Source organism: Paenibacillus nanchangensis, assembly GCF_046543445.1.
GTDB lineage: Bacteria > Bacillota > Bacilli > Paenibacillales > Paenibacillaceae > Paenibacillus_AQ > Paenibacillus_AQ nanchangensis.
This window is the reverse complement of the sequence record NZ_JBHOFD010000041.1, coordinates 1-56,109: the sequence shown is the minus strand read 5'-3', so window position 1 is coordinate 56,109 and position 56,109 is coordinate 1. Positions and strand designations below refer to the sequence as shown.

At 54.6% G+C, this 56,109-nt stretch carries 44 protein-coding genes; 28 read left to right on the top strand and 16 right to left on the bottom strand.

The genetic code is table 11. The annotated features are described in order from the left end of the window. Positions 1–381: 381 nt before the first annotated feature. Positions 382–1,278 (top strand): glycoside hydrolase family 43 protein, encoded by an 897-nt coding sequence (locus tag ACE6ED_RS25445; protein WP_410830251.1) that lies wholly within the window; start codon positions 382–384, stop codon positions 1,276–1,278. Positions 1,279–1,384: 106 nt separating this feature from the next. On the opposite strand, the gene ACE6ED_RS25440 is transcribed toward ACE6ED_RS25445, so the two are convergent. After that, complete coding sequence (locus tag ACE6ED_RS25440) at positions 1,385–2,380, bottom strand: LacI family DNA-binding transcriptional regulator (RefSeq protein ID WP_410830250.1); 996 nt, start codon at positions 2,378–2,380, stop codon at positions 1,385–1,387. Positions 2,381–2,664: 284 nt separating this feature from the next. On the opposite strand from ACE6ED_RS25440, the gene ACE6ED_RS25435 reads away from it, so the two are divergent. Both ACE6ED_RS25435 and ACE6ED_RS25430 read left to right on the top strand, forming a co-directional pair. Further along, positions 2,665–4,359 carry a glycoside hydrolase family 13 protein gene (locus tag ACE6ED_RS25435; protein WP_410830252.1) on the top strand — a complete coding sequence of 565 codons (1,695 nt, stop codon included), beginning with the start codon at positions 2,665–2,667 and terminating at the stop codon, positions 4,357–4,359. A gap of 382 nt (positions 4,360–4,741) precedes the next feature. After that, complete coding sequence (locus ACE6ED_RS25430) at positions 4,742–8,395, top strand: M14 family metallopeptidase (protein WP_410830249.1); 3,654 nt, start codon at positions 4,742–4,744, stop codon at positions 8,393–8,395. Positions 8,396–8,667: 272 nt separating this feature from the next. Here the strand turns inward: ACE6ED_RS25430 and pdxK are convergent, their stop codons facing one another. Next, complete coding sequence (gene pdxK / locus ACE6ED_RS25425; RefSeq protein WP_410830248.1) at positions 8,668–9,480, bottom strand: pyridoxine/pyridoxal/pyridoxamine kinase; 813 nt, start codon at positions 9,478–9,480, stop codon at positions 8,668–8,670. A 362-nt stretch (positions 9,481–9,842) separates the two neighbouring features. Between pdxK and ACE6ED_RS25420 the strand changes: the two genes are divergently transcribed. After that, positions 9,843–14,429 carry an InlB B-repeat-containing protein gene (locus tag ACE6ED_RS25420; protein WP_410830247.1) on the top strand — a complete coding sequence of 1,529 codons (4,587 nt, stop codon included), beginning with the start codon at positions 9,843–9,845 and terminating at the stop codon, positions 14,427–14,429. Between the two features lie 87 nt (positions 14,430–14,516). Here the strand turns inward: ACE6ED_RS25420 and ACE6ED_RS25415 are convergent, their stop codons facing one another. Continuing rightward, the gene (locus ACE6ED_RS25415; RefSeq protein ID WP_410830246.1) at positions 14,517–15,182 is read right to left on the bottom strand and encodes a DUF4085 family protein; all 666 of its coding nucleotides are present in this window, start codon (positions 15,180–15,182) and stop codon (positions 14,517–14,519) included. A 29-nt stretch (positions 15,183–15,211) separates the two neighbouring features. Beyond that, entirely contained in the window at positions 15,212–15,997 is a 786-nt protein-coding gene (locus ACE6ED_RS25410) for a helix-turn-helix domain-containing protein (protein ID WP_410830245.1), read from the bottom strand. Between the two features lie 479 nt (positions 15,998–16,476). On the opposite strand from ACE6ED_RS25410, the gene ACE6ED_RS25405 reads away from it, so the two are divergent. The 5 genes from ACE6ED_RS25405 to ACE6ED_RS25385 all read left to right on the top strand — a co-directional run bounded on the left by ACE6ED_RS25405 (position 16,477) and on the right by ACE6ED_RS25385 (position 25,216). Next, entirely contained in the window at positions 16,477–18,315 is a 1,839-nt protein-coding gene (locus ACE6ED_RS25405; RefSeq protein WP_410830244.1) for an HSP90 family protein, read from the top strand. Beyond that, positions 18,312–19,367, top strand: coding sequence for a hypothetical protein (locus tag ACE6ED_RS25400; RefSeq protein WP_410830243.1), 1,056 nt, complete (start codon positions 18,312–18,314; stop codon positions 19,365–19,367). Before ACE6ED_RS25405 ends, ACE6ED_RS25400 begins: the two co-directional genes overlap by 4 nt. 1,490 nt (positions 19,368–20,857) lie before the next feature. Next, positions 20,858–22,057 carry a saccharopine dehydrogenase family protein gene (locus ACE6ED_RS25395; protein WP_410830242.1) on the top strand — a complete coding sequence of 400 codons (1,200 nt, stop codon included), beginning with the start codon at positions 20,858–20,860 and terminating at the stop codon, positions 22,055–22,057. A gap of 12 nt (positions 22,058–22,069) precedes the next feature. Continuing rightward, complete coding sequence (gene nspC / locus ACE6ED_RS25390; RefSeq protein WP_410830241.1) at positions 22,070–23,209, top strand: carboxynorspermidine decarboxylase; 1,140 nt, start codon at positions 22,070–22,072, stop codon at positions 23,207–23,209. 1,152 nt (positions 23,210–24,361) lie between these two features. Next, the gene (locus ACE6ED_RS25385) at positions 24,362–25,216 is read left to right on the top strand and encodes an MBL fold metallo-hydrolase (protein WP_410830240.1); all 855 of its coding nucleotides are present in this window, start codon (positions 24,362–24,364) and stop codon (positions 25,214–25,216) included. 120 nt (positions 25,217–25,336) lie between these two features. On the opposite strand, the gene ACE6ED_RS25380 is transcribed toward ACE6ED_RS25385, so the two are convergent. Then, complete coding sequence (locus ACE6ED_RS25380) at positions 25,337–26,146, bottom strand: polysaccharide deacetylase family protein (protein ID WP_410830239.1); 810 nt, start codon at positions 26,144–26,146, stop codon at positions 25,337–25,339. Between the two features lie 227 nt (positions 26,147–26,373). On the opposite strand from ACE6ED_RS25380, the gene ACE6ED_RS25375 reads away from it, so the two are divergent. Next, on the top strand, positions 26,374–27,321 hold the full coding sequence (locus ACE6ED_RS25375) for a radical SAM protein (protein ID WP_410830238.1): 948 nt from the start codon (positions 26,374–26,376) through the stop codon (positions 27,319–27,321). 169 nt (positions 27,322–27,490) lie between these two features. Here the strand turns inward: ACE6ED_RS25375 and ACE6ED_RS25370 are convergent, their stop codons facing one another. Next, positions 27,491–28,738, bottom strand: a complete 1,248-nt coding sequence (locus ACE6ED_RS25370) for a stalk domain-containing protein (protein ID WP_410830237.1) — start codon at positions 28,736–28,738, stop codon at positions 27,491–27,493. 371 nt (positions 28,739–29,109) lie between these two features. On the opposite strand from ACE6ED_RS25370, the gene ACE6ED_RS25365 reads away from it, so the two are divergent. Continuing rightward, on the top strand, positions 29,110–31,137 hold the full coding sequence (locus ACE6ED_RS25365; RefSeq protein WP_410830236.1) for a methyl-accepting chemotaxis protein: 2,028 nt from the start codon (positions 29,110–29,112) through the stop codon (positions 31,135–31,137). A gap of 168 nt (positions 31,138–31,305) precedes the next feature. On the opposite strand, the gene ACE6ED_RS25360 is transcribed toward ACE6ED_RS25365, so the two are convergent. Then, on the bottom strand, positions 31,306–33,021 hold the full coding sequence (locus tag ACE6ED_RS25360) for an ABC transporter ATP-binding protein (RefSeq protein WP_410830235.1): 1,716 nt from the start codon (positions 33,019–33,021) through the stop codon (positions 31,306–31,308). Between the two features lie 245 nt (positions 33,022–33,266). On the opposite strand from ACE6ED_RS25360, the gene ACE6ED_RS25355 reads away from it, so the two are divergent. Beyond that, positions 33,267–33,983 carry a hypothetical protein gene (locus tag ACE6ED_RS25355; RefSeq protein ID WP_410830234.1) on the top strand — a complete coding sequence of 239 codons (717 nt, stop codon included), beginning with the start codon at positions 33,267–33,269 and terminating at the stop codon, positions 33,981–33,983. Positions 33,984–34,038: 55 nt separating this feature from the next. Beyond that, complete coding sequence (locus ACE6ED_RS25350) at positions 34,039–34,191, top strand: hypothetical protein (RefSeq protein WP_410830233.1); 153 nt, start codon at positions 34,039–34,041, stop codon at positions 34,189–34,191. A 122-nt stretch (positions 34,192–34,313) separates the two neighbouring features. Here the strand turns inward: ACE6ED_RS25350 and ACE6ED_RS25345 are convergent, their stop codons facing one another. Beyond that, entirely contained in the window at positions 34,314–35,672 is a 1,359-nt protein-coding gene (locus ACE6ED_RS25345) for a dicarboxylate/amino acid:cation symporter (protein WP_410830232.1), read from the bottom strand. A 302-nt stretch (positions 35,673–35,974) separates the two neighbouring features. Here ACE6ED_RS25345 and ACE6ED_RS25340 point away from each other — a divergent pair, with 302 nt between their 5' ends. After that, on the top strand, positions 35,975–36,373 hold the full coding sequence (locus tag ACE6ED_RS25340; protein ID WP_410830231.1) for a NusG domain II-containing protein: 399 nt from the start codon (positions 35,975–35,977) through the stop codon (positions 36,371–36,373). A 27-nt stretch (positions 36,374–36,400) separates the two neighbouring features. On the opposite strand, the gene ACE6ED_RS25335 is transcribed toward ACE6ED_RS25340, so the two are convergent. From ACE6ED_RS25335 to ACE6ED_RS25325, 3 genes are read right to left on the bottom strand one after another with little or no spacing between them, the layout of a single operon-like run. Continuing rightward, on the bottom strand, positions 36,401–37,303 hold the full coding sequence (locus tag ACE6ED_RS25335; protein ID WP_410830230.1) for a TIGR03943 family putative permease subunit: 903 nt from the start codon (positions 37,301–37,303) through the stop codon (positions 36,401–36,403). 24 nt (positions 37,304–37,327) lie between these two features. After that, the gene (locus tag ACE6ED_RS25330) at positions 37,328–38,320 is read right to left on the bottom strand and encodes a permease (RefSeq protein ID WP_410830229.1); all 993 of its coding nucleotides are present in this window, start codon (positions 38,318–38,320) and stop codon (positions 37,328–37,330) included. Between the two features lie 6 nt (positions 38,321–38,326). Then, entirely contained in the window at positions 38,327–39,487 is a 1,161-nt protein-coding gene (locus ACE6ED_RS25325) for a CobW family GTP-binding protein (protein WP_410830228.1), read from the bottom strand. A 192-nt stretch (positions 39,488–39,679) separates the two neighbouring features. Between ACE6ED_RS25325 and ACE6ED_RS25320 the strand changes: the two genes are divergently transcribed. From ACE6ED_RS25320 to ACE6ED_RS25310, 3 genes are all read left to right on the top strand, one after another. After that, positions 39,680–40,903, top strand: coding sequence for a GTP-binding protein (locus ACE6ED_RS25320; protein ID WP_410830227.1), 1,224 nt, complete (start codon positions 39,680–39,682; stop codon positions 40,901–40,903). Between the two features lie 246 nt (positions 40,904–41,149). Continuing rightward, positions 41,150–41,593, top strand: a complete 444-nt coding sequence (locus ACE6ED_RS25315; protein ID WP_410830225.1) for a DUF6157 family protein — start codon at positions 41,150–41,152, stop codon at positions 41,591–41,593. Continuing rightward, positions 41,590–42,234: a class I SAM-dependent methyltransferase gene (locus ACE6ED_RS25310; protein ID WP_410830223.1), complete on the top strand. Its 645-nt coding sequence runs from the start codon at positions 41,590–41,592 to the stop codon at positions 42,232–42,234. The genes ACE6ED_RS25315 and ACE6ED_RS25310 overlap by 4 nt, the downstream gene beginning before the upstream one ends. 1,189 nt (positions 42,235–43,423) lie before the next feature. Here ACE6ED_RS25310 and ACE6ED_RS25305 read toward each other — a convergent pair. From ACE6ED_RS25305 to ACE6ED_RS25295, 3 genes are all read right to left on the bottom strand, one after another. Beyond that, positions 43,424–44,263 (bottom strand): MBL fold metallo-hydrolase, encoded by an 840-nt coding sequence (locus ACE6ED_RS25305; protein WP_410830222.1) that lies wholly within the window; start codon positions 44,261–44,263, stop codon positions 43,424–43,426. 223 nt (positions 44,264–44,486) lie between these two features. Next, positions 44,487–44,675 carry a hypothetical protein gene (locus tag ACE6ED_RS25300; RefSeq protein WP_410830221.1) on the bottom strand — a complete coding sequence of 63 codons (189 nt, stop codon included), beginning with the start codon at positions 44,673–44,675 and terminating at the stop codon, positions 44,487–44,489. Positions 44,676–44,806: 131 nt separating this feature from the next. After that, positions 44,807–45,388: a helix-turn-helix domain-containing protein gene (locus ACE6ED_RS25295; protein WP_410830219.1), complete on the bottom strand. Its 582-nt coding sequence runs from the start codon at positions 45,386–45,388 to the stop codon at positions 44,807–44,809. Positions 45,389–45,555: 167 nt separating this feature from the next. On the opposite strand from ACE6ED_RS25295, the gene ACE6ED_RS25290 reads away from it, so the two are divergent. The 7 genes from ACE6ED_RS25290 (at position 45,556) to ACE6ED_RS25260 (ending at position 52,026) form a co-directional block, all read left to right on the top strand. Beyond that, positions 45,556–45,846 carry a Dabb family protein gene (locus ACE6ED_RS25290; protein WP_410830217.1) on the top strand — a complete coding sequence of 97 codons (291 nt, stop codon included), beginning with the start codon at positions 45,556–45,558 and terminating at the stop codon, positions 45,844–45,846. A gap of 234 nt (positions 45,847–46,080) precedes the next feature. Next, complete coding sequence (locus tag ACE6ED_RS25285) at positions 46,081–46,524, top strand: DUF86 domain-containing protein (RefSeq protein WP_410830216.1); 444 nt, start codon at positions 46,081–46,083, stop codon at positions 46,522–46,524. 87 nt (positions 46,525–46,611) lie between these two features. After that, complete coding sequence (locus tag ACE6ED_RS25280; RefSeq protein ID WP_410830215.1) at positions 46,612–47,247, top strand: helix-turn-helix transcriptional regulator; 636 nt, start codon at positions 46,612–46,614, stop codon at positions 47,245–47,247. Positions 47,248–47,533: 286 nt separating this feature from the next. After that, entirely contained in the window at positions 47,534–48,022 is a 489-nt protein-coding gene (locus ACE6ED_RS25275; protein ID WP_410830214.1) for a hypothetical protein, read from the top strand. Next, positions 48,019–48,411, top strand: a complete 393-nt coding sequence (locus tag ACE6ED_RS25270; protein ID WP_410830213.1) for a YtxH domain-containing protein — start codon at positions 48,019–48,021, stop codon at positions 48,409–48,411. Before ACE6ED_RS25275 ends, ACE6ED_RS25270 begins: the two co-directional genes overlap by 4 nt. A 330-nt stretch (positions 48,412–48,741) precedes the next feature. Then, on the top strand, positions 48,742–49,548 hold the full coding sequence (racE, locus tag ACE6ED_RS25265; RefSeq protein WP_410830212.1) for a glutamate racemase: 807 nt from the start codon (positions 48,742–48,744) through the stop codon (positions 49,546–49,548). A gap of 1,263 nt (positions 49,549–50,811) precedes the next feature. After that, positions 50,812–52,026, top strand: coding sequence for a M14 family metallopeptidase (locus ACE6ED_RS25260; protein WP_410830210.1), 1,215 nt, complete (start codon positions 50,812–50,814; stop codon positions 52,024–52,026). Between the two features lie 124 nt (positions 52,027–52,150). Here the strand turns inward: ACE6ED_RS25260 and ACE6ED_RS25255 are convergent, their stop codons facing one another. Then, the gene (locus ACE6ED_RS25255; protein WP_410830209.1) at positions 52,151–53,038 is read right to left on the bottom strand and encodes a copper amine oxidase N-terminal domain-containing protein; all 888 of its coding nucleotides are present in this window, start codon (positions 53,036–53,038) and stop codon (positions 52,151–52,153) included. Positions 53,039–53,336: 298 nt separating this feature from the next. Between ACE6ED_RS25255 and ACE6ED_RS25250 the strand changes: the two genes are divergently transcribed. The 3 genes from ACE6ED_RS25250 (at position 53,337) to ACE6ED_RS25240 (ending at position 54,281) form a co-directional block, all read left to right on the top strand. Beyond that, positions 53,337–53,603 (top strand): hypothetical protein, encoded by a 267-nt coding sequence (locus ACE6ED_RS25250; RefSeq protein WP_410830208.1) that lies wholly within the window; start codon positions 53,337–53,339, stop codon positions 53,601–53,603. 91 nt (positions 53,604–53,694) lie between these two features. Then, the gene (locus ACE6ED_RS25245) at positions 53,695–53,997 is read left to right on the top strand and encodes a HesB/IscA family protein (protein ID WP_410830207.1); all 303 of its coding nucleotides are present in this window, start codon (positions 53,695–53,697) and stop codon (positions 53,995–53,997) included. 41 nt (positions 53,998–54,038) lie between these two features. Continuing rightward, a complete protein-coding gene (locus ACE6ED_RS25240) occupies positions 54,039–54,281 on the top strand; it encodes a YuzB family protein (RefSeq protein ID WP_410830206.1) in 243 nt (80 codons plus the stop codon). A 113-nt stretch (positions 54,282–54,394) separates the two neighbouring features. Here ACE6ED_RS25240 and ACE6ED_RS25235 read toward each other — a convergent pair whose 3' ends face one another. Beyond that, positions 54,395–54,553, bottom strand: coding sequence for a hypothetical protein (locus ACE6ED_RS25235; RefSeq protein ID WP_410830205.1), 159 nt, complete (start codon positions 54,551–54,553; stop codon positions 54,395–54,397). 53 nt (positions 54,554–54,606) lie between these two features. On the opposite strand from ACE6ED_RS25235, the gene ACE6ED_RS25230 reads away from it, so the two are divergent. Continuing rightward, positions 54,607–55,431 carry an aldo/keto reductase gene (locus ACE6ED_RS25230; protein ID WP_410830204.1) on the top strand — a complete coding sequence of 275 codons (825 nt, stop codon included), beginning with the start codon at positions 54,607–54,609 and terminating at the stop codon, positions 55,429–55,431. The last annotated feature ends 678 nt before the right edge of the window (positions 55,432–56,109 follow it).

The following is a 56,109-nucleotide window of genomic DNA, read 5'->3' as shown; positions in this document are numbered from 1 at the left end:
CAGATCCGTTATTCGTACCGAAAACATCCAAACTGTGGATTCTCCGCGTAAATAGGCGCATCTGAGTCCGTCACTTTGCCAAAACACGGAATAATCAGCAAATAACGCATCCTGAGTCCGCAAACTTGTACCCCTATTTTCTCTGGCGGCTACAAAAGGCGGGAATCTGGGATGAAATCCTGAAGCACGTTACCATTGCGCCCGACTTTGAACAGATGATGATGGATACAACCATAGTCCGAGTCCACTTGGCAACCCGCTATGAAAAGACAGCGAGCATGTTCAAGGCTTTTTTGTCATTGATTTCGATGAAGTTATGGCTGAAGTAAGTTTGCGTACAGACTCTAGAATAATCGATTATTCTGGCAGGAGGGAAATACGATGCGGTTTAAAACCTGCGCGGAGATACAAATCCGCGATCCGTTTGTGCTGCCGGATGCGAACGATGGGATCTATTATCTGTTTGGAAGCACAGATCCGGATATATGGGGACCCGGCACGGGATTTGACGCCTACACCAGCAAGGATTTGTTTCATTGGGAAGGACCGATCCCCGTTTTTCGGCCTGGTCCCGACTTCTTTTCGGACACTAATTTTTGGGCGCCCGAGGTGCACGCTTACGAAGGACGATATTTCATGTTCGCCACCTTCCGGCGTAAAGATAACGGCCGGCTTGGTACGGCAGTGTTGGCTGCCGCTCAACCTTTAGGCCCCTATAAGCTTCACAGCAGCGGCCCGGTCACCCCCGAAGCGTGGAGTTCGCTGGATGGTACGCTGTATGTGGATGAACAAAAAGAGCCTTGGATGGTGTTCTGCCATGAGTGGCAGCAGGTTCGGGACGGGGAAATCTGCGCGATGCGCCTGAATCACGAGCTGACGCACAGGGTGGAGGAACCGAAGCTGTTGTTCCGCGCCTCGCAAGCGCCGTGGACGACATCTTACGAGTCATCGCGTTATCCGGGCCGAAATTACGTTACGGACGGTCCGTTCCTCTACACCGGAAATTCCGGTCGGCTGTACATGCTGTGGGCCGGATTTGTGAACAACCGCTATGCTTTGGGCGCAGCTTGGTCGGAGAGCGGATCGGTGCTGGGACCGTGGAAGCAAAGCGAACGTCCGCTTTATTCCGATGATGGCGGTCACGGCATGTTGTTCCGCACGTTCGACGGGCGGCTGATGCTGACTTTGCATGCGCCTAACCGCACGCCTATGGAACGGCCGATTTTTCTGGAAGCAGAAGAACGGGAGGAGGGGCTAGTGGTAACAGGCCGAACATAGGCTCATGTCATAAAAGCAGGGCCGATCAGGATTATTTCCTGACCGGCCCTGCTTTTGATGCTGTAAGGCGGTACAGTTGGAGGGGGGCAGCCAACCGCCAGACAATCTACCCTGTGCTCCCGCGGATCTTCAGATCGTGAGCCACATTCGTATGCATAGGCGATACGGTCTCCCCGCGAATCAGTTTGACGAGCTTCCGGGCGGCTGTCATGCCGATCTCCGTCGCGGAATACTCGACAGAGGAAAGCTGAGGCCGGACGGCGGTGGCCATTGAGCTGTTGTCGAAGCCGAAAACTGCGACATCGTCCGGCACATGTAAGCCCGCGTCCATTAAGTGGTTCATGGCGCCAATCGCCATCCCGTCCGATGCGCAGAAAACAGCGTCAGGCGGCGGCCCCTGCTCAAGAATGCGGCGCATCGCCGCCATACCGTCTTCCACCGAAAATCCGCTGGCGGCGATCCGTTCCTGACGAACCGGAAGCCCTGCGTCTTGGAGTGCGCCCTCGTAGCCTTTATACCGCTCCTCACTAACACCCCCAGTGCCGGCGGCGCGGAGCATGGCGATGTCGCGGCGGCCCTGCTGCAGCAGATAAGTAACCGCTTCGTACGAGGCGGTCCGGTTGTCGACATGCACGGAAGGGATACGTTCATCGCCGGATTCCTGTCCGGCCAGCACGCACGGCAGGCCGGAGCGGCCGAGCAGCTCCAGATGCATCGGACCCAGCGCCGAACCAACAAACAGCAGTCCTTGTGTGCGGATTGTTTGAAACAGATTCAAATAATGCAGTTCATGCTCCATGGACCCGTCGGTCAGGCCAAACAGCACATCATAGCCGTACAAACCCGCAATCCGCTGGATGCCCTTGCTGAATTCGGACAAAACCGTATGATCGTCCTGGGGCATAATTAATCCGATTCTTGGCGCCCCTTCCGCCTCATCCGCCCGGCCTGTCAGCTCCGGCCGGTAATTCATCTGCCGCATAACATCCATCACGCGCCGCCGGACGTCTTCGTTCACCGGCTTGCTGCCGTTCACGACTCTGGACACGGTGGAGATGGAGACATCCGCCATGCGGGCAATATCTTTAATTGTGACTTTCAAGCTGGGATCACCCGTTCTTTCTATAAACGGCGAGTAAGGATACACGCCCGGTTTCTACTAACCAAGATAGCATGTTTTTCGATCGTGAGCCATGTCAGAAAAGGATTGACCGGGAAAATATACAATCCTATAATGAACCTAAGGAAACTTGTTTTCCTGAAATCCAGTGTGTTTATCTATTATTATACTGAAATTAGGCTGTTTTTGTAACAAAAACCAGAAAAAATGAAATCATACAGGAAAATATTTTCCTGGCATGGAATGAGGGGTGCATCATGTACAGCATGGAGAGAAGATGGTGGAAAGAGGCGGTTGCGTATCAGATTTATCCGCGCAGCTTCCAGGACAGCGATGGCGACGGAATCGGCGATCTGCGGGGAGTGACTTCCCGGCTCGATTATTTGAAGGATCTTGGCATTCAGGTCATCTGGATTTGCCCAATCTATCGTTCGCCAAATGATGATAACGGTTACGATATTTCGGACTACCAGGATATTATGGAGGAGTTCGGCACGATGGCGGACTTTGACCAGCTGCTGTCTGAGGTTCATGCCCGGGGAATGAAGCTGATCCTGGACCTGGTGATCAACCATACATCGGATGAACATCCGTGGTTTATCGAATCCCGCGCATCCAAAGATTCGCCCAAGCGGGACTACTATATCTGGCGCGACGGCAAGGACGGAGCGGAGCCCAACAACTGGGAGAGCATTTTCGGCGGTTCGGCCTGGGAATATGACGAGCAGACCGGGCAGTATTTTATGCATGTCTTTTCCAAGCGGCAGCCGGATTTGAACTGGGAGAACCCCGAAGTCCGCTCCAAACTGTACGGCATGGTGAATTGGTGGCTGGATAAAGGAATTGACGGCTTCCGCGTCGATGCGATTTCGCATATTAAAAAAGTGGCCGGTTTCCCTTCGCTGCCAAACCCGAAAAACCTGCCTTATGTTCCTTCAGGGGAAGGACATATGAACCGTGAAGGCATCCACGAGCTGCTGGATGAGCTGAAGCAGGCGACGTTCTCCCGGTACGATATCATGACGGTCGGCGAAGCAAGCGGCGTCACCGCCGAGCAGGCGGCGCTTTGGGTTGGACCGGAGCATGGCAAGTTTGATATGATTTTCCAGTTTGAACATATGGCGCTGTGGCGCAAAAGCCTGGACGGAGGACTCGACATTCCCCGGCTCAAAAAGGTGCTTACCCGCTGGCAGAAAGCGCTGGACGGAAAAGGATGGAATGCGCTGTTTATCGAAAATCACGATCAGCCCCGCTCCGTTTCCACCTGGGGGAATGATGCGGAATACCGGGTGGAATCCGCCAAGGCGCTGGCTACGATGTATTTTTTAATGCAGGGAACACCGTTTATTTATCAGGGCCAGGAGATTGGCATGACGAATGTAGCGTTCGATTCCATTGACGACTATGACGATGTGGCCATGAAAAACCTGTATCGGATGGAGCGGGAAGCAGGTGTCAGTCACGAAGATATCATGAAGGTGATCTGGAAAAACGGGCGCGATAATTCCCGGACGCCGATGCAGTGGGACGGAAGCGCCAACGCCGGATTCACCTCCGGCCGGCCGTGGATGAAGGTTAACCCGAACTACCCGGAGATCAACGTCGAACGTGCCGTAAACGATCCCGATTCCGTGTACCATCATTACAAACGGCTGATTGCTCTTAGAGCAGAGCATTTGGCGGCCGTTTACGGCTCGTACGAGCTGCTTCTTCCGGACGACAAACAGGTGTATGCGTATACCCGTACGCTGGACGACAAAGCGATGCTGGTTATTGTCAATCTGACAGGCGAACCTGCCGATTTCAAGCTGCCTTCAACCGTCCGGTTTGAATCCGCGGAGCTGCTGCTTCACAGCGGGACCAACAACCAGGAAACAGAGCTTGAGCGGGAAGCCAAGCTGGCTCCATACGAAAGCCGGGTGTATTTGCTCAGCAGAGTGCTGTCGGTCAGCACACGGTAATTCGCCGCAGAGGCGTAACTAGCAACGGTGTAAATAATAGTAGGAATAATGCATCAGGTTTATCAGCAGAGGCGTCCGTCAAGGGCGTCTTTTTTTAGTGTAAGCAGAAAAGTCTAAATTGCAAATGTATGCATATATATGTATTTGTCTTCCAAATATTTTTGTCATGCATATCCAGTTAAATAGGGAGCTTGGCCAAAGTCTGCGCCATGTCAGGTATTTTTTCTATGAAACTATTTCTCTTTTGAAAAAAATAAGCTAATATAGTATCTCGAGTGAATAAAAATGATATGTCATGTATAAACATCCGAATCTCCCGTTCGGATGCATGTTGCAAATGGCGTATTCAGACTCACACATTTTATCAATCAAGGAGGTACTCATGTCCAAACGTATTTTATCTCTACTTCTAGCGTTCTCCATTATGATGTCGGGCGTATTGCCCGCGGTGTACGCGGAAGACAGCGCAACTGCAGTTCAACCCGCCGCGCCTGCTGCAAGCGAATCCGCGGCAAGCGAACCCGCGGCATCGCCGACGGTCAGCGAGTCTACCTACAAGGTCACCGTATTTGAAGACGTTTATAAAGCTTCCATGTCCGAAATCCGGACGGCAAAGCTGGAATTTGACTTGCCTGAAGGCGTCAAGGCGGAAGATCTGGTTTGGACATTCGGCCGGAATGCGGAAGAAACCAAACCGGTATCCGAGTGGAAGAAGTACAGCGCGAGCAAAAGAGCTTATACCGAAACTCCTTTTGTAGCCGTAAACTACGGCGAATCGGCAGAAGGTACGGCTAAAGCGCTGGTTACCTTCGACCTCCCATTTGTCAATAATTCGTATCCGGAAGGCGTAACTGACTTGTCCTTGTCGGGCGTCCGCTCCGAATATGTGAAGCTGATCGGCGAATATGAGTTGAAGGCTTCCCTGAAGACCGGCGAGGCGATCGCCATCCAGAGAGTCAAGCTGAACGGCTATGACAGCTATCATACATATGATGAAATCAAGCCGGCGATTGATGAATTGACGAAACTGAACAAATACAAACGTTATACCAGCTACGAGCAAATCGGCACATCCACGCAAGGACGGGCGATTCACTTTTCCGTCGTTGCCAAAGACGAAGCTTCCGTAGATCAGTACCTGAACAAAACGGTACCGATGATGCTGAACAATCCTGCCGAGCTGCAGAAACTGATCGACGAAGGCAAAGCCGGCGACTATAAAGTGCCGATTTGGCTCAACAATATCCATGCGGATGAAGCAAACGGCGTGGATGCGATCATTAAATTCTATGAGACGTTGATGACGGAGAAAGCGGTCACTTATCAAACGACCGATGCTCAAGGAAATCCTCAAACCGTCACGCTGGATATTGACGATGCACTGGAGCATGTCATTTTCCTGCTGGATTATGTGGAAAATCCGGACGGCCGGGCGCTGAATACGCGCGCTACGTCAACGCTGCTTGACCCGAACCGCGATAACTCGTATCAGACTCAGCCGGAGACACAGGCCATCACCGCGCAAATCGCCAAGTGGTCGCCGCTGTCGTTCCTCGACCTGCATGGTTTTGTGGACAGCTTCCTGATCGAGCCATGTACGCCGCCGCATGATCCGAACTTCGAATATGATCTGCTGATCGACAGTATGTTGGAACAGGCCAATGCCATGGGCCGGGCGGGAATCGCCAATACGGATTATGACAAATACCATATCCCGTATGAAGCACAGAAAAAAGCTGCTGCAGGACAGGAAGTAGACCCTGGCTTCTACACCAGCGGCTGGGATGATGCTTCTCCTGCTTACACCGCCGTATTTGCAATGCACCACGGCGCATTGGGCCACACCATTGAGGTGCCTGACCTGAATGAGGAATCTTTGGACGCTATGTATTATGCTATTTTGGGTGCAACCACCTATGTTACCGAGCACAAAAACGAGCTGTTCAAAAATCAGCTTGAAGTGTACAAACGTGGACTGAATAACGAAGACAACCGGAATGTCGATCAATATCTGGTTAACGCAAACGATGAATCGATCGGCAGACCGCGCGGCGGCAACGAAAACTTTTTCCCGGAATATTATGTGCTGCCTGTTGACGGCGGACTGCAGAAAAACAAACTTGAAACACTGAAAATGGTGCAGTACCTGCTCCGCAACGGCGTTAAAGTTGAGCAGACAACGGGCACTGTGACTTCTGGATCGGTTACGTATCCGGCTGGCACTTATGTTGTAAATATGCATCAGGCCAAACGGGGACTGGCGAATCTGGTGCTGTACGATGGTTTTGACGTCTCCGATTTCAATGAGATGTACTCCGATACCGTGCAGAACTTCCCTGATTTGCGCGGATTCAACAAGTATGTTGTCCGTACGGCGGATGTTTTTGCGGGTGCAACTGCACCGGTCGCTTCCGTAACCATTCCTGCTACAGATCTGGGCAGCTATGCGGACGCTTCTCATTATGTAATCAAAAATACGAATAACGACGCGATCAAAGCGGTGAACGAGCTGCTGAAGAACAAAAAAGCGGTCACACTGCTGGATAACGGCGGCACAGGATACGAAAAAGGCAGCTTCCTTGTATCCAAAGTGAATTTGGCCACCGTTGCTTCGAAATATCTGCTGGACCTGGCTCCATTCCCGGCAGACGGCGACAAAACCGGCAAACTGCTGAAGCCGCTGGCAGTGGGAATCCCGGCTGATGCGTCTTATTACATCGTACGGGATCTGGGCTTCAATGTGATTAATGATGCGAAGTCCGCAGATGTGCTTGTGAATTTGGGGCAAAATCTGATTGCCGAAGGCAAACCGTTTGTCAGCTATGGCCGAACAATGCTCAACAGAGTCAAGAGTCTAAACGTTCTGCCTGGACTGGATTACTCCAATCCGCTGAACGCGGGCGGTAAAGCTGATGCCCATGAAGGCCTGTTCAAAGCGGAAATTGCGCAGGACAATGTTATCACGGCGCCTTATGAAGCAAGCGAATATCTCTACACCGTTTCGGCGGCTTATATCACCGCTGTTCCTGAAGGAGCAACCGTGCTGGCCAAATACGGCACAGGCGACGACTTTTTTAAAGCGGGCTGGTGGCCGAACAACGCCGACGCCCAAGGTAAAGTGCTGGCCTTCCAGTACAAAACGGACAAAGTCAACGTAACGGTGTTTGCTAACGATCTGTTGAACAAATACCATCCGCAAAACCAGTTCCGTCTCCTGGCTAACGCCATTTATGCCGCTTCGCCGGCGGCAACCGCGGAAGACGGTATGGATGACGGCACGCCGGAGCCGACTGCGACACCTACGCCTTCGGCTTCTCCAAGCGCTGAGCCGAGCCCGACTGCGGCACCGTCGGCAACGCCGGCTCCGACTTATGCGGCTCCAGGCGGCTTTGGCGGCACGGTAACGCCGTCTCCGTCGGCAACCGCTGCACCGACGGCAACTGCGGCACCAACGGCAGCACCTGGCGCAACAACCGCTCCGCAGCCGGTTGTAAACTTTAGCGACCTTGGCCGCGTTGGATGGGCTCAGGCAGCAATCCAAGAGCTTGCAGCTAAAGGCATTATCAACGGCACAGGCAACGGCAAATTTGAGCCGCTCAAAGAAGTAACCCGCGCTGAATTTATCGCAATGATTGTTCGCGCCTATAACATCCAGGGTACCAACGCTGCCGCTACGTTTACTGATGTGGCTCCGAACAGCTGGGCCCAACCGTATGTTGCAGCCGCTGTAGAGGCAGGACTGATCCGGGGTACAGGCAACGGCAAGTTTGAGCCGTCCCGCGAAATTACCCGCGAGGAAATGGCCATTATCGCTTCAAACACATTGAAAAAATATGAGGGGGCCTCCGATGCTCCGGCATCTTCCCTCGCCAAGTTCAAAGACAACGGCAGCATCGCGAACTATGCCAAACCGGCTGTGGCGCTTCTGACACAGGAAGGTATTATCAACGGCATGACAAATGGCACATTCGCGCCGAAAGGCATTGCCAACCGTGCACAAGCCGCCGTGATCATCAGCAAATTAATCAACAAATAAAAAACTGCCGCCGGACGGGTTCCGGCGGCAGCCCAAAAAGGATGCCCAGCGCTGTCGTCAGCCTGGGCATCCTTTTTGCCTTGCCATTGCCGGCGGGGTTAGCCGCCGGCATATAAAAACAGACTGCCGGCTTATTCCCGGCAGTCTGTCTGTAGCGTATAGGCTTGTCCTGCAGTAATCGCAGCTTGTCCTGCTGCACCAGCAGAAAGGGGAGTTGGCCCTCGCCAACCGCCAAGCCCACGGCTTATGCCGGCAAAGCCAGCCATCAGCCCTTAGCCTTGGAGCCGGTAGCCTCCATGAAAGACCGGACCTACATATTCATTAAATTGATATCCGCTGCGGATCGCCGCGGAGACAAAATCCTTCGCTTTAGCAACGGCTTCGGCTACGCTCAGACCATTGGCCAAACCGCCGGTGATTGCCGCCGCGAAAGTGCAGCCTGCGCCGTGGTTGTAGGCGGGTTCGATTTTGTCGCTCTCCAGCACCGTAAATTCGCTGCCGTCATAGAAGACGTCAACCGCCTTGCCGCCTTCCAGCGCTTTACCGCCTTTGACCACAACATTTTGTGCGCCCAGCGCGTGAATCCGTTTGGCCGCTTCCTTCAAATCTTCGATCGAAGTCAGCCGTCCGAGTCCCGACAGCACGCCTGCCTCAAACAAGTTCGGGGTGACGACGGTCGCCAGCGGCAGCAGCAGGTCGCGAATCGCGTCCGCGCTCTCCGGGTTCAGCACTTCATCTTCGCCTTTGCAGACCATAACCGGGTCAATTACAACATTATTTTGGTGATTGGCCTTAATGGATTGTTCCGCCACACGCACAATCTCGACGCTGCCCAGCATACCTGTCTTCATTGCGTCAACCGGACCGCCGGCGAATACCGTCTTAAGCTGTTCGGCAACCAGGGAGGCGTCAACCGGGTACACTTTATGATGCCAGCCGTTGTCCGGGTCCATCGTAACGATGGTGGTCAAGGCGCTGAAGCCGTAGGTGCCGTATTCCTGGAAGGTTTTGAGATCGGCTTGAATTCCTGCGCCGCCGCTGGAATCACTGCCGGCAATCGTTAAGGTTTTGATGACTTTGGACACAGTAATTACCCCTTCTTTACTCTAAATTTAACATCATGACATTTTTCAATCGATTATACCAGAAAACCGGACGCAGCGGGTCAACTTCTTAAGCGGAAGTGTTGGGTCTTCAAAAAGGAAAACTATGAAACTGTTAAACCTTGGATTCAGAATGGTATTTCTATCTCAGTCCTGTAAATCATTCTCATATACGCAGGTTCTTTTAGTGAATTTTGTCGAATTTATAGTCGAAAAGACCCTCGTTGTTTGATGAAAATGTAAACATCGGAGCCGGGTTCGTCGATATATTTAAAAGTCAGACAACTTTGAGTGGCGGGAGGAATAAGCTTGCGGAAGTCTTATACAAGAGGGGTGCGCAGACCTTGACACATGTTTCTAATGGCCGGATGAACAGCGCATTAAAAAGACGGCTTATTCTGCTGCTGTCTTTCCTGCTGGTGATCACGCCCTTTTCCAATCTGGGGCCGATTTCCCGTGCGGAAGCCGCCACGGACCCGATGAAAACGGTGGTATCCAATTATGAAGGAGATTCATTGTATATTGTCGATTTAACGACAGGGAAACGCGATTTGCTGTCGGGAGGCGGTTACCCGGGCAGAGGCGGCGGATCGGCAATGATGTCCGAGCCGATGGCGGTTGCCATGGAGCCAGGAGGCACGATTTTGGCCGGACAATACCGGCCGGCTTCCGTGATTTACCGGGTAGACCCCGATACGGGCGACCGGACGGTTGTGTCGGGCGGCAATGTTGGAACGGGACCAAGTCTCGCCAGTATCACGTCGCTTGTCCCCATGAGCAACGGGGATATTATTGCATGCACCGGGTTTTCAATTCTCCGGATTCAAGCCGGGACCGGCGACCGGACGACGATTGCCAGCGGCAGTGTGGGCAGCGGGGCTCCTTTTGCTACGGTATGGGGCTGTATCGGGGAATCGGACGGCAGTATTATTTATGCCACAATGAGCAAAGGCGTCTTTAAGCTCAATCCAACGACGATGGAGCGGACGGAAGTCTCGACAAATACAAAAGGGACGGGACCGTTCCCTTACGGATTTTCCGGCATTGCAAAAGCAGCCGACGGATCCTATATTGTTCTGACGCCAAACGAAAGTGTATATGCGTTCCGGATTGATCCCGCAACAGGAAACCGCACGCCAATCAGCGGTATCGGCTTGGGTGAAGGACCTGAAATGGGCAGACGTAACGCGCTGACGATCGGCGGGAACGGCGAGATTTTTGTGGCGGATTATGAGAATAACCGTCTGGTCGCTATCGATCCTGTCACAGGAAATCGTAGAGATGCTTCGTCAACCGATGTAGGGTTTGGACCAGGCTTCAACAGCCCGCAGGGAATGCTGGCCAACGCGGTTTCCGTAGTGACTACCCATGAAAAATATGTGGTCATGTATAATGGCAACGGTCATACGGGCGGGTCGGTGCCGGTTGATCCGGCCGACTACGAAACGGGGGCTATGGCTTACGTACGCGATAATATATTTGAGCTCGAAAAAACAGGCTACACCTTCAATGGCTGGAATACCGAAGCGGACGGAAGCGGAACAAACTATGCGGCGTGGGACCAGCTTGTTATGGGTAACGCAAATGTCACGCTGTATGCGAACTGGAAACCGGATGCCAGCTACAAGATTTTGTATGACGGCAATGGACATACGGCTGGTAGTGCACCTACCGATCCGGACAGCTATAAACAAGGGAACGATGTCACCGTTCAAGGCAATACAGGCGGCTTGGCCAAAACAGGCTACACCTTCACGGGCTGGAACACGCAGACGGACGGGAGCGGGGAATATTATCCGGCCCATGCGATTTTCCAAATGGGCAGCGCGGATGTGCTGCTGTATGCCCAGTGGGCAAAAAAACCGACCTATACGGTTCAATATGACGGGAACGGACGCACAAGCGGCGATGTGCCGGTCGACTCGAATGAATATGAGCAAAACACCAATGTAACCGTGCAGGGCAACCCGGGCAGCTTAGCAAAAACCGGCTACACGTTTGCAGGCTGGAATACCGAAGCGGACGGAAGCGGTACAAGTTACGTGACGGGAGCGATGTTCCCGATGGGCGGTGCGAATTTGACGCTGTACGCCCAGTGGACAAAAAATCCGGTGTACACGGTTCAATATGACGGAAACGGACACTCGAGCGGCAATGTGCCGATTGATTCGAATGAATATGAGCAAAACACCGATGTAACGGTGCCGGGCAACCCAGGCGGTTTGGCGAAAACCGGCTACACGTTCGCAGGCTGGAACACCGAAGCGGACGGGAGCGGCACAAGTTACGTAAGCGGGGTAGTGTTCCCGATGGGCGGAGCGAATCTGACGCTGTACGCCGAATGGACCAAAAATCCAACGTATACGGTCCGGTACGACGGAAACGGCTATACGTCCGGCAGTGAACCGGTTGACCCCAATGAATATGAGCGTGGAGCCCGCGTAACCGTATTGTCTAATACGGGCAATCTGGCGAAAACCGGCTACACCTTCGTGGGCTGGAATACAAAACCCGATGGAAGCGGGGCCTATATGCCGGCCCATGGGATTTTTCAGATGGGCGGCGAGAATCTCACCTTGTATGCGTGGTGGACCAAAAATCCAACGTATACGGTGCAATATAACGGTAACGGACACACGAGCGGCCAAGTGCCAAGCGATACCAATGAATATGAGCAAAATACCGACGTAACGGTGCAGGGCAACACAGGCAGCTTGGCAAAAACGGGCTACACCTTCGCAGGCTGGAACACCGAAGCGGACGGAAGCGGCACGGGTTATGCTGCAGGCGCGATTTTCCCGATGGGAAGCGCGAATGTGACGCTGTACGCCCGGTGGACGAAGAACCCGGCCTATACGGTTCAGTATGACGGGAACGGACACACCAGCGGCGTTGTGCCGAGCGATTCTAACGAATATGAGCAGGGTATGGATGTAGCGGTGCAGGCGAACATCGGCAGCTTAAGCAAAACCGGCTACACGTTCGCAGGCTGGAACACCGAAGCGGACGGAAGCGGCACGGGTTACGCGGCCGGTGCGGTTTTCCCGATGGGAAATGCGGATGTGACATTGTATGCGGAGTGGGTACCGGCACCGACACCGACACCGTCGTCCGATCCGCCACCGACACCGTCGTCCGATCCGACGCCAACGCCGTCGTCCGACCCGACGCCAACGCCGTCGGCCAATCCGACACCGACACCGTCGGCAGATCCAGTGCCAACGCCGTCGTCCGACCCGGCGCCAACGCCGTCGTCCGACCCGGCGCCAACACCGTCGTCCGACCCGACACCGACACCGTCGTCCGACCCGGCACCAACACCGTCGGCAGATCCGGCACCAACACCGTCGGCAGATCCGACGCCAACACCGTCGGCAGATCCGACGCCAACGCCGTCGGCCGATCCGGCGCCAACGCCGTCGGCCGATCCGACGCCAACACCGTCAGCCGACCCGGCGCCAACGCCGTCGGCCGATCCGGCACCAACGCCGTCAGCCGACCCGGCGCCGGCACCAGCGCCGAGCGCTGAGGCGAATGATGGAGGAAGTGAGCCGGGCGGTACTCCGGCAGCAACACCTGCGGCAACCACCGAAGAAATTACGGTTCAGGTTGAAACCGGTGGCGTAAATAACGGTTCCGTCGTGTCTTTAACTCCGATTACTCGCACTAGAGAAGCAGGGGGCGGAGTACGCGACGAAGTTACACTGACAACCGAAAGAGCGCGCCAAGCGATTGGCGCAATGCGGGAGTCCGAGGTACGGGTCGTCATTCCTGATGCCAAGGACGAAGTGACGCAGGTTACGATGAACATTCCTGCCGATGCAATGCGGCAGATGGCTGCTTCCAGTGCCAACCTTGAAATCTACACGGAGAATGTCCGGGTGCAAATTCCGCACGCGTCGATTCAGGGTTTCATGAACGATCTGTATTTCCGCCTTGTTCCGATTAAAAAGGAAGGGGAACGCAGGGAAGTTGAAGCACGGGCACGCGTGGAGGAGCTCGTACAGGCAGCGGCTCAAGGCCAAGCGGTTAACGTTGTAGCCAGACCGATGACGATTGAAACGAACATGCAAAGCAGACCGGTAACGCTGGTCCTGCCGATGCGTGATGTAGTACTGCCGCAAGACCTGAAAGAACGGGAACATTTCCTGAACGATCTGATCATTTATATCGAGCACAGCGACGGTGAAAAACAGCTGGTGCAGCCTCAGGTCGTTGAATACAAGTCCGGCATGCCCGGATTGCAATTTGGCGTCAACAAATTCAGCACCTTTACCGTGCTGAACATGGAGGGCTGGCGCAGCCAGCACCACTCCGCTTACATGAAGGGCTTTACGGACAAGACGTTCCGTCCGGATGCGGCAGTTACCCGCGCCCAGATGGCGGCTATTCTGGCGCGAAATCTCGGATTTGCCGAGGATGCGGGAATTACGTCTCCTTATGCTGATGTACAAGCCTCGCATTGGGCGGCTGGCGCCATTGCTTTTGTTAAGGAACATGGATTGATGGTTGGAGACAAGCAAGGCAAGTTCTACCCGGAAGCCCAGCTTACCAGGGCGGAAATGGCCGTCATTACGGCAAGGTACAAAGGTTTAGCGTTGTCTCCGGACAATTCCTCCGGGTTCAACGATGTGGAAACGGCACACTGGGCCGCCTCCGCCATCGAAGCCGCAACAAAAGCCGGATTTTTTGAGGGGTACGCGGACGGAAGCTTTAAAGCAGGCGGTAACCTGACGCGCGCCGAAAGCGTGAAAATCGCAAACCGCCTGTTCGGCAGAGGACCGCTGAACGGGACGGCACAATCCAGCTGGTCCGATGTGACAGCCGCCCACTGGGCGTATGCTGAAATCGAGGAAGCGTCGAAAGACCACTTCTACGCCAAGCTTGGGGACGCCGAAACCCTGATTGAGGGCAGCAATACCCCAGAATAAAACATGTTGAAGAAGCCTTTGACTCACAGCCAGGCGCTGTCGGGTCAAAGGCTTTTTGCATGGCTCCAGCCGGGATTGTTACTCCCGCTATAGATTCTCAATGTCCAGGCCTTCCGCCGTAACCGTCAGCTCGCCTAAAGGACCATCCATTAAGATGTGCAGTTCAAACCGTCCCTTCTCCTTGGCATAAACCTCACTGTAAATCCAGATGCTGCCTTCGTGCAAATCCGCCGCTTCCCATGAACTGACACCGGTAAACGTAAGTTTTGCAACCGGTGAGGCAAAAGGATGCAGATTACCGCTCCCATCCAGGATCATTGAGAACTCTCCGTCCTTCGGCGGATGAAAGGATACGACCTTCACATCGTGCGGCGGCCGGTCGCATAGCTGAACAACCGTGGCGGGAAGGGTATCCCGGATCGACAGAAAGTTGGCCCGGTAGGCTGCCATCTGCCGCCGGTTGCGATCCTCATATTCTTGTCTCCACTGTCCCGCCATAGCGCGAAGCTCAGGGGAAGGGAATTGCACTCCGAGCGACCCGTCATAAATATACGGATGAAACGGTTCGGGCAAAAACTCCAGCAGGTCGTTTTTGTAGTACTCCAGGTTGCTTCGGGCGTCTGCCCAATAATCTCTGCCTTCCGATTTGTACCAGGCAAGATTCTCTTCCCAATCCGCCCGCGTCTCGTGAAACACCAGATACCCCGCCACCTGCATTTCCCTATACCATGCCTTAGTGTAAATATGTTTCATAAATCCTCCACCGTCCCACTCTGACCGTCTCACAGCGAATCGAACTTCTGTTTCATTTTCCGTTTGAGCCGGTGGCTCCACTTGTTGACATACTCGTGATTATTCACCAAAAGATTATAGCCTTCCAGCACCGTCAGCGTGCGGATCACTATATACATCCCGAGCGCGATCATAACGACGCATACCGGATAATAAGGCACCAGAGCCCCCTGAGCGATCTCCTTGCGTTCGAGCAGAAAAGCAAGTCCTCCAATGGCAATCAGGCAAACTCCGGCGCCGCTGACAGCGGTGTAGCGTTTTTTCAGCGTGGCGTACCGGGAGGCAAGTTCTTTTAGATAAGTGTGGTCCAGCAGCAGCGTTTCTTTCGTCAGCGGTTTGTACCGTTCATCATGGCCGGATACGGCCGCCACAAAAGCAACGACCCCAAGCGCGGCGATCACAATAATCAGAAAGGCGTATACCGCCGGGTCCTTGAACACCAGATAAGGCACGGTGGACAGGATGAACAGGCTGAACGAAAGCGAAAAGGTTTTAGATAGCCTGCGCTGGTTCAGCAGAAAGCCCTCGGCCATTTCCTTGCTCACATAATATCCCTGCTCCTCCGTCAGGTGGGGTTCTCCCGAATCCTTCAATAAATAGTCCATGGATACTTCAAAAATGGTGCCGATCATTAACAGCTTTTCTGTTTCCGGGTAACCCTGTCCGTTCTCCCACTTGCTGACGGCCTGCCGGGTTGTGTTCAGCCTTTCGGCCAGCGCCTCTTGCGAATACCCTTTTTCTTTGCGCAGCTTTAGCAGCTTCTCTCCAAACGACATGTGATGTTCTCCTTTTAACCGTTTTATAAAAGATAGATTTGGATCTTCGGGTGAACCCGCCCTGCCAGTGTAGGAATCACGGCCTGTGGCAGCATTACCCTTTTCGTCTGTACAGCTAAATTGTAGGGGAACAAAGGCGCTTTTACTATCTTTCAGCGGTTGCGTTTTGTAAAAATACAGTTGCACACGTGCCCGAGGCCCAATATTAACGGTTTTTTTCGCAGATAGCATTTAATCTGGGACCGCCGGGCGCCCTGGAGGACGGGCTGCAGCCGTTGGGCGCTAAAACCCGTCCGATTACCCAAGCCGCTCGTCCTTTTTCAGCGGGAGACCGGCGTGCTTGATGCATGGATGCGCATAAGGTCCAATACGCGGCTCCCGTTTTTCTGGGACTCGCTGGAAATCCGGCGCCGGGAAATAGTAGAATAGAATCGGTGAAGGCGGCTTTTAAGAACATCTTAAGAAATGGAGAACCGATTATGAGCCAACAAGACACGTACCGTTTTCAGGTTAATTTAAGCGGCATGATCAACATTTTATCGAATCACTTGTACAGTCACCCGAAGGTATATATCCGTGAGCTTCTGCAAAATGCGGTGGATGCGATCACGGCGCGGCGGGCGCTTGATCCGGATCACCGGGGCAGCGTTACGGTTGAAGTCTCCGCGGGACATGATGTTCCCACACTGACGCTGGAGGATAACGGGGTAGGTCTAAACGACGCGGAGGTCCATGAGTTCCTGGCTATGATCGGGCAGTCCTCCAAGCGGGGCGCCGATTTTGTGGCGGAGGAGACCTCGTTTATCGGACGTTTCGGAATTGGCCTGCTCTCCTGCTTTATGGTCAGCGACGAAATCGTGATGCTGACACAGTCGGCTAAAGGCGGTCCTTCCCTGGAATGGAGGGGCAAACCGGACGGAACGTATACGATCCGCACCCTGGACACGCCGCTGTCGCCCGGAACCAAAGTTTATTTGCGGTGCAAGCGGGATTGCGAGAGCTTTTTTGATCCGGACAATTTAAAAAAATGGATGTACGAATACGGCGCACTGCTGCCTTTTCCCATTACGCTGCAATCGGGGGCTTCGTCCACGGTCATCAACCGGAACCGGCCCGACTGGCTGGCCGATCCCGACCTGGCACGCGGCCGCCGGGACGAGGTGCTCGCCATGGGCGAAGCGCTGCTCGGCGAGAAGTTCCGCGATTTCATCACCATGAAGACCGCCTCCGGGCGTACCGGCGGAATCGCGTATATTTTGCCGCATGCGGTAAGCTTGAACGCCAAAAAAAGCCACCGCGTCTATCTGAAGCATATGCTCGTGTCGGAGAAGGCGGGCAATATTTTGCCCGAGTGGGCCTTTTTCGTCAAATGCGTTGTCTGGACCGACGAACTTCAGCCAACCGCGTCGCGGGAAGATTTTTATGAGAATGAGCGGCTGGACGAAGTGCGTACCGAGCTGGGCGAAGCCATCCGGGCCGAAATTATGCGGATGGCGGATTACGAGCCGGACCGGCTGCAGCATTTGATCCGGCTGCATGCGCTGTCGATGAAGGCGCTGGCGGTGGAGGACGGGGCGTTTTACCGCATTATTCACCGCTGGCTGCCGTTTGAGACGACCTTCGGCCGCAAGGAGCTGGGCGAATTAATTAAAGAACATGAAGAGCTGTATTATACAGTCTCGTTGGACGAATACCGCCAGATTACGCATGTCGCCGCCGCGCAGACGATGCTGGTTATCAACGGCGGATATGTCTATGACGCTGAGCTGATGGAGCGGCTGGCGTATGTGGAGCCGTCCATCCGCACCCAGCGCCTGCTGCCGGAGGATGTGTCGCTGTCCTTTACCGACATTACGCCGGATGAGCGGAGAAGCTACTACAATTTGACCCGCACGGCGGATGCGGCGCTGCAGCGGTTCCGCTGCCAGGTGCAGCTGAAACGTTTTTTGCCGGCCGATCTGCCGGCGCTCTACACCCTGTCCAAGGAGTCGTCCGATCTGCGTGCGCTGGAAGCGGCCGAGGAAGTCAGCACCGAGGTGCTTTCCTCCGTACTGAACAGTCTGGGCAATGCCTACAAGGAGGCCGCTTATTCCACGCTTTATTTAAATCTGGACAACCCGATTGTGTCCCGGGTGTTCGGGACGAATGACGAGGCACTGCTGGCGATGACGGTGGAAATGCTGTATGTCAACGCGCTGATGATGGGGCATTATCCGATGAACAAACAAGAGCTTGCATCGCTGAACCGGGGCATTCTCCGTTTCCTGGAATGGGGTCTGGCCGCAGGCGATTTACGACAAGGAGGAACCGGACAATGAGCAAGGATTTCGATGAACTGATGGAAGAGGCCTATTTACTCCCTGACGGGCGGGCCAAGATTGAGAAGCTGGAGGAAGCGGCCCGCATAGCGGACATGGAAGGCGATGTAGACCGGGGATATGAGGCCCGGGCTGAAATCGTCGAGTCGGCGGTATTTAACGGTTATCCAAAGAAGGCGCTTGTCGCCTTCTCCTGGCAGCTTGGACAATTCGATAAGGAGCCCGATCGATTTGACGACTACTCGCTTCTTTGGTCGTATAAATGGATACTGGATAAAATCGCCTGTTTCCCCGAAATCAGCCGGGAGCAGATTGACGCGCTGCTGGAGGATATGAAAAAACGCTACAGCGAATACGGGTACAACGACCGGACTTATTATTATTATAAGATTGAAATCTCCATGCTGTTCGGCGAACGGGAGGAAGCCGCCCGGTTGATGAAGCAGGTTGAGGGGATGGAACGTGACGGGATGAGCGACTGCGCCGCCTGCGAGCAGGACCGGCTGGTTGATTTTCATGTGTTTACCGGAGATGATGAAGGCGCCGTCCGGGCAGCGGGTCCGATTCTGAATGGACGGATGAGCTGCGGGGAAGTGCCGCACGTCACGCTCTCCAAAGTGCTGATGCCGTTCTACCGGCTGGGCCAATTAAAGGAAGCCAAAAATGCCCAGAAAAAAGGCTACCGGCTCATCAAAGACAACCGCGATTTCCTGATCCAATTCGGGGAGCATATCCGTTATTTGACCGAAGTTGATCCGTTCAAAGGACTGGAGCTGTTTGAAAAACATGTGTCTCAGGCGCTGGACCATGAGAACCCGTATGACCAGATGATGTTCTACGCTTATGCTTCCGGCTTGTTTGCCCGGCTGCAAGGCGAAGAAGTGAAGCTTCAGGTAAAGCTGCCGGCAGCTTATCCGCATCCGGAGGACGGCGAAGATGCCGCCCGCATGGCCCGGCGGCTTCGGGATATGGCAATGGTTACCGCCGAGGCGCTGGACCGCCGCAACGGAAACCATTATTATTCCGAGTGGATTGGGGCACTGGCAGTCTAGAGTCTGTACGCAAACTTACTTCAGCCATAGTCTCATCGAAATCAACGCCAAAAAAGCCTTGAGCAGGCTCGCTGTCTTGTCATAGCAGGTTTCCAAGCGGACCCGGACTAGGGCTGTATCCATCATCATCTGCTCAAAGTCGGGCTCAATGGTAAGAGAAGTCGGCTTAATGGTAACCAAAGTCCGGCTTAATGGTAACAGAAGTCGGGCTTAATGGTAACCAAAGTCCGGCTTAATGGTAACGCGTTTCAGGATTTCATCCCAGATTCCCGCCTTTTGCAGCCGCCAGAGAAAGTATGGGTACAAGTTTACGGACTCAGGATGCCTTATTTGCTGATTATTCCGTGTTTTGGCAAAGTTGCGGACTCAGAAGCACCTATTTACGCGGAGAAGCCATAGTTTGTATGTTTTCGGTACGAATAACGGAACTGGAGTCCGCCAAGGCATACCAAAGCCCAAGAATTTCAGAAATAACGGCCGCTGGGTCCGGAAAGACCTCCGTATCGCGTTCTGTGGTAATCCGCTGCGGGTGTGTCACAGGAGAGATGCGTAGATCGATCTGACAATAAACAGGTAGATCCAGGGTTGACAGCAGCCCAGGTAAGGCGGCCGGACCAAAACGCTAGAATAAACCAGGAATGATCCGCAGCATCTGTCCGATAGTTGGGAAGCAGATCAAAATATTAGGAGAGACCCTGTACTTTGTTTTACGCGGAGTACGGGGTCTATTTTTTGTACTTCATGCCCAACTAAGCAGGGACTCCCTGACTGGTAAAAGTTCATTTGCGAGAGAAGCCAGTACCCGCGCTGCAGGATACAACGCATAGCGAATATTGTACGCAAAAGAGTTCGCTGAAGTATCTGCTAGAGACAGGGCGGGCGGTATGCCAGGCCGTAAACTGAAGTGAATCCTGCCGCGTCGTCAAAAAGGCCTCGTAAGAGGGGAGGAATGCTTAGAACGGGAATTGAATGAACCCATTGGATATCAAAGGTGGTTAAACCGCCGCCGGCTTGCGCCGGGAGGTTTGGTGAACTCGAGGAGTCCGGGTATTTTACAAATGTCCGTTCCGGCCTTTACGTTGGTATGATACCGCAATGATACGATGAGGGAGACAATGGAAAAGACTGTAATGCACGCCGCGCCGGCATGATCCGGCTCGATCCCGGCTCCGGCCGCATCGCGTTTGTGCCTGGCTCCGGCCGTTTCGCGTTTGTGCCCGGCGCTGGGCAGAGACAAGGTGATAACAGGCTGGGAGGGCAAACCGGACATGTAGGAGGAATTCCAAGGATTTTCGAGGATTTTTAAGAATATAAGGGGAAAAACTGACTTTTTTGCGTAGGATTCTAATTTTTGAACGTTTTGATTGATTGTTTGCGTGTTCTTATGTATAATCATTTTTGTTGTTTTTGTACCTGTGCGTTTTGCCGTTGAAGGAATCAGGAGATACTGCAGAATGCCGGCCTATCTGGAATTTGGGAGGTAATCAATTTTGGGAAAAGCTTTGATTATTGGAGCTGGCGGCGTAGCAAGCGTTGTCGCGCATAAGTGCTGCCAGAACCCTGATGTGTTTGAAGAGATTTGCATCGCCAGCCGCACGCTGTCGAAATGTGAGGCTCTGAAGGATAAATTGGCCGGGGGCCGCACGAAAGTCACTACCGCGCAACTGGATGCCGACAATACGGATGAAGTCATCGCCGTAATCAAAAGCTTCGGTCCGGACGTTGTCATCAACGTGGCTCTGCCGTACCAGGACCTGACCATTATGGATGCCTGCCTCGCGACCGGCGTGCATTACGTCGACACGGCGAACTATGAGCCGCCGGATACGCCGAAGTTCGAATACAAATGGCAGTGGGCGTACAAGGAGAAGTTCGAGCAGGCAGGCCTGACGGCGCTGCTGGGCAGCGGCTTTGATCCGGGCGTAACGGGCGTATTTACCGCTTATGCGCAAAAACACCATTTTGACGAGATCCACACCATCGACATCGTTGACGCCAATGCAGGCGACCACGGTTATCCTTTCGCTACCAACTTCAACCCGGAGATCAACATCCGCGAGATTACGGCGAACGGACGATATTTCGAGAATGGCGAATGGATCGAGACGGCTCCGCTGTCCGTCAAGAAGGAATACGACCTGCCGGAGATCGGACCGAAAAACATCTACCTTCTGTACCATGAGGAGCTGGAATCGCTGGCGGTCAACATCAAAGGCGTGAAGAAAATCCGCTTCTGGATGACCTTCTCCGATAACTACCTGAACCACCTGCGTGTACTGGAAAATGTAGGCATGACCTCCATTGAGCCGATTCAATATGAAGGCCAGGAGATTATCCCGCTGCAGTTCCTGAAGGCGATTTTGCCGGACCCAGCGTCGCTTGGACCGAGAACAAAAGGCAAGACGAATATCGGCTGCATTATCCAGGGCACAAAAGACGGCCAGCCCAAAACGTATTATGTCTACAACGTTTGCGACCATGAGGAATGCTACCGCGAAGTAGGTTCCCAGGCGATTTCTTATACAACAGGCGTTCCGGCGATGATCGGCGCCATGATGATTATCAAAGGCATCTGGAACAAACCGGGTGTATACAATGTAGAAGAATTTGATCCGGACCCGTTCATGGACCAGCTCAACAAACAGGGCTTGCCATGGAAGGAAAGCTTCTCTCCGGAACTTCTGGACTAGGGGGTTTAGAACATGGACATCGATATCCAGTCTCTGCCGTCACCCTGCTACCTGGTCGATGAACGACTGCTCACCAAGAACCTGGAGATCCTGGATTCGGTGCAGAAGCGCACGGGCGCAAAGATTTTGCTTGCGCTCAAAGGTTTCTCCATGCATTCCGTATTTCCGCTGGTGGGCCAGTATCTGCAGGGCGTGACTTCCAGCTCCTTGTTTGAGGCCCGCCTTGGGTATGAAAAAATGGGCAAAGAAGTTCACGCCTACGCTCCGGCGTATGTTGACCGAGAGTTTGACGAGCTGCTGACTTATGTAGATCATCTGGTATTTAACTCGTTTGCGCAGTGGGACCGTTTTAAGGATAAAGTCCGGGCGGTTTCCGGCAAAACAATCGAATGCGGCGTCCGCATCAATCCCGAATATTCGGAGATCGCGACTCCGCTGTATGATCCCTGCTACAATCATTCGCGTCTTGGCATTACGCTGGCCAACTTCCAGCCGGAGCGGCTGGCGGAGCTGGACGGCCTGCATTTCCATACGATGTGCGAACAGAACTCGGATACGCTGGAGCGGACCGTGAAGGTTGTCGAGGAGAAATTCGGCGAGTACATCAAAGGCATGAAATGGCTTAACCTGGGCGGCGGGCATCACATTACCCGTCCGGATTACGACATCGAGAAGCTGGTCCGTACGATCGACCATCTGCAGAACAAATACGGGGTGCAGATTTATCTGGAACCGGGCGAAGCGATTGCCTTGAACACCGGTTATCTTGTTGCAACCGTGCTGGACATCGTCGATAACGGCATACCGATTGCCATTTTGGATACCTCGGCTGAATGCCATATGCCGGACGTGCTGGCGATGCCTTACCGCCCGCAGATTATCGGAGCTGGACAGCCGGGCGAGCAGGCGTACACGTACCGCCTTGGCGGCATGACCTGTCTGGCCGGGGACGTAATCGGCGACTATTCGTTCGATAAGCCGCTGCAGCCGGGCGACAAGCTTGTATTTACCGATATGGCGCATTACACGATGGTAAAGAACCATATGTTCAATGGCGTTAACCTGCCATCCATCGCTTCTTACAACGAAAAGGAAGGACTTAAGGTTATTCGCGAATTCCAGTTTGAGGATTACGCGGGACGTTTGTCCTAAGCTTGTTTTTATTTGATTGATGCTTCCGCCGGCCGTGGTGTTCACGGCCGGCGTTTTTTGCATTTTTGTTTTAGGTCAGCTAGGGTGTGTACGCAAACTGTAAATTAAGGAAATAAGGGTCAGTCAAACGATTCCGTGATGGGTTACGAAATGCTATCAACCCTGGATCTACACCTGTTTATTGTCAGATCGATCTGCGAATCCTCTCCTGTAAGGCTGGCAATGCACATTTGCCGCGGGTGCTCGTCGAAGCAGCCCACTATTACCGGCACCCGCAGCGGATTATCACAGAACGCGATACGGAGGTCTTTCCGGACCCAGCGGCCGTTATTTCTGAAATTCTTGGGCTTTGGTATGCCTTGGCGGACTCCAGTTCCGTTATTCGTACCGAAAACATACAAACTATGGCTTCTCCGCGTAAATAGGTGCTTCTGAGTCCGCAACTTTGCCAAAACACGGAATAATCAGCAAATAAGGCATCCTGAGTCCGTACACTTGTACCCCTACTTTCTCTGGCGGCTGCAAAAGGCGGGAATCTGGGATGAAATCCTGAAGCATGAATGCTTTTTTAATAAAATGAAAAATTATCGGCGTTTGGCAACCCGCTACGACAAAACAGCGAGCATGATCAAGGCTTTTTTGGCGTTGATTTCGATGAGGTTATCTGAAGTAAGTTTGCGTACAGACTCTAGGGCAATCGTGCCGCACTCCCAGGCTCTCTGTTGCAGCCCTCCGTAGGGCTGTGCACTCCAGGCTCTCTGTCTCAGCTTTCGTATGGCTATGCGCTCCCAGACTTGCAGCCCTCCGAGGGCTGAGCACTCCCAGGCTCTCTGTTGCAGCCCTCCATAGGGCTGTGCACTCCAGGCTCTCTGTCTCAGCTTTCGTATGGCTATGCACTCCCAGGCTTCCGGTTGCAGCCCTCCGTATGACTGTGCGCTCCCAGGCTCTCTATTGCAGCCCTCCATATGCTTGTGCGCTCCATGGCTCTCTGTTGTAGTCCTTCGTATGGCTGTACGCTTCTTGCCTCTTTGCAAGTATCCTGTTGCAGTCCACCGCATATCCATCCGGACAGGTTCGGCCAGCCGTTTTGAATCCATGCGGGGAACCCGCTATACTGAGTGGGAGAAACTACATGGAAGGCGGGATTCATCAGTGAACAAACCAAGCCGGACAGGCGAACGCGGCCCAGGGCAGCTGATCCGGGAAATTGAAACCACCAATGTGCCGTTTGGGTGCATTGCACTGTGGTTTTTGGGACAGGAAAGCGTGATTATTAAAGGGGACGATGTGACTGTTCTGATCGATCCTTATCTCTCCGGCAATGAAGCGCGTCTGTTTCCTCCGCCTATTGCTTCCGGGCAGATTGCCGGGGCGGATGTCTGTCTGATTACGCATGACCATGAAGACCATATGGACAGGCAGGGGCTGCCGCACATTATCGCAGGCAATCCGGAGATAACGATTATGGCCCCGGGGATTTGCCGGGAGCCGCTGAAGGGCATGGGGCTGCCCGAAGAACGGTACCGGCTCGCGGAGCCTGGAGACTGGACAGTGATTCAGGACAAGCTCCGCATTTTTTCGGTCGCAGGAGCGCATGAAACCCTGGAGCTGGATGAGCAGGGACACCCCTGTTATGTCGGATACATTTTGGAGCTGAATGGAGTAACCCTATACCACGCCGGCGATACGGTCCTGTTCCCGGAGCTCGTGGACACGGTGACCCGGGCGTCTGTCGATTTGGCCATGCTCCCCATTAACGGAAGGGACTATTTCCGGAATCAAAGAAACATCGTGGGGAACATGAACTACCGTGAAGCTGCGGAGTTTGCGGCAACTGCCGGCTTTGAAACAGTGATTCCGCTCCATTACGATCTGTTTAAGGGCAACACCGAAAATCCCGGTTATTTTGTAGACTATTTGTACAGCCATTTTCCGGAACAAAAATTTCATATGATGGCCCGGGGTGAGCGGTTTGTTTATGTATCGCCCAGAGCATTCGGAGTGTAGTACGTACTGCTGGCAGACCTTTTAGCGGCGGCAAAAAGGCAAAAGCAACAAGGGCAGCCTCCGTCCTCAAGACGGGAAGCTGCCCCAGATTGCATTTATTTATTACCGGATAGCACCGGCCTACTCCCCAATCCGCACCGTCTGCCCCGGACCGATTTCAACCGGTTTTTCGCCGGCCTGAACCCATACCGGAATCGCCGACGGGTTGCGGACGAGCGTTCCGTCGGCGGAGCACTGCAGCCTGTCCAGCGCCTCTTTGTATTCGATCAGCTCGATATTCGTGGCGTACCAGATATCCTCCCGGCCGGCCATACGTTCACAGAAGCGCTCCATCTCGTCCCAGTTCTTATCGTTATGGAACTCATAGCTGTGGCCCCAGACGTACAGCAAAGGCAGTCCTTCCTTCCAGACGGCCAGCTCATAATTCAGAAAAACCTCCGCCATTTCGGCCATATCCCGGTGATGACAAGTCGGGTGCCAGGTTAGCGGTCTTTCCGGAAAAGCGAATTCACCCGTTGACGCCACCGTTCGGGAATAAACCATGCCCAATTCTTCAAGCAGGTGTACGACCGCTTCATTATATGTACCGTAAGGGTAGGACATGCCGCGGATCGGATAACCGGCGAGCCGTTCCAGCTTCGCCCGGTCGGTCATAATTTCTGTAACCGCCTGCGCCCTTGGGATGCGGTGCAGATGGGGATGGGTGGAGGTGTGGACCGATACCTCATGTCCGCGAAACAGGTCCGCAATTTCATTTTCCTCCAGGTAGCCCTCTTTTCCAAAGAATCCGGAATTTAAATGAAAGGTGCTTTTAATGCCATAACGGTTAAAAATATCGGCCAGCCGCCGGTCATGAACCGTACCGTCGTCGTAGCTCATTGTAAGCGCTTTGGTTTTGCCGCCGGGATACAGCGATAATTTGATATGCATGAGGTCTGCTCTCCTTCATCATCTATAAGTCGATGGGATGGTTGAAGTAATCCTTGGAAGCGCATCTAAATTCAGCATACCTCCCGGGCTTTTAGGAAGTCAATCCGCTGGCGGACAAAACCTTAAGTCTGTTAGATTCCTCACACCGGATTTTTCCCGGAACCCTTATAATCGCTTAGGCTGGCTGAAGGCCGGCGAATACCGATTTGGGAGGTTCCCCGCTCGATATGACATATAAATCCCTGGAACTTGAAACCCCCGGGCTGTACCAATTGGAAGGGCTGGAGGTTGGCGTAACCTCAAGCTGCAATTTCCGCTGCGATTACTGCTGCGCTTACAAGCGCAATGACGGGAACGCGATCGGCTCCGCGGAGGTCATCCGCGTGCTGGAGGAGATTCCTGCCTTGAAGCGCGTCCGCCTGTCCGGCGGAGAAGTTACGCTGAAATACCGGGACTGCCTGGAGATCGTCTCTTATTGCGCGTCCCGCGGCATACAGACTCAACTGAATTCAAACGGCAGCCTGATGAATGAACAGCGGATTGAGGAGCTTGCGGCAGCTGGACTGACGACCATTCATATTTCGTTTAATTTTACGGACGCCGATGAATTTTCCCGTTACTACGGCATTCATCCTGATATTTACCGCAAGATCAGAAGCAACATCACCGCGTTTACCAAAACTCCGGTCGATACGGTGCTGGAGACGCTCCTGTTCAGCGAAACGGAAAACAACATGCGGGAGATCAGCGAGCATGTCTACGATATGGGCGTGCGGACCCATGAGATCCAAAACAGCATTGAAATGGGGCACACGGGCTGGAAAGCGATCGCCGCACAGGAGTCGTTAAAGAAAGCGGTGGAAGACCTGATCCGCCACAAAAAGCCGGACACAGTGCTGTACTTCACCTGCATGGACCGGTTTATGGACCGGCTTGGGTTCAAGGAGCAGCCGGGCGTATATTTTGCCAACTGCATCGAAGGCATGAAGCAGCTGCATCTGCACGGCAACGGCGATATTCTTATCTCGGAGCTGTGCCATCCGGTTATCATCGGCAATATTTACAGCGGCACCTCCTTGCGCGATATTTATACGCAGATGCCGCCTGCGCTCTCCGACTACCTGGAACGCCGGCCTTGTCCGGCGCTGGACGCCCTGTTTCCGCAGGAGGCGTAGAGAACACATGGAAGAGTCGGTCCGCCCCTCATAAAAATGCAGCAAGCCTGCTCCGGGATATCCGGAGCAGGCTTGTTTGCGTTTTAGCGGAATATGCTGATACTAGGTGCTGGCGCTGGCGTAAACGGGAAACTTGGTTCATGGCGTCTACTTCGTCCCTGCATAACCTTTAGTTCATCTCCAGCGTGGTTTCCAATCCAGGCAGGTCGCTGCGCAAAATCCCCAGTCTCCAGACGGCGATGCCTTTCAGCCCGTAACGTTTGGCCAGTCCCACTTTGGAGCCGATGGAGGCAGCCGTTTCGCTGTTGGCCGAGATCCCAAGCAGCAGTTTATTTTTAGCGACTTCCTTAAGCGCCAGCCGGATCGATTCATCGACCTTGTCCAGCGGCTCTGGACCTTTTTTGGATTTGGCGTAGTCATACGCCATAATAACGAGGTCATCCGCCAGTGTGCCAAGCGTCTTGTAGTCGTAGCCTTTATAAGAGCTGTTCAGCGGGTGCAGCACAAGCGTCAGTTTAAGTCCGGCTTGACGCGTCTTTACGGACAGCTTTTTGACAAACGCATTGTAATCAGCTTTAGCCTTCGCCTTGTCCCCAGTCAGCCCAAGTCCCTCCAAATCTAAAGTGATGCCCGAAAAACCCTTGCCAGCTGCCGTTTCCACGATCCCAGCAATCGTCCGGTCACCCAAAGCCGGATCCTCCAGATTGCGGGTCAGCTCCAGCTTAACGTCTCCCGAATACACCATCAGATAAGGCGCCGTTCCCCCGGCAGCCGCGTCTTGTATAAGCCGCTCCGGCGTAATGTCGCCTGCAGCCTGCGGCCAGCGGTATTCCTTGCCCTGCGTCGTGAATTCTCCATCCTGTTCAATCCTGCTCCAGCCAAAGGAAGCCGCGTCAAAGCGGGGCAGCACATCCACTTCGTCAAACGACTCTATCGCATAAAAAGCCATCGTGTACATCCCGCTTTTCGGAGATTGAATCGTGACGGTCCGGGTTGCCTGATTCCAGGACACCTGTGCGCCAAACTGCTGGCTGAAAAAGCTGAGCGGAATCAGCACGCTGCTGCTATTTGTTGCAGGAGCGGCAGCAAGCTGAACTTCGGCACCATTCACGATGGCTTTCCGGCTGCCGACGGTAAGGACGATTTTTTTAACGCCATCTTCCGTTTGCTTCGTTGCAGTAATCTGCCGGACCTGCTGATTCCAAAGCACGGTAATACCCAGCGCTTCAGAGATGGCCCGGAACGGCACCATGGTGGTTCCTCCGGTGACGGCAGGCGGTACCGGGAACGGGAGCGGGTACCCGTCCAGCATAATGGTGATTTTGGCAGCTGCGGCGTCCGCTGCCCCGGGACCGGCAGCAGCCGCCCCTCCGCAAGCTATAGCGAGTGAAAGCAGGACTTTGCTTAACTTGTTCATTTCTTGTACAGCTCCTATCTGTATAATAAAAAATTGCAGGATCCGGACCTGCAGAGCGGTAGTGCTCCCGTCCGTTCCGTTTTCTATGACTCTACTATTCTACCAAATATTATAAGCTGGAGGCCAGCTTCCGCGTGCGGGAAAGTAAGCAAGAAATCAGGTCCTGGGACCTAGCTGGAGATAAAGGAGGGAGGAAGAATTCCCCTGAGTTCCTACATAAAAACAGAAATTTCAACAAATTTCGATATAAAATGGCGTGAAAGATGTGAAAATTTTTCAAATAAAACCGATAATAATTCTATAAAACCTTTTAAGTTTAATAGAAAAGTTCTCTCAACCATCGGGAGAACCCGGTGAAAGGCGGCAGACAGATGAAGATTCGGACAAAGTTATCGGTAATGATGATCGCAGGCACACTTCTTTTGACATCGGCAATAGCAATTCTGACCTACAGCAAATCAAGCTCCATGCTCTCGGATTTGTCGGAAACGGCGATGCTCCAGCTCAATGACAGCAAGGTGGAGACGATCGAAGCCATGATTGAAAAAGAAGCGGGGGATGTGGAACAGATCGCAGGAGAGTCGGGTGTGGAGCAGCTGCTCTATCAGTTGTCCCGGGGGACCAAGGATCAGGCTACTCTGGATCGTGTGAACGCCAGGCTGGCCCGGCTGGCCAAAGAAGCGGGCAATGTGGAGCATCTGCTCGTTGTGGATTTGAACAGTAAGAATGTGGCGGACAGCGACCCGAAGTTTATCGGGACGGACTACACTGACCGGGAGTACGCGAAACAGACGTTGGCCTCCGGAGAACCCGTCATCAGTGAAACACTCAAATCCAAAGCTACCGGGGCTTATGTTGTCGTCTTTACCCATCCGGTTAAGGTGGAGGGACGCACGGTCGGGTTTGTGGCGTCTTCGGTCCAAGCTGCAAGCATGATTCATTATTTGGAGAATGCCAAGGTGCTGCATACCGAAAGCAGCTATGCGTATCTGGTTGATGAAAAAGGCACGATGCTCTATCATCCGACGGAGGACAAAATCGGCAAGCCTGTAGAGAACGAGCAGATTAAAGCGGTTGTCGATCAGGTGATGAAGGGTACGATTCCGGAAGCGGCGTCCGTACGGTACGAGTTTGAGGGTGCACCTAAAATTGCGGTATATTCCGTGCTGCCGGATACGAAATGGACACTGGTTATAACGGGAGATGTCGGCGAAATCCAGTCACCGGTCAATGAAATGACCCATTTTATCATTTTATTGGGCGGCATCAGCATCATTCTTGCGCTTGTGGTGGGGATTTATCTGTCCCGCAAAATCGCGAATCCGATTATCAAGCTGACGGAGCTGATCGACAAGACGGCGGAGCTTGATCTGAAATTTGACGACAACTATGTGCATCTTGAGCGGAACAATGATGAAACCGGCCAAATCGCCAAAGCGATGTTCCGGACACGGACGGTGCTGCGGGACATGGCGGCAGGCCTCACAGACATTTCCGGCAAGGTGCTGAAAAACGCGGAGTCGCTGGAGAAGGTGGCCGATGAGGTGCGGGAGAATGCGACCGATAACGCGGCCACAACGGAGCAGCTGTCAGCGGGCATGCAGCAGACGGCGGCTTCGTCCGAAGAAATGAGCGCGTCTATGACCGAAATCAACGCCGGAGCGGGCGTTATCGCACAGCGGGCACAGGATGGGGCCGCGTTGTCCGATGAAATTGCCCAGCGGGCGGCGGAACTGAGCGCCGGTGCGGCGGAAGCGACCGATAGTACGAAGGCCGTATATAACGAAGTACGCGAAAAAATGGAGCAGGCGATCGAAAATTCCTCCAATATCACCCGTGTTAATGAATTGGCTTCGACCATTCTGGAAATTACGGGGCAGACCAATCTGCTTGCTCTGAATGCGGCCATCGAAGCGGCGCGGGCCGGAGAAGCCGGCCGGGGTTTTGCCGTTGTGGCGGGCGAAATCCGAAAGCTGGCCGAACGGTCCTCGGAAACGGCAGCGGGCATTCAGGATATTGTGCAGTCGGTGCATACCTCGGTGGGCGACATGCGGGAGAACTCCGAAGCGCTGCTGAATTTTATCGACGGAAACATCCTGCAGGACTACGAGAAGCTCGGCAAGGTAGGCGAACTGTACCGGCATGACGCGGAGACCGTCAACAATCTGATGACCGAATTCCGGAATGCCGCGGAGCATATGGGCGAAACGGTATCGGGCATCACGATTGCCATCAATGAAGTGGCGGCCACGGTAAATGAGGGTGCGCGCGGAGTAATGGACATTGCCGAAAAGAACTCCGAGATTGTAGAGAAGACCTACGAGGAAGTGCAAATGGCGGATGAAAATATCCGCAGCGCCACGGCGCTCCGGGATCTCGTCAGCAAGTTCAAAATGTAGAACGTGCCGCCTTGCAGGCGAACCGGCGATCTACAACAACAGACCAGCCGGAAGTTTCCCGGCTGACCTAATCATACGAAAGCGGGCCTGACCGGTATATTCGGCTGGGCCCGCTTTTGTATGCTGTAAGCCGCCAAGGGATCGGCGGACGATCTGGAAAGGCAATACTTACCCCGTGTACTGGGCCTGATGCAGCCGGCTGTAAACGCCGCCCGCGGCGATCAGCTCCTGATGTCCGCCCTGCTCGGCGATTCCGTCTTCGTTTACCACAACGATCCGGTCCGCGCCGCGGATCGTCGTCAGCCGGTGCGCGATAACGAGCGTCGTCCGGCCTTTGGACAGCTCGGTCAGCGACTGCTGAATCGCGGCTTCCGTTTCGGTATCAAGCGCTGAGGTTGCTTCGTCCAAAATCAAAATCGGCGGGTTCTTCAGGAACATGCGGGCGATGGCAAGGCGCTGCTTTTGGCCGCCCGAGAGCTTCACGCCGCGTTCGCCGATGACGGTCTCCATCCCTTCGGGCAGACTGCGGATCAACTCGTCCAGCCGCGCCCGCCGCGCCGCCTCCCAGATGTCTTCAAGCGGCGCATCCAGCCGCCCGTAAGCGATATTGTCGCGAATTGTGCCCGAGAACAGGAACACGTCCTGCTGGACGATGCCGATTTGACGCCGCAGAAAAGCAAGCTTCAGCTCGCGGATATCGATCCCATCGATTGTGATCCGGCCCTCGGCCGGGTCGTAGAACCGGGGCAGCAGACTGCAGATCGTCGTTTTTCCTGCCCCGGAGGGACCAACAAAAGCGACCGTTTCGCCCGCCCGGATATGGAGGCTGATATTATTCAGCACAGGCCGACCCGGCTCGTAGCCAAACGTGATGCCTTCCATCGCAATATCTCCTTTGAGGGCCGGAAGTTCAACCGCATTTGGGGTGTCTGCAATGTCCGGATCAGTGTCCAGAATTTCCAAATAGCGCTTGAAGCCGGCGATGCCCTTCGGATAACTTTCGATGACGGCGTTGATTTTTTCGATCGGACGGAAAAAGATATTCGACAAGAGCAGGAACGCAACAAATTCCCCAAGCTCCAGACTTCCCCGGATAAAAAACCAGGCGCCGCAGATCATCACAAAAATGGTAATCAGCCGCATCATCATATAGCTGATCGACATACTTTGGGCCATCGTTTTGTATGCGCGCAGCTTGGTGTCCCGGTACATGCGGTTTTCGGCTGCAAACAGCTCCTGTTCGTGAGCTTCGTTGGCGAAGGACTGGACCACGCGGATGCCGCCGACGTTGTCTTCAATCCGGGCGTTGAAATCGCCCACATTGCCGAACAGCCGGCGGTACGTCTGCGTCATCCTCCGGCCAAAGTAGATCAGAAACCAGGCCATTAGCGGGACAATCACAAACGTGATCAACGCAAGCTCGGGGTTGATCTGCAGCATCAGGCCAAACGCTCCAGCCAACGTCATGACGGCGATAAAGACGTCTTCGGGTCCATGGTGGGCCATTTCGCCGATATCGTTCAAATCGTTGGTGATCCTGCCGATCAGATGGCCGGTTTTGTTGTTGTCAAAGAAGCGGAAGCTCAGCTTCTGGATATGATCGAACATTTTTTTGCGCATATCCGTTTCGATATTGATGCCGAGCATATGGCCCCAGTAGGTGACGATATAATTCAGGACGGTGTTCAGCGCGTAAATCGCAAGCAGCGCCAGACAAGCGACAACGATGAGCGGCCAGTCCTGACCGGGGAGTAGATCGTCGATAAACCGGTTGACCGCCACGGGAAACGCCAGCTCCAGCAGGCCGGCGCCAACCGCGCAGGCGAAGTCGAGCAGAAACAGCTTTTTGTAAGGCTGGTAATAAGCGAAGAAACGACGGAGCATATGGAATGAGTCACCCTTTCCGCAACCAAGCAATGCTATGAGATTGATTCTCATTTAGATAGGTACATAAAGGATACTATCGGCAGTCCGCAGGTTTGTCAACGATGCGGTTTGTGCACTTGCTGGGACCATAGCAGCTTTAACGGGTAACCCGGTATCCTATATAATGGATAAACGGCCCGTGAGTTTGAGCGTTTTCGGCCGGAATACAGGACAACAATGACATCAGACAGGCAGGTGCGGACATGAAACGAAAGCTGTGGTTGAATTGGAAGGTAATGCTGCCGGCTGCGGTACTGTTGCTGATTATGGCGGGCTGCGGACCCAAATACAGTGACAAGGAAGCCGGCGAAATCGCGCTGCGGTACATTGCCGATGAGTATGGGGAAAAAGCGGTGCTGGATGACGTGTTCCTGCACGGCGGGTATCTGGGGTATCTGGTGGAAGGGCATTTTCAGGATCCGCATGAAACGAAGTTTAAGCTGATTGTAGACGACGATTCCGGACAAGTCAGAGATAACCGGATGTCCATTTCCTACGCCAACATGCGGATGAGGGCGCTGAGCGACCTGTACGCTGACGAGCTTGAGCAAAAAGGTTATACGATTCCCGAGCGGGAGGTATCGGGATTTACTGACGCTTATTTTGTTGCTTACGGCTGCGCTGACCGGATGGATTGCGCGGTGCAAGAGCTGCAGGTTGAACTGTCTGCCTCGGGGGCGGCGGAGACGGAGCAGGCGTTCCGGGAATTATACGAATGGCAGAAAACCCTGCCCGAACGGATTGACAGCATCTGGGTCCGGAATCCCGGCACGGATGGTACGGACAAAATTTACGGAACGCCGGAAGGCACCTCGCATTGTCTCCGCCCGGACGGAGAGGGGAGCGCCACGGCGGAGCAGTACGGGGTGGAGGAATTTTTAACTCGGGGCAAATGCGAGAATCCGGGAGATAAGGGGTAACCAGTGGCGTTATGGGCTGGAAACTTGCTTAATTGTACATAGGCGGAGGGAACATATGGAAATCCAGATCGAAACAAAGCGTTTAATTCTCCGGTTATTTGAGATCACGGACGCAAAAAGGGTTCAAACCTTGGCGGGAAATGAAGAAGCAGCTGGTATTTGGTATGACATAAATCATTATGAGTTAACCAAGCCAGGGAATCATTAATATGCTCCGTTGTTTTTTTGTTTGGATGTGCCAAAAAAGCCGGACCGGACGAGGATCAGCTCCTTCTCCGGTTCGGCTTTTTGCTTAAGCGATGATTTTATGCACTTATGAAAAATGGTAAATCAGGAAGCCGGATTGAGCTCCAGCTCGTCGTTCTTGTCGGAGTTGAACACGTTCAGATCCAGCTCGCCTTCCGACTTCGCTACCAGCAGGGAGGTAACGGTTGTTCCGGTGGCGTTAACCGCCGTACGGCCCATATCGATCAGCGCTTCGACGGCAACGACAAGGCCGATGCCTTCCAGCGGCAGTCCGACAGCCGTCAGCACGACGGTAGCCGAAATGGAAGCCGGTCCGGGAACACCCGCAACGCCGACGGAGGAAATCACGCTGACCAGAACGATCAGCAGATAGTCCGTAAAGCTCAGCGGAATGTTGTAGACGTTCGCTACGAAAACCGCCACAACCGCCGGCCAGACGCCGCCGCAGCCGTTAAAGTTCATCGTCGCGCCAAGCGGGACGACGAAGCTGGCGATTTTGGGCGACACGCCAAGGCGCTTTGTGATTACTTCAAGATTAATCGGCAGCGTGGCATAGCTGCTGCGGGTAGTGAAGGCGACCGCAGTTGTCGGATACGCTTTTTTGAAGAAACGCAGCGGGTTGACTTTGCCGACAAACGATACCAGTCCGCCGAATACGAAGACAAAATGGATCAGCAAAGCGATATAAGAAACCAGGATCAGTGTGGCGAGCGGCGCAAGCGTCTCGAGCCCGTATCTGGCCGCCATGCCGGCGATCAGAGCGTACACGCCGTAAGGCGTGAAGCGCAGGACGAATTTGACGACCTGATGCATGACCTCGGACAGGGAAGCAAACAGCGCTTTGACCGGCTGAACGGCATCGGGTTTCTTGGCACCGACCTTCAAAATGGCGACGGCCACCAGGATGCCGAAGATCAGAATCGGCACGACTTTGCCTTCGGCCGCGTCGCTGACCGGGTTCGTCGGGAACTGGCTCAGGATGACCTCAAAGAAGCTGGGCACTTCGCGGGCTTCAAAATCGGCCGGGACCGACTGCTCAATTCCGCTGCCCAGATTGAAGGCGGCGGCGACGGCAAGACCGATGGCGGCGGCAACGCCGGTCGTGGCGAGGAACCAGCCGACAGTTTTGGAGCCGATTTTTTTGAGCGCGGACAGGTTGGTAATCGAGATGATGCTGTTGATAACCAGAATGAACACCAGCGGAATGACGATCGTGCGGATCAGGTTGACATAGATGGAGCCAATTGTGCTGACCCCTTCATACGCAAGCGAATTCTGGTTGAAGATGATGCCGGCGACGAGACCAAGCCCAAGCGCGAGCAGGACACGCGTCCCGAAGCCTACGCGTTTTTTCGCCATTACATAAAGTACGGCGAGAACAACGGCGGAGACGAGCAGGGTAATCCAGTTTGTTTCAATGGCGGTTAACAAATTGTTCTCCATAACCAGCATCCTTTCTTTTATGAGAAAATAATCCCTTATAAATACCATCATAATACTCGGAATTGATGGAACATATGCTACTATATCATCGGCTTTTTATACCGTCAATCCTTTTTTATGATGCGGTTTGTTTGCGTTCCGCCCCGGTTTGCCGAAGGGCAGACAATGGCTGCAGAAGGCTGGGCAATGGCTTGCCGGAGGGGACATCAGTATCTCTTCACCGCGCTTCGTTGACAGAAAAAGGGGATCTGTTATAGTGGTTTAATAGTAACGATTACGTTTAGTTGAAAGGAGAGGAAGCGGTGCTGAAGCTGAAAAAATGTGATTTTCTGCTGATTGCAGCAGTACTGCTGGCGGCCGGCATGCTGTGGGGGTACAAGTGGCTGGGCGCAAACCGGGCGGATTATGCGCCGGGAGAACTGCATGCGCTAATCACGGTGAACGGCGAAACATGGAAGACCGTACCGCTGACCGGCAAAGAACGGATCATCGACATCCGTACCGAATATGGGCACAATACGCTGAAAGTATACGATTACGGAATCCGGATGATTTATTCGGATGCGCCCAAACGGATTGCGCTCGATATGGGGTTTATCTCAAAACCCTACCAGCAGATCATCTGCGTGCCCACAAGGGTAATGGTCCAGGTGCTGCGCCCCGGCGGACCGGAGGCGGACGGATTGGATGCGGTAATTTAAAATCGCTGGACCTTACAGCCTCCCGGTTCAAAGCCCGGGAGGCTGCTTAGAGTTTGCTGCCCTGGCTTCTTGCCGCAGACGGTCCCATTCCTCGACGGAATCGGGGCTGGTATAGACATACGGTTCGCTTGGTTCGGGCACGACGGTGATCCGCTCCGCCGCGATTTGGACCGTTTCGGCGCCTTGATACCCCGCAATCTCCAGCTTCCCCTGCACCTGAATCCAGGTGTCTGCGGGGAGGCTGTTTGGCGTAGGCGGCTTCACCAGGATGCCAAGCGGGGCGGCGTCCGCGGTGCAGCATTGGACCAAAAAACGTCCCACCGCAAAACGCCCCTCCGGGTCCGCCGCATCACCCGGGTACAGAAATCCGGTCACGCGTACTTCCCGTCCGGCAAATTCGCTTTTGTACAGATCAATCGCACCCAATGTCTCCGAGAACAGGGAAGGATAGATGGGGATGATCTGCTCCTGCTGCAGACGCTGCGCCAGGTCGGTGAATTCCTGAAGATAAGGGCTTGCGGCAAACCTGCTGTCTTCACGTTCCCTGGACTCAGCGGCCGGAGCGCTGACAAAAGCCATGCCTTTTTGAGCGGCGGCCGTACTTCCCAAGGCCTGATTCGGCAGCAGCAGGCCAAACAGCAGCGGCAGCAAAAACAGCGCGTAAGCCGACCCGATGCGCAGCGGAGAACGCGGGAGCGGGCGTTCGCAGTCGCACAGCAGCTCCGGCCGGCCGAACAGCGCCTGATACGTCAAAACGGCAGCCATTGCCGCAATCGGGATCGGGCACAGTTTTACCCAGCCGGCCGTCTCGGGTGTGACGTACAGCTGAAGTTCGCTCCGTGAGGACCACCGGGCCAGCAGCCCCGCCAAGGCGAGCAGAATGCCCGCCCGCAGCAGGTAATGCAGGCGGACGATCCGGGTTTCGTTCATTGCGGGTACCTCCTTGGATGAGGATTAAGCGAGCGTCCTGCCCACCCAGACCGAGCCGACAAAAACGGCGCACAGCACAAGAAAAAACAGCAGCAGCGCAAACCGGGTTTTGAAGAGGGACAGGAGCATCAGCGAGTTTTTGAAATCCAGCATCGGACCAAACACCATAAATGCAAGCAGCGCGCCCGGCGGAAAGGAATGAAGAAACGTCGAAGCGATAAAGGCGTCGGAGGTGGAGCAGAGCGACAGTACAAACGCCAGCCCAAGCATAAAGACATAAGATCCAAGCGGGCGTTCCCCGATGTCGTGCAGGCTGCCGTGGTCCATAAATGTCTGAATGCAGGCGGTCAGCAAACAGCCAAAGATCAGGAATTTGCCCATTTCAAAAAATTCCTCCGCCGTGTGGGTGAACACTGCCGCCGCTTTGCCGGAAACGGTCCGGGCATCATGCAGCCCGCTTGTTTCGCGCGGCGCGGTAAGGCGGAGAGGAGGCCGGCGGATAATCAAATAAACCATCAGTCCAACCGCCACAGAGACGGCGGCGGCCAGGGCCATCCTGGCGTAAGCCAGCTCGGGCCGGATGCGGAAGGCCGCCATCGTTGCGCCAAATACGATCGGATTGACAATCGGGCCCGACAGCAGGAACACGATGGCGACGTGCAGCGGCATGCCTTTGAGCATCAGGCGGCGGATCAGCGGAATCATCCCGCATTCGCACACCGGAAACAAAAGGCCAAGCAGTACGCCAAACAGCGAACCCGATACCGGCCCGCTGGGGACGGCCCGGGTAATCCAGGCGTCAGGCACAAACAGCTTGAGCAGGGAGGACAGAAAAGCGCCAAGGAGCACATATGGGAGAGCCTCCAGCAAAATTCCCAAAAAACCTGATTTAATGCTGAGCAGCTGCGGATGATTGGACCAGCCGGACAAAGCAGGCAGCCAGACCACGGCGCAAACTGCCGCTAAAGATAAAGGGAGCAGCAGAGGCAGCAGTTTCAACGGCGACAGACGGATCATGGATGATCACTCCGGACCAAGCCGGAGTGCCGCCCAGCCGCGGGCAAGAGCGTCGGGATCCAGACTCAAGCCGATGCACACGAGATAAGGGCTTCCCGGGTAACGCGAAGGTTCGTAGGCAGCCCGGCCTCCTGCGAACTGAACGAGCTGGATGTCTCCCTGGCTTCCGGTTAAAGGAAGATGCCCTTTTGCCCGCAGCAGCGCTTCGCCCTGCGCCAGCAGAAACCGCTCCAGCTCCGCGGCGGACAGCCGGACGCCTTCCGGAAGCGTCAGCGTGACGGCGGAAACGGCGGAATAGGAGGCGGCTTCAGCGGGAACGGCGTGTTCTGCGGCTTGTCCGCTGCGCACAAGGGCTGAAGGAGAGAAGCCTTCTGGCGCCCGGCGGATTCCGGCGGTGTTTTGCCCGGCCTCCTGCTTGCGGATGCCGGGTGCATCCTGCTCCGGATTCCAGCCGATGCCGGGTGCATCCTGCTCCGGATTCCAGCGGATTTCGGCAGCGTTTTGCCCGGAATCCCGCTTGTGAATGCCGGGTGCTTCCAGCTCCGGTTCCCGCTTGCGGATGCCGTCCAGCAGCGGCGAGCTGTCAAATTCACCCCGGACGGTCAGCACAACTTGGGCGTCCGGATTCCGGCGGCGGACCATGGCCTGCGTTTTACCAAGCCTGTCCGGTCCGCACAAATCGGTTTTATTGATGACCACCCAATCGGATACTGCAAGCTGACTGCCGAGCGTCCGCACTAAATGGCGGTCGGCGGAGAACAGGCTGGCATAATCAAGCGCATGCTCCGCGTCCAGCACCGTCAAAATATGCAGCAGCTCCAGCCGGTTCCGCCAGCGCGGCGCGCGGATGACCTCGGCAAGTTCTCCCGGGTCGGCTACTCCTGTCGGTTCGATGAACAGGACATCCGGTTTTTGCGTCAGCAGATCCGCCAGGCATCCGTCGACCTCTTCCTTCCGGCTGCAGCATACACAGCCGTCCAGCAGCCGGTTTACGGGCAGGCCGGCATGTTCCTCAAGCAAATAGCCGTCCACATCCTGTTTTCCCAGCTCGTTCATCAGTATGCCGGGCTGCAGTCCAAGCTCCAGGCTCTGCTTAAGCAGCCGGATCAGCAGGGTGGTTTTTCCGCTGCCCAGGAAACCTCCGATTATCACTACCGGTATTTTCATAGCGGGACTCTCCTTTTTTTGGATCATAGTAGGTTACTGCCATTTATACGTAATCGGAACGATTAATAGACCTGGTTCATAGATTTAACATCAAACGAAGAACAACGGCAGGGATTGTTGACAAACAAGGGACGGACAGGTAATCTGATCTTAATCGTAATAATTACTAATAAACGATATGGGAGAGAACTTATGAACAGAACGCCTGCTCACAAAATACCGGTAACTGTCCTTAGCGGCTATCTTGGCTCCGGCAAAACCACGCTGCTGAATCATATCCTGCATAACCGGCAGGGGCTGCGGGTAGCCGTAATTGTAAACGACATGAGCGAAGTAAATGTAGACGCCGCCTCGATCCGCTCGGGACAAACGCTGTCCCGGACGGAGGAGAAGCTGGTGGAAATGTCCAATGGCTGTATCTGCTGCACGCTTCGGGAGGATTTGCTGCGGGAGGTGCGTGCACTGGCGCTGGAGGGGCGGTTCGACTATATTTTGATCGAGTCATCGGGAATCAGCGAACCGGTTCCTGTCGCTCAAACTTTTACGTATGCGGATGATGAGCTTGGAGTCGATCTGACGGAATTGACCCGGCTGGACACGCTGGTTACGGTGGTTGACGCTTACCGCTTTTGGCATGACTTCGCTTCGGGTGAAAGTCTGCTGGACCGCGGCGAAGCAGCGGGAGAGCAGGACACCCGCGACGTGGTGGACCTGCTGATCGACCAGATCGAGACCTGCGACGTCATCCTGCTGAACAAATGCGATCTGGTAGAGGCGGAGGAGCTGGACCGGCTGGAAGCGGTACTCCGGAAGCTGCAGCCGTCCGCCAAATTGATCCGTACTGTACGCGGTACGGTCGATCCCGCAGAGATCCTGAATACGGGCAGATTTGACTTCGAGAAGACAAGCCAGTCCTCCGGCTGGATTGCGGAGCTGACCGGCGGGGAGCATACGCCGGAAACCGAGGAATACGGCATCGGATCGTTTGTCTACCGCCGCCGCACTCCGTTTCATCCCGGGCGGCTGGCCGAATTTTTTGGCGCTTGGCCGGGTGAAGTGGTGCGGGCGAAAGGGCTCGTCTGGCTGGCAGCGGCGGGCGATCTGGCGGCTTCGCTGAGCCAGGCGGGGCCTTCGATCCAGTTCGGGCCGGCAGGACGCTGGCTTGCTTCCCTTCCTGAAGCTCTGCGGGCGGAAGCCGGGGAAGATCCTGAAGCGGAAGAGCAGTGGGATGACAAGTGGGGCGACCGGATGACAGAGCTGGTGCTGATCGGAATACGGATGGACCGGGCGGAGATTGAAGCGGAGCTGGACCGCTGTCTGCTGACGGAGGAGGAGCTGCGGATGGATTTTGCCGGCTTCCCGAACCCGCTGCCTTGGCCGCGGAAAGAAGAATTGGCCGCCGCCGGTTACTTGTGACGGATGGCAAGAGCCCCTGGCAAGAGCTGCCGGCAGGAATCTATGGATGAAACTCCCGGCAGGAGGCCGGCACGAGCTCAATATGAGCTCCCGGGAGGAGCCTCGGCTAGAGCTCCTATGAGCTCCCAGCAGAAGCCCTGGCAAGAGCTCCCGTTTTACCGCAGGCTGAGTGAATAAAGGGTGGACAAAGCCCGTCGACGAACGCCCTCCCGCTGCGCTATAGTAGTAGCGGGAGGCGATATGAACATGAGTTATACGGATACGTTTATTCTGGTTTCGGAAGATTGTCCCGTGGAATACGGAACCGTGCCGGTGCCGACCCGCGCCGGAACGCCCGCCCATCTGATCCAGTATGAGCTGCTGACGGAGAAGCCCTATACCTACAACCACGAAGACCTGATTTACGAAGTGCATGTCAGGCACAAAAATATCCCCGAAGACGTGCGCGAGAGCGACGGAGAGACGATCCGCCGGGAGCTTTTTGCCAAAAGCCACCCGTGCTTGCGGGCTTCAATGCTGCCAAAGCGTTACGGCTGGGGCGTGCATTACGACAACGAAGGCAAAATCGCCATCTATGGCATGGAATCTCCCGAGTATCAGGCTTTTGTCTCGGGGGAACGCGGCGGGACGAAGCTGCTGCGCGCGATGCGCAGCAAACGAAAAGGCAGCGGGCCGGAGATGCCCGAATGACCGGTTATTGGGAGGAACGGTTTGCGCATGAGGGCATGATTTGGGGCGGAGCGGCGAGTCCAACTGCAAGCCTGGCCGTCGGGCTGTTCCGTTCCGCGGGCGTCCGCTCGGTCCTCGTTCCGGGAGCGGGTTACGGGCGGAATACAAAGGCGTTGTCGGAATTTTTTGATGTGACCGGCATCGAACTGAGCGGATCTGCGGTGCGGCTTGGACAGCAGTGGGACCCAAAAACCCGGTTTGTCTGCGGCTCGGCGCTTGATCCCGCCGTTATTCCGGACAATAGTTACGATGCCGTGTATTGCTATGATCTGCTGCATTTGTTTCTGGCTCCGCAGCGGCGGGAGCTAGCGGAGGTGTGCCTGGAGAAGACGCGTCCGGGCGGCATGCTGTTTTTTACGGCCTTCTCGGACCGGGACCCGAATAACGGCCGGGGACGCTGTCTGGAAGCGGGGACCTACGAATACAAGCCGGACAAGTATGCCCATTTTTTTAGCGAAGAGGAGCTGGCAGGGTATTGGGGCGAGTCGTCCTTGGCCGATCAGGGAGAACTGTTGGAGACGCTGAATGCGGGCGGAAAGGACGAGCATCAATATCTCCTCCGTTATGCTGCCGTGCGGAAACCTGAGAAGCCCATACGGTAAAAAGGTAGAACGGGTAGAAAAGGTGACCGGTAACTGGATGTCAACGCTGAGAATGGTTGACAACAGAATGACTAGTAGATAAAAGAATGACTAGTAGACAACAGAATGACTACTAGACAAAAGAATGACTCGTTGACAACATAGGACACCGGCGGCAGGGAAGCTGGGGAGCCGCGGGAACACAAAAATACAGCCAAGCTCTGCCGGTTAAGACGGAGTTTGGCTGTTTGTTATAGGGATGACTCAACTTTCGCAGAGCGAAAATCAGCTTAGCTCCAGTCATGGCGCGGATTTAACCGCAATAAAGCAATCGTCTTGAAAAAATAGAAAAACACTGCTTCGCCCGCGGCGAACGCACGCTCGGCGGGATTTACGGTGCGATGAAGTTAGCACGCTAGACCGGGCAGTTGTCTTGGCGCAACTCATAGAACGGCTGAACGAAATTACGACTCAGGTTGGGAAAAATGCTCCACCCTGATTAAAGTCAACTCCAGCATTGGATCTCAAATTTTGCCCTGTGATCTCAATGTGGCGTATTTGCTGATCTCAGGCTGCACTTCTGATCCCAGGCTGCAAAAGGTGAGTTAATAAAAGCAGCGGCGGACCAAGACTTGATAAACCATGTCTTGTACTGCCGCTGTTGTCGTTGAACGAACTCGAACGAATCTTCCCCTGCAACACACCTGTAGCGGATTACCACAGCACGCGATACCGAGGTTTTTCCGGACCCAGAGGACGTTATTTCTGAAATTCGTGGGCTTTTGGGTTGCCTTGCGGACTCCAGATCCGTTATTCGTACCGAAAACATCCAAACGGTGGATTTTCCACATAAATAAGGGAAACTGAGTCCGTCACTTTGCCAAAACACGGAATAATCAGCAAATAGGGTCTCCTGAGTCCGGTAAGAAAGTCATAGGGGAGTATAACGCATAGCTGCTTCAAAACGCCTCCAAAGTTTGGAAAAGCGAGACTGTGTTCAGGCAGGGAATGTTGTTGTAACACAGAGTTACGCACCTTTCTTGTTGGCATGGTAAGCTCGACACTACCATGATCCCTAACAAGTGAGGTTTTTTTGTCAATACAAGTAAATCTATTGAATTTTCTTACTCACTCTAGGACCTATACCATTTTTTCAGCTGCGAAAGTTGAGGGGATGATTTTACTCTGCCGCAACTCAAGCAGCCGTCTGCTATTGTCCCTGCCGCCGGATGTCATCCGGACCCCGGTCCACGTATTTGCCCTGCTGCGGCTCGGCCATTTCCACGAACCGGTCCGACAGCACCCAAAGCCGTTCCCGCAGTTCTTCACCGCGCATCGGCGCGCCGTGGCCAGTGATTGCCGCAAGGGGCTCAAGCCCGGCCAGTGTTGCAACCGAAATCCGGGCCGCCTCCCAGTCGGGGGTGAAATACATCGGCGGTCCGTGAATCTCGCGCTCCTGCTGCATGACGGCAAGCGCGGATTCCTGCTTCACGGTAATAAAAGCGTCGCCTGCAATCAGCGTCCGGTCACTGTCGCGGAACAGCGAGACATGGCCCGGGCTGTGACCCGGCGTATGAATCCACCGCCAGCCTTCCGCACCCGGCACGGTTCCATCCGCGGGAAGCGGATGCACCGCCGATCCCAGATCGATCCCGCGGTGAGGATACAGCGGCGCCGCTTCGGCCATCAAACCGCCGCCCACGGAAGGGTCGGCCGGCAAATAATCGGCTTCCCCGGTAAGATAAGGAAGCTCCAGCGGATGAGCATATACGGGTACTTTCCATTCCTCCAGCAGTTCTTTGAGGGCGCCTACATGATCGAAATGCCCGTGCGTCAAAATAATCGCCTGAGGCGGTTTACGGAAATGTTTTTCCGCTGTTTTCCGGATTGTTCCGGCGAACAGACCAAGCCCCGCATCCACCAGCACCCATTCGTTATCCGGCGTTCCCGCCAGTGCTACGTTGACAAACAGGGTGCGAAGACCCACGACACCGGGAGCAACCTGCCACGTATCGGAAAACCCTGTACTTAGCATGCTGTTGCTGTCCATACGACTCCTCCTGTTCCTTTGCATTTTCCTTATCATTACCCGAACCGGCTCAGGCTAAAGCCCCGGCTGATGCAAAAACACAAAGAAACCGGCCCTTCCCTTGAAGGACCGGCATGTTAAGCTCTGGAGCGGCGTGGATGGAGCCTGCGCACGGCCTGAAGCCGGGATACCGTATCGGGCTCAGCACCGTACAACGGAACATATCACACTGCCCAATGAACATCTATTTCGATTTGCTTCTGCGGTCAAAAACAAGTCCCGCCACCACGCCCAGCAGCGCGCCAGCCAGCCCTGCGGCCGCCACGCAGCCCAGCACATTCATTCCCTGCAGCTTCCAGGCAAATGAGGCCAGGCTGCCGGCCGCCGTACCCGCCAAAAAACCAAATGCCATACTGAAGTCGCCCGCTTTCATCGCGATTCACCCGCCAATCGAGGATATGGTAACCGCTTAAGGTCTCATTACCCAAGTATTGCCCAAATGTAAACGCTTTAAAACGTGTAGACGGCTAACGGGATGAGAGCAAAATGCCCTCCCCCTATTTTTTATTCCTTGCAGTCTGCAAAAAGAATGCCGCGCGGGATTCGGAAAAAACGCTCCGCCTTTTCCTGCATGGAAGGCGACGGGCAGTGCCCCTGGTGCAGCCACTTGCGGAAGGTGCCGGGATGAATGCCGATCCAGCGGCTGACATCGGTGACCGACAGGTCGTGCACCATGCACAGGCCAGTAAGGATATGATTGCGGCTTTCGGCGGAACCGACGGTCCGTTTCATAAACCGGGACGGCTCAGGCTGACAAATGACAGGACTTTGACGGATCAGTTGTTCGTTAAACAGCACATGGGCGGAGTAACCAAGATAGCGGCACGCCTTGTCCATGTTGTTGCGCGATGGAATGCGGCCTTCATAGACCCACGCGCTTACACTGCGGGAAGAAATGGAAAGCTCCTCTGCCAGCCGGGACAGCTTGATATCGTTCGCCATAAGCACTGCGAGCAATACCCGGTTGCGGATTTGGCATCGCTGGGGACGGCGAAAACGCTTGACACGAACCCCTTTGCCAAGGTATTTCCGGTTGATCAGAGACCACGCCTGGATGTTATGTGATTCCTGCTGATTGTTAGGCATATTTCCTCCGGATTTTTTTAAAAATATACTACAATATTTATAGCGGATGCGGCAATGGTTAATCCTGTAACTTGGCGTTTTGAATCCGGATTCTTTTCGGAACCGGAGCGGTATGCTATAGTTTTCCTAAGCGTTTTTTTATCATTCAGGGGCAGGGAGCGAATCTAATGATTAAACATATTGTTTTTTTTAAACTGAAGGACCGTTCGCCGGAAAGCGTAGCGAAGACGGTAGCGGTGCTGCGCAACATGGACGGCAAAATTCCGCAGCTCGTTTCGCTGGAAGTAGGTGCGGACGTGATCCGCTCGGACCGTTCGTTCGATATTGCGCTTGTATCCGTTGTTGCATCGCTGGAGGATCTTCAGGCTTACCAGGTGCATCCGGCCCATCAGGAGGTCATCAAGCACATCAACGAAGTTAAAGAGCTGTCGGTCAGCGTAGATTACGAGATCGAATAACGGCACCGGCCGGACTCTGGATTTTCAGACGGGAGCGGGAGAACAATGCGCGAAATGGAGTATCCGATGGAGGCGCTTGCTTATCTGATTGTTTTTGTGGCGGCCTGCATCACGATGTTTATATGGCTCAAACGAAGAGGGCGCCGGGGCAAATAACCAATGCGTCCGGTGCACGGATGATAGGGGCGTCTGCAGCCGGAAGGCGTGCGGCGCATACACGTGGAGGCGAAAACTTTGTATTACGTTAACCGGAAGCAAATCGAGCGAATTTTAAGCCAGGTGCCCGACATCGCTGCAAGCCTGCGCGCCGTATCGTCCAACTGGGACGGCGGGACGCTTGCCGGCATGGTCCAGGAACGGGCGCTGCATTTGGCCATTGAGGTGGTGACCGACGTCGGCAGCTGTCTGATTGACGGCTTTATTATGCGCGATGCGGGAAGCTACGAGGATATAATCACGATCATTCACCAGGAATCGGTATTTGAAGGCGATAGCGAATTGTATGACCTGCTGATTCGTCTGGTTGCCCTGCGCAAACCGCTTGTCCAGGAGTATTACGACTGGGACCGCGGCGCGCTGCATCCGCTGACAACGAAGCTTCCCGGGCAGCTGGAGCGGTTTGCCAGCCTGGTTGGCGCCTATTTGGACCGCGAACTTGGCGTTCCGGCGGCGGAATAACGGCAAGTCCGGAGCCTGCCGGACAAACGGCAATGGCAATGCAGCAGAACGAAGGCCCGCGGCAGCTGATAAAGGAGGGCAAAGTCCATGAAAAAAGGGCCGGAAACCGGTTCGACCCGCCGCATGATTATGAAGCTGCTCAAAATGAACGGAGCCCAAACCGTCGGCGCGCTGGCTGCGGAGCTGGGCATTACGGAAATGGGCGTCAGACGCCATCTGCTCAGTCTGGAGCAGGAAGGACTGGCCCGGACCAAGGTGGTGCGCCAGGCGATGGGACGCCCGCTCCATTTGTACTCCCTGACGGAGCGGGCCGATGAGCATTTTCCGAAAAACTACCACAATTTGGCGCTGGAGCTGCTGCGGGAGGTAGAGACCTCCGCGGGCAAGGAAGCGGTGCATGCGCTGTTTGAAGGGCGCAAGCGCAGATTGTTCCAGCAGCATGCGCCCCATATGGAAGGCAGCACGCTGGAGGAGCGGGTGGCCGAGCTGGCGCTCATCCAGAACGCCGGCGGCTATATGGCGGAGTGGCACAAGGAAGAAGACGGATCGTACAGTTTGCGCGAATACAACTGCCCGATCCGTCAGGTGGCTTCCAAATACCGCAGGGCATGCCAATGCGAACACGGTTTGTTTGAAGAACTGCTGGACGCCAAGGTCACGCGCACCGAATGTATGGCGGACGGCGGGCAATGCTGCCGGTATGTAATCAGCGGCAAAGCATGAGACGGACTTTTTACAGACCGCCGAAATTTTAGTTGATGAAGATGGCCTATTTATAACTTAAGTTCCGGAATCCCCGCAAAGCGCCTGGCCCCAAATGATGGAAAAGGCCGCGCCCTGCGGGGATTTTTATGCGGGTTCGGAAAATCTGTCAAAGTTCGTGGATAGGCGTGACAATAGCCTATTGATTTTTTTGTGGAGCAATGCTGTCACCGGACGCGCCCCTTTTGCTTATGATGTATCAATCATAGGCATTCGCCCGCATCAAGGGCGGGAAGGAGGAACTGCGATGACGGGATGGCTGGGAGCGGTGCTGGCGGTATGCGCTTTGGCGTTGACCTTGATTCTTGCCGGGCTCGCCTGGAGGGTAAAGCGGACGCTGGCCGACCTAAGCGCTCTGGCGGAGCAGGCGGTGCGCACCTGGGAGGCATCCGCCGGGGAGCTGCAGCGCGCATTAAACCGCGCCGGATCGGCGGCAGGTGAATTGGAGACACGGCTCGCCGAGCTGGGCCGGCTGACAGGCGGACTTGGCGCGGCGGGCGACGAGATCGCCGGAGCCGGGCGCCGGTTCGGCCGCTTGGGCCGGGAAGCGGCGGAGGCTGCGGACGATGCGCTCAGGGAAGCGCGCCGGCGCAACGCCCCGGAGCTGGATAAAGCGCTGCGCTGTCTGGACGCCGGCTTTGCCCTGTGGAACGCCTGGAACCGAAGCCGCAGGACCTCCTCTCCCGGTCCTTATGCCGACGGGCAGGCCGAATCAAAGGGAGTGGCGAGAAAATGAAAAAGGATACGAAGCAAGTGGTCTGGGGAATCGTGGCCGGCAGCGTGCTGGGATCGGTAACAGCGCTGCTGCTCGCGCCAAAAAGCGGCAAAGAGCTGCGTAAAGACATCGCGGACGGCACCTCTGCCGCGATCGGCAAAGCGCAGGATCTGGCCGGTCAGGCGGGCGAGCTTGGCGCCGAATGGATCGGCAAAGCAAAAACGGCCGCCGGAAACACGGTCCGCTCAGTCCGGGAATGGCGGACCGGTACCGCAAGCGAACTGGCGGAGGGAGCCGGGGAGGTTCTGGCGGATGCCGGAGAGGCCCTGGAGGAAACCGCGGAAGCGTTGGCGGAAGCCGCCGAAGCGGCCAAATCGGCTGACGGTGAACCGGTCCGGCCGGTTCAGTAAGCCAGCGTAACGCCCGGCCGGTTCAGTAAGCCGGCGGAATACCGCCCGCCAGTTCAGTGATCCAGCGGGCCGGTTCGGGCGGAACACCGAACCGGGCGTATGGGGAACGGACCGCGGATATTTTGGGAGGCGTGCCAGCCGGGGTGCGCCTTCATCTTTTTGCATTGGGAAGGGGGACATTAGGGCAGGCTTGCTGCACGCGAAGATGCTTGAACTGCGAAGACAAATGGAGTAATATCTGCAATTGGGGCCAAAGACAGGTAACGTTTTGTTTTTGCCTTACATAAGCTACCATGAAACGAGACAATAACAGAAGGAAGCGGTGTGTTCGTGCAGCAAGCTATCGCAATACTGGATTCAGGCGTCGGGGGACTCACCGTCGTCAAGGAAGTGATGAGACAGCTCCCGCGGGAGAAAATCATTTATTTTGGCGATACCGCCCGCGCGCCGTACGGGCCCCGTCCGACCGAAGAAGTGACCCGGTTCACCGAGCAAATCGTTGACTATCTAATCCAATTTGATCCCAAAATGATCGTTATCGCCTGCAATACGGCAACCGCAGCCGCCCTGGAATATATTTCATCGAAAGTATCCGTTCCTGTCATTGGCGTCATTCATCCAGGCGCAAGAGCGGCGGTCAGCGCTACAAAAAGCGGAAGGGTAGGGGTGATCGGCACGGTCGGCACGATCAGCAGCGGCGCGTATACGGCTGCCCTGCGCGAGCTGTCGCCATTCATACAGGTGGTCAGCCAAGCATGCCCGGCGCTTGTCCCGCTGGTGGAGCAGGGAATGTTCCGGTCAAGCGAATGCGAAGCGGTAGTGGAAGAATCGCTGAACGGCATGGTCGGCAGTCCGATCGATACGCTGATCTTAGGCTGCACCCATTATCCGTTCCTGATGGAACCGATTCAACGGGTGATGGGCCCCGGCGTAAAACTGATCAGTTCGGCGGACGAAACCGCCCGCGAGATCAGCACGATCCTCTACGACAAGGGCCAACTCGCAAAAGGTGAAGAAATACCGGTTCACCAGTTTTTTTGCAGCGGGGATGCGGGGATTTTTCAAAAAATCGCACTGGACTGGCTGGGCGAGCATATCCTGCGCACGCCAGTCGTCTGGCAGGTATCATCTTTATAACTCAACTTTCGCAGAGCGAAAATCAGCTAAGCTCCAGACCTGGCGCGGATTTAAACGCAATGAAGTAATCATCTTGAAAAAAAAGAAAAACACCGCTTCGCCCACGGCAAACGCACGCTCGGCGGGATTTACGGTGCGATGAAGTTAGCACCCTAGACTGGGTAGTTGCCTTGGCGCAACTCATAGATCGGCTGAACGATATTACGCGACTCAGGTTGGGAAGAAATGCCCCGCCCTGATCCAAAGTCAACTCCAGTACTGGATCTCCGGTTTGCCCAGTGAACTCAAGGCGGATCTGCCGATCTCAGGTTGCACTGCCGATCTCAGGCTGCGAAAGTTGAGTTAATAAAAGCAGCGTGAACCAAGACTTGATAACCAATGTCTTGGACTGCCGCTGTTGTCGTTGAACTGACTGGAACGAATCCTCTCCTGTAACAGACCCGCAGCGGATTACCACCGAATGCGATACCAGGTTTTTCCGGACCCAGAGGACGTTATTACTGAAATTCCTGGGCTTTTCGGTTACCTTGCGGACTCCAGATCCGTTATTCGTACCGAAGACATCCAAACGATGAATTTTCCTCGTAAATAAGGGAATCTGAGTCCGTCTCTTTGCCAAAACACGGAATAATCAGTAAATTAGGTCCCCTGAGTCCGGCAGGAAAGTCACAGGGGAGGTCAATGTTGAGCTGCCTCAAAAGGCCCCTATAGTTTGGAAAAGCAAGACTGTGTTCAGGCAGGGAATGATGTTGTTATAACACAGAGTAACGCACCTTTCTTGTTGGCATGGTTGGTCGCACTACCATGCTACCACACAAGCGAGGTGTTTTTTGTCAATACGAGTAAAGCTACTGAATTTTCCTTACGCGCTCAAGGGTTTAAGCCATTTTTCTAGCTGCGAAAGTTAAGTTCACGAGTTTTTCCAAAACTTAAATATGCCTTGCGGTATGCGGCCGGCTTCGGCCGTACGCTCAGCAGCAGGCCGGTGAACGGATTGCCCGTTTGACCGGCCTGTTTGCGTCTGGAAGGTTAATGGGATGCCGGCCCTAACTTGCCGTTGCGCCATGAAAGGAAAGGAAAGGAGGAGGGAGAAATCCCGGCCCTAACTTTCGGTTAGACATCACTGAGGACTGCGCGTACGTCCTCCGGCCTCCTCCACATGAGGGACAGCCCTGCCGGCATATAATGGACCAATGCCCGGCTCATGCGGCAGCGGGCGCAAAGCGAGGCGCCGCCCCGGGCCGGAAGAGGAGGATGAACAAGATGCAGCAGCATATTGTAAAAAAAGGAGACACCGTCGCCCGCATCGCCGCGGCGGCGGGTTTGACCCCGGAGCATATCGTGCAGGGAAACCCTTGGGCGGCAAGCCAGCCCTATTTGATCCCCGGCCAAATTTTGTATCTGCCTTCTCCCCCGAGGCGCCGCTGTTCGCTGCAGCAGGGGGATCATGCCGAGCTGCTGGCACAGCGGTTCAGCGTGTCCGTTGAGGACCTGGAACAGCTGAATCCCGGCCTGCTGGCAGGCAGGCTGAAACCGGGGACGGTCGTTGTCCTCCCCCCGCCTAAAAAAGAAAAACGGGTGTCGCTGCGCGGCGAATATGGTCCATCTGAGCTGGCGGCAGACGCGGCTGCACTAAAAGAGGCTTATCCTTTCATCGAGGTGCGTTCTATCGGTGCAAGTGTTATGGGCAAGCCGATTACGCTGTTGAAGCTGGGGGAAGGGCCGCGTTACCTCCATGTTAACGCCGCGCTGCATGCAAACGAGTGGATGACGTCAGCCTGTCTGATGTCGTTTATTGAACAATATGCGGCGGCGGTTGCACAGGACACGGAGTGGCTCGGGAGCAGGCCGGCGGACTGGTACAGGAATTGGACCCTTTTGGCGGTGCCTATGGCCAATCCGGACGGCGTGGAGCTGGTCCAGGAAGGCGCGCAGGCGGATCATCCGCTGTATGCGGAGCTGCTGCGCTGGAATGGCGGGCGGACCGGCTACCGGCACTGGAAAGCCAACATCCGGGGCGTCGATCTCGGCGACCAGTTCCCCGCGTTCTGGGAAGAGGAGCGGCAGCGGCGCGGTGCACCGGGGCCCGGACCGCGCGATTACGGCGGGGAAGCGCCGCTGTCCGAACCGGAAGCCGCAGCGCTGGTCCGGCTGGCGGAGGAATATCCCGGCGATGCCGCCGTATCGCTGCACAGCCAAGGCCAGGAAATCTACTGGAATTACCGGGGTTACGAACCACCGGACAGCGAGCGGCTGGCCCAAAAACTGGCGGCGGCCGCGCCCGGATACCGCCCCGTGTATCTTGAAGGAAGCGACGCCGGCTATAAGGACTGGTTTATCCTGCATACCCGGAAACCGGCGTTTACGATCGAGCTCGGTTGGGGCAGAAACCCGCTGCCGGCGTCGGAGTTTGAAGACATGGCGCTGGAGACGGGCAGGATGCTCGCGGAACTTCTCCAATATGAAACCTCTGAATGAAACTTTTTCTGTAAACTTGCGTATGCTGTAACATAGGGTATGGTCGCTGTCGTAACTCCCATCACTTACGGCGGCTGTACTCTTTTTCTATGAAATGATTGGGATTATGGAAGACTGTTACAGATTATTCAGCAGGGATTGGTTGAATGATGTCACCATAGTTGCGGGGACGGTAAGTAAATGATTTGTAGCTACCGTCCTCAAGCTTATGAAAGGCTTTAAAAATACCTTCTGAATAATGGAAACTGTCGTCGAGCATTTCGGGCATATAGGCTGGCTCCCGGCCTCCCAAAGTTTCATAAAGGCTATAGCCCGGTATTCCGCCAGTACTGAACTGCCACACCGCTTTGGCCTTATGGTTATTAATTTCTACCACAGTGGTCACCCGCCCGTTTTCATAGGTGTATTTTGAGGCATCGTTGGCGGCAAAGGTGTACGTATAATAGCGTTTTTTATCCAAAACGGTGTCGGGACTAGGCGGAAAATCATACGTAATCGGCAGAGAAATCGCCGCAAGCCGGGCTTCGTGCAGCTGTGCTGATGTGAATTTGGCCGGATCGGGAGCATAGTCCTTACTGGTGACGAATAAAATGGCGCGGGTTGTTTCGTAAAAAACCGAATAACCAAACGCTTCGCTGACGAAACGCGCGGGCAGCATGAGGCGGCCATTGTAATTATTGGCTTCCGTGTCCATCTCGACGGGTTTCGTGTTTTTGTAGGCTGTACGCTGGCCTTGCGTCATTTTGAAGGTGTCGCCGGCTGGATTGGTGATCACGGCGGTATGCGTTCCAGAGTCCCAGGAATAGCTTAAGCCCAAAGGAGCAAGAGCGCGGACAGGGATCATCACCCGGCCGGCGCTAATAAAAGGACTGGTGCCGGTAGCGACAAACTCACCATTGACATTCACATCGATGGTGCGGACTGTGGAGCCGGCTGCGGAATGTGCGGCGGGGTTTTGCAGGGCAAGGAACAGCATCAGGCATAACGGGAATAGCTTTTTGCAAATATACAAGGGTAACGCCCCTTTCGTAAGAAGAACTTAGTTATTGTGACGCGTTATATGGAAAAAAGTTCCTAGTGTTTTCTGCTTGAACAGTCCGCTTCAGGGGTATGAAGGACATAAGAGCTGGAGGCATAACAAGAATATTATCGCCAGGAAAGTATCACCAAGATGAAAGTATCACCGAGATGGTCCTGCCAAAAGTATCGCGAAGAAAGTACCGCAAAGAAAGTACCGCAAAGAAAGTACCGCCAGAAAGGTGCCGCCAAGAAAGTACTACCAAATAAGTATCATAAGGAGGAGGGGAAGCATGAAAGCAAAAAGGCTGTTGTCGTTTAAAGGCTGGTCCCATATTTTCCGCGGGTCGTGGAAATATATTATTTCTCCGCGTGTGCTGCTGCGGGACAAGCTGCTGTTCACGGTTCCGGTCGTGCTGTATTGGGTGCTGCCTGATCTGCTTCCGTTCCTGCCGATCGACGATATCGGGGTGACGATGCTGATGATGGGCTGGTTCGTGTCGTATATGGAGCGCAAATACCCTGAAATCACACAAGGATCGCCTCCGGCAAGGAGATAAAAGGCGCGGACAGGTTGATTTTCTGACAGCATATCCTTTACAATGAATCATTGGGATTGTTAAATATATACCGGCAGGAGATGGACGATAGATGAAAGTGAAAATTACCCGTAACGCGGCCAAGGTACTTAAGAAGGAACTGGAAGCGGAAGAAAATAAGGGACAAAAGCTCCGCGTCGTAATCACGCACGCCCATGGCGACCACGCCCATTATGGCCTGGATTTGGATACGCCGAAGGAGAACGATGTCGTGGTATCTACCGACAAGGACATCGATGTCATTCTGGAAGCCGGACAGCCGCTGCTTGACGGCGTTAAGATCGACTATCTGTATTTTCCGCAAGAAGGTTTCGTCATCACCAATCCGTCCATGGGCAATCATGGCGATCATTAATCGCATCCGGTTATCCGCCGTATTGGAAGAAGGTCATCAGCATGGCTAACGATATTCGCATTTGCGATAAATGTAACTATATGAGCATCAAAAGCGTTGTCCCCAAGCTCCGCAAAATGGCGCCGGACGCCGAGATTAAAATCGGCTGCAAGTCGTATTGCGGCCCTTGCGGCAAGCGCGCGTTCGTCTATATCAACGGACGTTACGTGAGCGCGCCGACAGAGGACGAAGTGCTGAAGAAAGCCGAGGCTTTTGTAAAACAGCCTGCGGTAAGCGAGTCTTGATAAACAGGCACCTTTATCGGGTGCACGGAAGAAACCGCTCCGCGGTCCGGCTGCTGCCGGGCTGGGGGCGGTTTTTTTGATGTCCGGGGTGGCGGGACGCTGCCCAACTGCGGTCATTCACGCTGCTGCGGGATGCCGCCGAACTGCAGCCGTCCACGCAGCTTCTGGATGCCGCCGAACTGCAGCCATTCACGCTGCTTCGGGACACCACCGAACTGCGTCCGTTTACGGCGCTGCGCGTTTCCGCCGTTTTGGAACGGCTCTCCGCTCATGGTATAATATGCTTGTTTGCACAAGAATACTGCGGGGAGGAACGGATAAGACGATGAAACATATTGCGGATACAACGAAGCTGAACAACGGCGTGGACATGCCCTGGCTCGGATACGGTACCTTCAAAGCCCAAGGACGGGAAGTGGAGGAAGGCGTCAGCTACGCGCTGGAAATCGGGTACCGGAGCATCGACACCGCAGCCGTTTACAAAAACGAAGAGGAGGTCGGCCGGGCGATCGCGGCCAGCGGCATTCCGCGCAGCGAGCTGTTTGTCACGACCAAGGTGTGGAACGACGACCAGGGTTACGATACGACGCTTAAGGCGTTTGACCGCAGTCTGGAAGCGCTGAAGCTGGATACCGTTGACCTGTATCTGATCCACTGGCCGGGCGTCGACAAGTTCAAGGACACTTGGCGGGCGCTGGAGCGTCTGTACGAAGAAGGCAGAACGCGGTCCATCGGGGTCAGCAACTTCCAAGTGCATCACCTGAAGGAGCTGATGAAAGACAGCGGCACGGTCCCTGTTCTGAATCAGGTGGAGCTGCATCCCCGTCTCATCCAAAAAGAACTGCGTGATTTCTGTGCGCAGCACGACATCCGGATGGAAGCCTGGGCGCCGCTGATGAAAGGCCGGCTGCAGGACGATCCGGTTATTGGCGAAATCGCCGCCAAGTACGGCAAAACGGCGGCCCAAGTCATCCTCCGCTGGGACATGCAGAACGGCATCGTCACGATTCCGAAATCGGTAACGAAGTCGCGGATCAAGGAGAACAGCGAAATTTTTGATTTTGAACTGACGCAGGACGAGCTGGACCGGATCAGCGCGCTGGATGCGGGCGAACGCACAGGCAGCGATCCGGACAAGTTTTTGTTCTGATTTTTGCGTCGGAAAACCGAGATACTGCCTTTAAACGGCTGCTTGAAAAAAATACACAGGAAGCAAAGCACAGGGTTGTCCCAAATGTTATCGATTAATGGGACAGCCCTTTAGTCTAACTACTAATTTATCGCCAGCAGGCGGTTGGCTCTACCATCATTTTGTATGAAATTTCACATAAAAAGTAACAGTTAAGCCGACTGAAGAGCCATTTTGTATGAAATTTCATACAAAAAGTACCAGGTAGGCGGTCTGAAGAGCCATTTTGTATGAAATTTCACATAAACCCATGCCAGTAAGTCGTCTAAGGCACCCTTTTAAAGTGAGAGTTTTTTCGATATCGTCAAGCTGGAAATTTTGCAGAACCGTTTTGGGTAGAACGAATACGAATTAAATTGCCTCAGGACGAGCAACAAATCCGTTGGTTTGTAACTTCAAAGTCAGTCCACATCATACAGCGAGTAGCCCCGCTTTTCCCCATCTTCTCAGGCAGAGAATTTCGCTTTAACTGACGCGATTTAGGGTGTGTACGCAAACTGTATGGGAAATAATCTGGTGAAATTTGAGCTATGAGACGAAGATACGAGATAACAGACCGTGAGTGGAGAGTCGTTCAGATGTTTTTACCGCCAACACGAAAATCACAAGGAGGTCGACCGCCTAAAGACTGTCGTCAGA

Coding starts and splice junctions, on each gene's coding strand:
- ACE6ED_RS25445 (WP_410830251.1), top strand. CDS start 382: ATGCGGTTTAAAACCTGCGCGGAGATACAAATCCGCGATCCGTTTGTG.
- ACE6ED_RS25435 (WP_410830252.1), top strand. CDS start 2,665: ATGGAGAGAAGATGGTGGAAAGAGGCGGTTGCGTATCAGATTTATCCG.
- ACE6ED_RS25430 (WP_410830249.1), top strand. CDS start 4,742: ATGTCCAAACGTATTTTATCTCTACTTCTAGCGTTCTCCATTATGATG.
- ACE6ED_RS25415 (WP_410830246.1), bottom strand. CDS start 15,182: ATGAAACATATTTACACTAAGGCATGGTATAGGGAAATGCAGGTGGCG.
- ACE6ED_RS25410 (WP_410830245.1), bottom strand. CDS start 15,997: ATGTCGTTTGGAGAGAAGCTGCTAAAGCTGCGCAAAGAAAAAGGGTAT.
- ACE6ED_RS25405 (WP_410830244.1), top strand. CDS start 16,477: ATGAGCCAACAAGACACGTACCGTTTTCAGGTTAATTTAAGCGGCATG.
- ACE6ED_RS25400 (WP_410830243.1), top strand. CDS start 18,312: ATGAGCAAGGATTTCGATGAACTGATGGAAGAGGCCTATTTACTCCCT.
- nspC (WP_410830241.1), top strand. CDS start 22,070: ATGGACATCGATATCCAGTCTCTGCCGTCACCCTGCTACCTGGTCGAT.
- ACE6ED_RS25380 (WP_410830239.1), bottom strand. CDS start 26,146: ATGCATATCAAATTATCGCTGTATCCCGGCGGCAAAACCAAAGCGCTT.
- ACE6ED_RS25375 (WP_410830238.1), top strand. CDS start 26,374: ATGACATATAAATCCCTGGAACTTGAAACCCCCGGGCTGTACCAATTG.
- ACE6ED_RS25370 (WP_410830237.1), bottom strand. CDS start 28,738: ATGAACAAGTTAAGCAAAGTCCTGCTTTCACTCGCTATAGCTTGCGGA.
- ACE6ED_RS25365 (WP_410830236.1), top strand. CDS start 29,110: ATGAAGATTCGGACAAAGTTATCGGTAATGATGATCGCAGGCACACTT.
- ACE6ED_RS25360 (WP_410830235.1), bottom strand. CDS start 33,021: ATGCTCCGTCGTTTCTTCGCTTATTACCAGCCTTACAAAAAGCTGTTT.
- ACE6ED_RS25355 (WP_410830234.1), top strand. CDS start 33,267: ATGAAACGAAAGCTGTGGTTGAATTGGAAGGTAATGCTGCCGGCTGCG.
- ACE6ED_RS25350 (WP_410830233.1), top strand. CDS start 34,039: ATGGAAATCCAGATCGAAACAAAGCGTTTAATTCTCCGGTTATTTGAG.
- ACE6ED_RS25345 (WP_410830232.1), bottom strand. CDS start 35,672: ATGGAGAACAATTTGTTAACCGCCATTGAAACAAACTGGATTACCCTG.
- ACE6ED_RS25335 (WP_410830230.1), bottom strand. CDS start 37,303: ATGAACGAAACCCGGATCGTCCGCCTGCATTACCTGCTGCGGGCGGGC.
- ACE6ED_RS25330 (WP_410830229.1), bottom strand. CDS start 38,320: ATGATCCGTCTGTCGCCGTTGAAACTGCTGCCTCTGCTGCTCCCTTTA.
- ACE6ED_RS25325 (WP_410830228.1), bottom strand. CDS start 39,487: ATGAAAATACCGGTAGTGATAATCGGAGGTTTCCTGGGCAGCGGAAAA.
- ACE6ED_RS25320 (WP_410830227.1), top strand. CDS start 39,680: ATGAACAGAACGCCTGCTCACAAAATACCGGTAACTGTCCTTAGCGGC.
- ACE6ED_RS25315 (WP_410830225.1), top strand. CDS start 41,150: ATGAGTTATACGGATACGTTTATTCTGGTTTCGGAAGATTGTCCCGTG.
- ACE6ED_RS25310 (WP_410830223.1), top strand. CDS start 41,590: ATGACCGGTTATTGGGAGGAACGGTTTGCGCATGAGGGCATGATTTGG.
- ACE6ED_RS25305 (WP_410830222.1), bottom strand. CDS start 44,263: ATGGACAGCAACAGCATGCTAAGTACAGGGTTTTCCGATACGTGGCAG.
- ACE6ED_RS25300 (WP_410830221.1), bottom strand. CDS start 44,675: ATGAAAGCGGGCGACTTCAGTATGGCATTTGGTTTTTTGGCGGGTACG.
- ACE6ED_RS25295 (WP_410830219.1), bottom strand. CDS start 45,388: ATGCCTAACAATCAGCAGGAATCACATAACATCCAGGCGTGGTCTCTG.
- ACE6ED_RS25290 (WP_410830217.1), top strand. CDS start 45,556: ATGATTAAACATATTGTTTTTTTTAAACTGAAGGACCGTTCGCCGGAA.
- ACE6ED_RS25280 (WP_410830215.1), top strand. CDS start 46,612: ATGAAAAAAGGGCCGGAAACCGGTTCGACCCGCCGCATGATTATGAAG.
- ACE6ED_RS25275 (WP_410830214.1), top strand. CDS start 47,534: ATGACGGGATGGCTGGGAGCGGTGCTGGCGGTATGCGCTTTGGCGTTG.
- ACE6ED_RS25270 (WP_410830213.1), top strand. CDS start 48,019: ATGAAAAAGGATACGAAGCAAGTGGTCTGGGGAATCGTGGCCGGCAGC.
- ACE6ED_RS25260 (WP_410830210.1), top strand. CDS start 50,812: ATGCAGCAGCATATTGTAAAAAAAGGAGACACCGTCGCCCGCATCGCC.
- ACE6ED_RS25250 (WP_410830208.1), top strand. CDS start 53,337: ATGAAAGCAAAAAGGCTGTTGTCGTTTAAAGGCTGGTCCCATATTTTC.
- ACE6ED_RS25245 (WP_410830207.1), top strand. CDS start 53,695: ATGAAAGTGAAAATTACCCGTAACGCGGCCAAGGTACTTAAGAAGGAA.
- ACE6ED_RS25240 (WP_410830206.1), top strand. CDS start 54,039: ATGGCTAACGATATTCGCATTTGCGATAAATGTAACTATATGAGCATC.
- ACE6ED_RS25235 (WP_410830205.1), bottom strand. CDS start 54,553: ATGAGCGGAGAGCCGTTCCAAAACGGCGGAAACGCGCAGCGCCGTAAA.
- ACE6ED_RS25230 (WP_410830204.1), top strand. CDS start 54,607: ATGAAACATATTGCGGATACAACGAAGCTGAACAACGGCGTGGACATG.